47 protein-coding genes, 1 other RNA gene and 1 pseudogene (2 of these 49 cut by a window edge) are annotated in these 56,331 nt (G+C 72.7%); 19 read left to right on the forward strand and 30 right to left on the reverse strand.

Going from position 1 to position 56,331, the window contains the following annotated elements:
• Nucleotides 1-1,126, reverse strand: partial view of a glycosyltransferase gene (locus ACIP4Z_RS01315; RefSeq protein ID WP_391043668.1) — the 5' portion only. It extends 191 nt beyond the left edge of the window; 1,126 of the gene's 1,317 nt are visible here — the first part of the coding sequence; its start codon is at nt 1,124-1,126; its stop codon lies off the left edge, out of view.
• A 218-nt stretch (nt 1,127-1,344) separates the two neighbouring features.
• Between ACIP4Z_RS01315 and ACIP4Z_RS01320 the strand changes: the two genes are divergently transcribed.
• Nucleotides 1,345-1,803: an adenylyltransferase/cytidyltransferase family protein gene (locus ACIP4Z_RS01320; protein ID WP_355334575.1), complete on the forward strand. Its 459-nt coding sequence runs from the start codon at nt 1,345-1,347 to the stop codon at nt 1,801-1,803.
• On the opposite strand, the gene ACIP4Z_RS01325 is transcribed toward ACIP4Z_RS01320, so the two are convergent.
• Nucleotides 1,781-2,473 (reverse strand): CDP-alcohol phosphatidyltransferase family protein, encoded by a 693-nt coding sequence (locus ACIP4Z_RS01325; protein WP_401305014.1) that lies wholly within the window; start codon nt 2,471-2,473, stop codon nt 1,781-1,783. The two genes, ACIP4Z_RS01320 and ACIP4Z_RS01325, sit on opposite strands and share 23 nt — an antisense overlap.
• 445 nt (nt 2,474-2,918) lie before the next feature.
• Here ACIP4Z_RS01325 and ACIP4Z_RS01330 point away from each other — a divergent pair, with 445 nt between their 5' ends.
• Nucleotides 2,919-3,740: a polysaccharide deacetylase family protein gene (locus ACIP4Z_RS01330; protein ID WP_401304089.1), complete on the forward strand. Its 822-nt coding sequence runs from the start codon at nt 2,919-2,921 to the stop codon at nt 3,738-3,740.
• The gene (locus ACIP4Z_RS01335; protein WP_401304091.1) at nt 3,740-5,017 is read left to right on the forward strand and encodes a hypothetical protein; all 1,278 of its coding nucleotides are present in this window, start codon (nt 3,740-3,742) and stop codon (nt 5,015-5,017) included. Before ACIP4Z_RS01330 ends, ACIP4Z_RS01335 begins: the two co-directional genes overlap by 1 nt.
• Before the next feature lie 138 nt (nt 5,018-5,155).
• On the opposite strand, the gene ACIP4Z_RS01340 is transcribed toward ACIP4Z_RS01335, so the two are convergent.
• From ACIP4Z_RS01340 to ACIP4Z_RS01350, 3 genes are all read right to left on the reverse strand, one after another.
• Entirely contained in the window at nt 5,156-6,256 is a 1,101-nt protein-coding gene (locus tag ACIP4Z_RS01340) for a serine hydrolase domain-containing protein (RefSeq protein ID WP_401304094.1), read from the reverse strand.
• Nucleotides 6,222-6,491: a hypothetical protein gene (locus ACIP4Z_RS01345; RefSeq protein ID WP_355334759.1), complete on the reverse strand. Its 270-nt coding sequence runs from the start codon at nt 6,489-6,491 to the stop codon at nt 6,222-6,224. The genes ACIP4Z_RS01340 and ACIP4Z_RS01345 overlap by 35 nt, the downstream gene beginning before the upstream one ends.
• Nucleotides 6,492-6,562: 71 nt before the next feature.
• On the reverse strand, nt 6,563-7,825 hold the full coding sequence (locus ACIP4Z_RS01350) for a multidrug effflux MFS transporter (RefSeq protein ID WP_355334753.1): 1,263 nt from the start codon (nt 7,823-7,825) through the stop codon (nt 6,563-6,565).
• Between the two features lie 145 nt (nt 7,826-7,970).
• Between ACIP4Z_RS01350 and ACIP4Z_RS01355 the strand changes: the two genes are divergently transcribed.
• The gene (locus tag ACIP4Z_RS01355; RefSeq protein ID WP_355334584.1) at nt 7,971-8,987 is read left to right on the forward strand and encodes a Gfo/Idh/MocA family oxidoreductase; all 1,017 of its coding nucleotides are present in this window, start codon (nt 7,971-7,973) and stop codon (nt 8,985-8,987) included.
• 154 nt (nt 8,988-9,141) lie between these two features.
• On the opposite strand, the gene ACIP4Z_RS01360 is transcribed toward ACIP4Z_RS01355, so the two are convergent.
• Nucleotides 9,142-9,471: a 4a-hydroxytetrahydrobiopterin dehydratase gene (locus ACIP4Z_RS01360; RefSeq protein WP_391043658.1), complete on the reverse strand. Its 330-nt coding sequence runs from the start codon at nt 9,469-9,471 to the stop codon at nt 9,142-9,144.
• A gap of 86 nt (nt 9,472-9,557) precedes the next feature.
• On the opposite strand from ACIP4Z_RS01360, the gene ACIP4Z_RS01365 reads away from it, so the two are divergent.
• Nucleotides 9,558-10,313, forward strand: a complete 756-nt coding sequence (locus tag ACIP4Z_RS01365) for an SDR family oxidoreductase (RefSeq protein ID WP_401304099.1) — start codon at nt 9,558-9,560, stop codon at nt 10,311-10,313.
• A gap of 67 nt (nt 10,314-10,380) precedes the next feature.
• On the forward strand, nt 10,381-11,241 hold the full coding sequence (locus tag ACIP4Z_RS01370) for a PhzF family phenazine biosynthesis isomerase (RefSeq protein ID WP_355334593.1): 861 nt from the start codon (nt 10,381-10,383) through the stop codon (nt 11,239-11,241).
• 18 nt (nt 11,242-11,259) lie between these two features.
• Here the strand turns inward: ACIP4Z_RS01370 and ACIP4Z_RS01375 are convergent, their stop codons facing one another.
• Nucleotides 11,260-12,144, reverse strand: a complete 885-nt coding sequence (locus tag ACIP4Z_RS01375) for an SAM-dependent methyltransferase (protein ID WP_401304103.1) — start codon at nt 12,142-12,144, stop codon at nt 11,260-11,262.
• 199 nt (nt 12,145-12,343) lie between these two features.
• On the opposite strand from ACIP4Z_RS01375, the gene ACIP4Z_RS01380 reads away from it, so the two are divergent.
• Complete coding sequence (locus tag ACIP4Z_RS01380; RefSeq protein WP_355334598.1) at nt 12,344-13,183, forward strand: polysaccharide deacetylase family protein; 840 nt, start codon at nt 12,344-12,346, stop codon at nt 13,181-13,183.
• A gap of 53 nt (nt 13,184-13,236) precedes the next feature.
• Nucleotides 13,237-14,253, forward strand: a complete 1,017-nt coding sequence (locus ACIP4Z_RS01385; RefSeq protein WP_401304106.1) for an acetylxylan esterase — start codon at nt 13,237-13,239, stop codon at nt 14,251-14,253.
• Nucleotides 14,254-14,426: 173 nt separating this feature from the next.
• Here the strand turns inward: ACIP4Z_RS01385 and ACIP4Z_RS01390 are convergent, their stop codons facing one another.
• The 8 genes from ACIP4Z_RS01390 to ACIP4Z_RS01425 all read right to left on the reverse strand — a co-directional run bounded on the left by ACIP4Z_RS01390 (nt 14,427) and on the right by ACIP4Z_RS01425 (nt 28,714).
• A complete protein-coding gene (locus tag ACIP4Z_RS01390) occupies nt 14,427-18,569 on the reverse strand; it encodes a beta-galactosidase (RefSeq protein ID WP_401304109.1) in 4,143 nt (1,380 codons plus the stop codon).
• A gap of 356 nt (nt 18,570-18,925) precedes the next feature.
• Nucleotides 18,926-19,942, reverse strand: a complete 1,017-nt coding sequence (locus tag ACIP4Z_RS01395; RefSeq protein ID WP_401304112.1) for an ABC transporter permease — start codon at nt 19,940-19,942, stop codon at nt 18,926-18,928.
• Nucleotides 19,943-20,003: 61 nt separating this feature from the next.
• Nucleotides 20,004-21,758 carry a sugar ABC transporter ATP-binding protein gene (locus ACIP4Z_RS01400; RefSeq protein WP_401304115.1) on the reverse strand — a complete coding sequence of 585 codons (1,755 nt, stop codon included), beginning with the start codon at nt 21,756-21,758 and terminating at the stop codon, nt 20,004-20,006.
• Nucleotides 21,758-22,909: a substrate-binding domain-containing protein gene (locus tag ACIP4Z_RS01405; RefSeq protein ID WP_401304117.1), complete on the reverse strand. Its 1,152-nt coding sequence runs from the start codon at nt 22,907-22,909 to the stop codon at nt 21,758-21,760. Before ACIP4Z_RS01405 ends, ACIP4Z_RS01400 begins: the two co-directional genes overlap by 1 nt.
• Before the next feature lie 396 nt (nt 22,910-23,305).
• Nucleotides 23,306-24,811 (reverse strand): L-arabinose isomerase, encoded by a 1,506-nt coding sequence (gene araA / locus ACIP4Z_RS01410; protein ID WP_401304120.1) that lies wholly within the window; start codon nt 24,809-24,811, stop codon nt 23,306-23,308.
• Nucleotides 24,808-25,665, reverse strand: coding sequence for an L-ribulose-5-phosphate 4-epimerase (locus ACIP4Z_RS01415; RefSeq protein WP_401304123.1), 858 nt, complete (start codon nt 25,663-25,665; stop codon nt 24,808-24,810). Before ACIP4Z_RS01415 ends, araA begins: the two co-directional genes overlap by 4 nt.
• 75 nt (nt 25,666-25,740) lie before the next feature.
• Nucleotides 25,741-27,417 (reverse strand): ribulokinase, encoded by a 1,677-nt coding sequence (araB, locus tag ACIP4Z_RS01420; protein WP_401304126.1) that lies wholly within the window; start codon nt 27,415-27,417, stop codon nt 25,741-25,743.
• A gap of 238 nt (nt 27,418-27,655) precedes the next feature.
• Entirely contained in the window at nt 27,656-28,714 is a 1,059-nt protein-coding gene (locus ACIP4Z_RS01425; RefSeq protein ID WP_355334624.1) for a LacI family DNA-binding transcriptional regulator, read from the reverse strand.
• Nucleotides 28,715-29,488: 774 nt separating this feature from the next.
• On the opposite strand from ACIP4Z_RS01425, the gene ACIP4Z_RS01430 reads away from it, so the two are divergent.
• Nucleotides 29,489-30,409, forward strand: a complete 921-nt coding sequence (locus tag ACIP4Z_RS01430) for a phosphotransferase (protein WP_401304130.1) — start codon at nt 29,489-29,491, stop codon at nt 30,407-30,409.
• 52 nt (nt 30,410-30,461) lie between these two features.
• Here ACIP4Z_RS01430 and ACIP4Z_RS01435 read toward each other — a convergent pair whose 3' ends face one another.
• From ACIP4Z_RS01435 to ACIP4Z_RS01455, 5 genes are all read right to left on the reverse strand, one after another.
• On the reverse strand, nt 30,462-32,060 hold the full coding sequence (locus ACIP4Z_RS01435) for a hypothetical protein (protein ID WP_401304133.1): 1,599 nt from the start codon (nt 32,058-32,060) through the stop codon (nt 30,462-30,464).
• A gap of 165 nt (nt 32,061-32,225) precedes the next feature.
• The gene (locus ACIP4Z_RS01440; RefSeq protein WP_401304136.1) at nt 32,226-33,440 is read right to left on the reverse strand and encodes a GDSL-type esterase/lipase family protein; all 1,215 of its coding nucleotides are present in this window, start codon (nt 33,438-33,440) and stop codon (nt 32,226-32,228) included.
• A gap of 6 nt (nt 33,441-33,446) precedes the next feature.
• Complete coding sequence (locus ACIP4Z_RS01445; RefSeq protein ID WP_355334633.1) at nt 33,447-34,025, reverse strand: WHG domain-containing protein; 579 nt, start codon at nt 34,023-34,025, stop codon at nt 33,447-33,449.
• Nucleotides 34,026-34,251: 226 nt separating this feature from the next.
• Complete coding sequence (locus tag ACIP4Z_RS01450; RefSeq protein WP_401304140.1) at nt 34,252-34,419, reverse strand: hypothetical protein; 168 nt, start codon at nt 34,417-34,419, stop codon at nt 34,252-34,254.
• 510 nt (nt 34,420-34,929) lie between these two features.
• Nucleotides 34,930-35,481, reverse strand: coding sequence for a winged helix-turn-helix domain-containing protein (locus tag ACIP4Z_RS01455; protein WP_401304143.1), 552 nt, complete (start codon nt 35,479-35,481; stop codon nt 34,930-34,932).
• Between the two features lie 76 nt (nt 35,482-35,557).
• On the opposite strand from ACIP4Z_RS01455, the gene def reads away from it, so the two are divergent.
• Nucleotides 35,558-36,151: a peptide deformylase gene (gene def / locus ACIP4Z_RS01460; RefSeq protein ID WP_401304146.1), complete on the forward strand. Its 594-nt coding sequence runs from the start codon at nt 35,558-35,560 to the stop codon at nt 36,149-36,151.
• A gap of 40 nt (nt 36,152-36,191) precedes the next feature.
• Here the strand turns inward: def and ACIP4Z_RS01465 are convergent, their stop codons facing one another.
• Both ACIP4Z_RS01465 and eno read right to left on the reverse strand, forming a co-directional pair.
• Complete coding sequence (locus tag ACIP4Z_RS01465) at nt 36,192-36,791, reverse strand: molybdopterin-dependent oxidoreductase (RefSeq protein WP_391047229.1); 600 nt, start codon at nt 36,789-36,791, stop codon at nt 36,192-36,194.
• Nucleotides 36,792-37,126: 335 nt separating this feature from the next.
• Complete coding sequence (gene eno, locus ACIP4Z_RS01470; protein WP_401304150.1) at nt 37,127-38,419, reverse strand: phosphopyruvate hydratase; 1,293 nt, start codon at nt 38,417-38,419, stop codon at nt 37,127-37,129.
• Between eno and ACIP4Z_RS01475 the strand changes: the two genes are divergently transcribed.
• Entirely contained in the window at nt 38,400-38,522 is a 123-nt protein-coding gene (locus ACIP4Z_RS01475; protein WP_401304153.1) for a hypothetical protein, read from the forward strand. The two genes, eno and ACIP4Z_RS01475, sit on opposite strands and share 20 nt — an antisense overlap.
• Before the next feature lie 50 nt (nt 38,523-38,572).
• Nucleotides 38,573-39,463: a winged helix-turn-helix transcriptional regulator gene (locus ACIP4Z_RS01480; RefSeq protein WP_391047235.1), complete on the forward strand. Its 891-nt coding sequence runs from the start codon at nt 38,573-38,575 to the stop codon at nt 39,461-39,463.
• A gap of 15 nt (nt 39,464-39,478) precedes the next feature.
• Here the strand turns inward: ACIP4Z_RS01480 and ACIP4Z_RS01485 are convergent, their stop codons facing one another.
• Nucleotides 39,479-40,234: a helix-turn-helix transcriptional regulator gene (locus ACIP4Z_RS01485; protein ID WP_355334659.1), complete on the reverse strand. Its 756-nt coding sequence runs from the start codon at nt 40,232-40,234 to the stop codon at nt 39,479-39,481.
• A 46-nt stretch (nt 40,235-40,280) separates the two neighbouring features.
• Between ACIP4Z_RS01485 and ACIP4Z_RS01490 the strand changes: the two genes are divergently transcribed.
• The 3 genes from ACIP4Z_RS01490 to ACIP4Z_RS01500 all read left to right on the forward strand — a co-directional run bounded on the left by ACIP4Z_RS01490 (nt 40,281) and on the right by ACIP4Z_RS01500 (nt 43,109).
• Nucleotides 40,281-41,486 carry an MFS transporter gene (locus tag ACIP4Z_RS01490; protein ID WP_401304158.1) on the forward strand — a complete coding sequence of 402 codons (1,206 nt, stop codon included), beginning with the start codon at nt 40,281-40,283 and terminating at the stop codon, nt 41,484-41,486.
• 63 nt (nt 41,487-41,549) lie between these two features.
• Nucleotides 41,550-41,762 carry a hypothetical protein gene (locus ACIP4Z_RS01495; protein ID WP_366823727.1) on the forward strand — a complete coding sequence of 71 codons (213 nt, stop codon included), beginning with the start codon at nt 41,550-41,552 and terminating at the stop codon, nt 41,760-41,762.
• Nucleotides 41,763-41,951: 189 nt separating this feature from the next.
• Nucleotides 41,952-43,109 carry a type III polyketide synthase gene (locus tag ACIP4Z_RS01500; protein WP_401304161.1) on the forward strand — a complete coding sequence of 386 codons (1,158 nt, stop codon included), beginning with the start codon at nt 41,952-41,954 and terminating at the stop codon, nt 43,107-43,109.
• Nucleotides 43,110-43,313: 204 nt separating this feature from the next.
• Here ACIP4Z_RS01500 and ACIP4Z_RS01505 read toward each other — a convergent pair whose 3' ends face one another.
• On the reverse strand, nt 43,314-45,470 hold the full coding sequence (locus tag ACIP4Z_RS01505) for a SpoIIE family protein phosphatase (protein WP_401304164.1): 2,157 nt from the start codon (nt 45,468-45,470) through the stop codon (nt 43,314-43,316).
• A gap of 284 nt (nt 45,471-45,754) precedes the next feature.
• Nucleotides 45,755-46,160, reverse strand: an RNA gene (gene rnpB, locus ACIP4Z_RS01510) — RNase P RNA component class A.
• A 254-nt stretch (nt 46,161-46,414) separates the two neighbouring features.
• On the opposite strand from rnpB, the gene yaaA reads away from it, so the two are divergent.
• Together yaaA and eda are read left to right on the forward strand one after the other, a co-directional pair.
• Nucleotides 46,415-47,200 carry a peroxide stress protein YaaA gene (gene yaaA / locus ACIP4Z_RS01515; RefSeq protein WP_401304167.1) on the forward strand — a complete coding sequence of 262 codons (786 nt, stop codon included), beginning with the start codon at nt 46,415-46,417 and terminating at the stop codon, nt 47,198-47,200.
• A gap of 93 nt (nt 47,201-47,293) precedes the next feature.
• Nucleotides 47,294-47,911: a bifunctional 4-hydroxy-2-oxoglutarate aldolase/2-dehydro-3-deoxy-phosphogluconate aldolase gene (gene eda, locus ACIP4Z_RS01520; RefSeq protein WP_401304170.1), complete on the forward strand. Its 618-nt coding sequence runs from the start codon at nt 47,294-47,296 to the stop codon at nt 47,909-47,911.
• A gap of 76 nt (nt 47,912-47,987) precedes the next feature.
• Here eda and ACIP4Z_RS01525 read toward each other — a convergent pair.
• The 3 genes and pseudogenes from ACIP4Z_RS01525 to ACIP4Z_RS01535 all read right to left on the reverse strand — a co-directional run.
• Nucleotides 47,988-48,719 (reverse strand): annotated as a pseudogene (locus ACIP4Z_RS01525) (histidine phosphatase family protein); the annotation flags it as partial.
• A 20-nt stretch (nt 48,720-48,739) separates the two neighbouring features.
• The gene (locus ACIP4Z_RS01530; RefSeq protein WP_355345447.1) at nt 48,740-49,483 is read right to left on the reverse strand and encodes a C4-type zinc ribbon domain-containing protein; all 744 of its coding nucleotides are present in this window, start codon (nt 49,481-49,483) and stop codon (nt 48,740-48,742) included.
• Nucleotides 49,480-50,403 (reverse strand): Nif3-like dinuclear metal center hexameric protein, encoded by a 924-nt coding sequence (locus tag ACIP4Z_RS01535; RefSeq protein ID WP_355345323.1) that lies wholly within the window; start codon nt 50,401-50,403, stop codon nt 49,480-49,482. The genes ACIP4Z_RS01530 and ACIP4Z_RS01535 overlap by 4 nt, the downstream gene beginning before the upstream one ends.
• Nucleotides 50,404-50,717: 314 nt before the next feature.
• On the opposite strand from ACIP4Z_RS01535, the gene ACIP4Z_RS01540 reads away from it, so the two are divergent.
• A complete protein-coding gene (locus ACIP4Z_RS01540) occupies nt 50,718-52,088 on the forward strand; it encodes a hypothetical protein (protein WP_401304174.1) in 1,371 nt (456 codons plus the stop codon).
• 844 nt (nt 52,089-52,932) lie between these two features.
• Here ACIP4Z_RS01540 and ACIP4Z_RS01545 read toward each other — a convergent pair.
• Nucleotides 52,933-53,586 (reverse strand): TetR family transcriptional regulator, encoded by a 654-nt coding sequence (locus tag ACIP4Z_RS01545; RefSeq protein WP_355345326.1) that lies wholly within the window; start codon nt 53,584-53,586, stop codon nt 52,933-52,935.
• 157 nt (nt 53,587-53,743) lie between these two features.
• Here ACIP4Z_RS01545 and ACIP4Z_RS01550 point away from each other — a divergent pair, with 157 nt between their 5' ends.
• On the forward strand, nt 53,744-55,213 hold the full coding sequence (locus ACIP4Z_RS01550; protein ID WP_401304176.1) for an MFS transporter: 1,470 nt from the start codon (nt 53,744-53,746) through the stop codon (nt 55,211-55,213).
• Between the two features lie 410 nt (nt 55,214-55,623).
• On the opposite strand, the gene ACIP4Z_RS01555 is transcribed toward ACIP4Z_RS01550, so the two are convergent.
• Nucleotides 55,624-56,331 carry the 3' portion of a 3-oxoacyl-ACP reductase gene (locus ACIP4Z_RS01555; RefSeq protein WP_401304179.1) on the reverse strand. Its footprint extends 231 nt past the window's final position, so only the last 708 of its 939 coding nucleotides appear in the window; the start codon falls outside the window, past its right edge; its stop codon occupies nt 55,624-55,626.

The raw sequence follows: 56,331 nt of genomic DNA on the forward strand, positions 1-56,331 counted from the left end.
CGGCCCTACCAGGATCATCGGCCAGAGCGCGTACTACGTCCAGCAGTGCACGCGGATCCTCCGGCGGTACGACGATTCCCGCCTCCGAGCGTTCCACTTCCTGGGCGGTGCCGCCCTCGGCCGCGACGGAGGCGACGACCGGCCGCCCGGCGGCGAAGTAGGAGGTGAGCTTGGAGGGGATGCTCATGTCGAGCACGGAGGCGCGCTGGGTGACCGCGAGCGCGTCGGCGGCGGCCAGCATGTCGGGGAAGTCGTCGTCATCGGCGGGGGGCGCGAATTCCAGGTTGGGCAGGCCGCCGGCCAGCGAGCGCAGGTGCTCGCGCTGGTTGCCGTCGCCCATCAGCACCACGCGCAGCGCCGGGTCGAGGCGCGCGGCCTCGACGAGCACTTCGAGGCCCTGTTTGAGGCCCATGTTCCCGGAGTGCAGCAGCACCGTCTGGCCCGGACGCCAGCCCAGCCTGGCGCGCATCTCCTCGCGCGGCCTGCTCGGGCGCTTGACGTGCGACCAGTTGGGCACCAGCCGTATTCGCTCCTCGGGCACGCCCATCGCGGCGACCTTGGCGACGAAGCTCTCGTGGATGACGCCGACCAGCGTGGCGCGCTTGAGCGCGTACGCCTCGACCGCGCCGGCCGCGGAGGCCGCCCTGCCGCCGCCGCGTATGCCGCTCTGCGCCGCCGCCGCGCCCATCAGGTCCTGCACGACGGGGATGTACGGGACGCCGTGCCGCCGGGCGATCCGGGCGCCGACCAGGCCGCCGCCGAGGCTGGGCATCTGGGCGATCACCGCGTCGGGGCGGTTCATCGCGGGCGGCGCGAGCAGGCCGTGGCCGAGCACGGTGGCCTCGAACAGGGCGCGGGTGACGGCGCTCTGGCGCGGCGGCACGAGGTGCTTGCGGCGGTGCACGCTGACCCCGGCGCGCCGCTCCTCGGTGCGCCACACCCGGGCGTACTCCGGGTCGAGCCGCCAGGCCGGGTAGTGCGGCATACCGGCCAGGACGTGCACCTCGTCGCCGTTCGCCGCCCAGTGTTCGGCGATCTGGGTCGCGTACGGACCGATCCCGGCGTGCTCAGGCGCGTAATTCGTGGAGACCAGCAGCAGACGGCGGCGCGCGCCGGACTCAGCCACGGAGTGTTCCCTTCCCCCGGCGTCCCCAGACCCCCCAGAGACCGCCAATGACGAACAAGTGCCCACCCTAGCTGTTCACCAGGAGAGCACACGCCCGCTTACCATCGGTTGTACTTTCGCTAATCGCCGCTTGACCGCAACACGGCACGGCTATCGTCTGAGACTCCGCGACGCTGGGGAGCGTCGCACAGCTCACCGTACGACCGGGGGGTCGTTTTATGTCACATCGGGTCGGTTACGCGCCTGGGGTCTACGACCTCTTCCACGTGGGGCATCTCAACATCCTGCGGCACGCCCGCAGCCAGTGCGACTACCTGGTCGCGGGCGTCGTCTCGGACGAGATGGCGCAGCTCGCCAAGGGCCGCAGTCCTGTGGTGCCGCTGGTGGAGCGGCTGGAGATCGTCCGCAGTGTGCGCTTCGTGGACGCGGCCTTCGTCGAGACGGTGCCGGACAAGCTGGAGACCTGGCAGCAGGTCCGCTTCGACGTGCTGTTCAAGGGCGACGACTGGCGCGGTACGGACAAGGGGCGCCGTCTGGAGCGGGACTTCGCGACGGTGGGCGTGGAGATCGTCTACTTCCCGTACACCGTGCACACGTCGAGCACCCAGCTCCGCAAGGCGCTCGACGTGCTGACCGAGCCGGCGCAGCCCTCGGTCAGACCCTCCGAAGCTCTCTGAACCACTTGGTGAGGAAGGCCGCGAGGAAGAGCGCGTGCACGGCGAAGAGGACCAGGTATCCGGTCCTGAAGGCGCTCTGGCTGCCGAGCAGCAGGAAGACCAGGCAGAAGACGCCGTAGTCGACGGGCAGCAGGGCGACCGCGCGCAGCCGTGAGGGCGGGGGTGACGGCGCGGGGGCCGCCCCCTGGCTCTTCGGCTCCTTCGGCTTGAGCTTGTCGGTGAGCAGGCCGCCGAAGAAGATCAGGACGGCGGCGAGCTGGAAGCCCAGCGGCAGCAGCAGCCAGCCGTCGCCCGGCAGGTCGAAGTGCCGGTAGAAGGTGATCAGCACGGCCGCGTGCACGGCGGTGATCTTCGCGCAGTCGACGACGTGGTCGAGCCACTCCCCCGCCGGGCTGCCCGCGCCGAGCAGCCGGGCGAGCTGTCCGTCGGCGGAGTCGAAGGCGAAGCCGACCACCAGGCCCGCCCACACGGCGAGGGCCAGCGGCCACGAGGGGCGGCCGAGCGCGAGCGCGGCGACGGCCGCGCCGCTGAACACGGCGCTGACCAGGGTCACCTGATTGGGCGTCAGTCCGATCCGGTACGCCCCCGCGGCGAGCACCCGGCCGACCGGCCGGTTCACATAACGGGAGTAGAGCGACACGCCCTTGGCGGTCTTCTGCGCGGCGCGCAGCCGCCGGACGGCGGTCAGGAATCCGGCGTCGCGGACAGGCGCGGTACGCGTGCCGCGCGCCACCACCGGGCCCGCGCCGCCGTTCGTCGCGGGGGTCGGACCTTCGCCCGCGTCGCCGTATGTCCCCGGGGACGTCCCGGCGCCCGGGGCGCCGCCCGCGTCCATGCCGACGCCGCTACCGGCGCCCGTGTCGGCGCTGTCGCCCGCACGGGCATCCGTGCCGCCGTCCGTCCCGGCACCCGTCCCCGCCGTTGTCCCGGCCACGCAGCCCCCCACGCACCTCTTCGCGGTCACCCGCGGTCCACCCCCCGGTCACCGCGGCGCGGTGCCTTCGTCGGCCCATGATGGCAGGCGGCCCAGCGGACTGACTCATCCGTGCGACTCCGCGCGACGCGGGCCCGGCGACATGGGCCGAAAGTGGCGTTACGTCATAAGGTGATGCCCGATGTCCATCTCCCGCCGAAATCTGCTGCAAGTGACCGCGTCCGGGGCGCTGCTGGCCGGGTGCTCCGACGGCCGTCCGTCCGGCGCCGCACCCGCCCCCGCGCCCGGCACGTCGTCCTCGCCCTCGTCCCCCGCGTCCCCCGCCTCCACCGGCGCGCCCTCGTCCCCGCCGCACGCGCCCGCTGGGGAGCCCGCCACGTCCGCGCCGCCGCTGCCGCCCGGCCTGCCCGACCAGATCGAGCACGGCCCGCGCGACCGCGAGCGGCTCGCCCTCACCTTCCACGGCCAGGGCGAACCGGCGCTGGCCACGGCGCTGCTGGCCGAGGCGGAGAAGGCCGGGGCGCGGGTGACCGTGCTGGCGGTCGGCGCCTGGCTCGACACGTATCCGCGGCTCGCCCGCCGGATTCTGGACGGCGGTCACGAACTGGGCAACCACACCCAGACGCACGGCGACATCGGCGCGATGGACGCCGCCGCGGCCACCGCGGAGATCGAGGGCTGCGCCCGGCGGCTGACCGAGCTCACGGGCTCGCGGGGCCGCTGGTTCCGCCCGTCCCAGGCGCGGATGGCGACCCCGCTGGTGGTGAGACTCGCCCGCGAGGCGGGCTACCCGCACGTGCTGTCGTACGACGTCGACCCGCTCGACTACACCGACCCGGGGGCCGACCGGGTGCGCGCCGCGGTGGCCGCCCAGGCACGCGCGGGCTCGGTGGTCTCCCTGCACTTCGGGCACTCCGGCACGGTCGCCGCGCTGCCCGGGATCCTCGACGACCTGCACCGCCGGGGCCTCCGCGCGGTCACGACCTCGGAGCTGCTGACCTGATGCGCCGCATCCCGTTCCGTACCCCGCACCCGGCCCCCGGCCACTCCCGGCCGCCCGCGGTCTCCGCCCGCACGCTCCTCGTGGCGGGCGCCGCCACCGCCGCCGTACTCGCGGGCGGTGTGCTCACCGCGGGCTGCGGTACGACGGCCACCGGCGGGCACCCGCACGCGACCGCCTCCGCCAAGGCCGCCAAAGCCGCCGCCGGGGCGACACCGCAGTCCGCGCCGCGCGTCCCGGCCGCCGGGCAGGGCCTGCCGGGCATGCCGCCGCCGCTCGACCCGAAGGACGTCTACGCCGCCGACCGGCCGAACGCGCTGTCCCCCGTGGTGCGGAACTTCCCTTCGCGGGTCTACGTGCCGAACACCGACTCCAACACGGTCTCGGTCATCGACCCGAAGACGTACAAGGTCATCGAGACGATCCCGGTCGGCGAGCAGCCGCAGCACGTGGTGCCGTCGTGGGACCTGAAAACGCTGTGGGTCAACAACGACGTCGGCAACACCCTCACCCCGCTCGACCCGGCCACCGGCACGGCGGGTCCGACGGTCGACGTGCACGACCCGTACAACCTGTACTTCACGCCGGACGGCAAGTACGCGGTGGTGATGGCGTCGCTCGACCGCGAGCTGGTCTTCCGTGACGCGCACACGATGGCGGTCAAGAAGACCGTGCCGGTGAGCTGTTACGGCGTGAACCACGCGGACTTCTCGCCCGACGGCCGGTACTTCATCGTGTCCTGCGAGTTCTCCGGCGAACTGCTGAAGGTCGACACGGCGGAGATGAAGGTCGTCGGCCAGCAGCGGCTGCCGTTCGAGGGCGCGATGCCGCAGGACGTGAAGATCTCGCCGGACGGCAAGACCTGGTACATCGCCGACATGATGGCCGACGGCGTGTGGGTGATGAACGGCGACACCTTCTCCAAGCCGACGCTGCTGCGCACCGGCAAGGGCGCGCACGGCCTGTACGTCTCGCGCGACTCGAAGGTGATGTACATCTCCAACCGCGGCGAGGGCTCGATCTCGCTGCTCGACTTCGCCACCGGCAAGCTGGTCCGCAAGTGGCACATCGAGGGCGGCGGCAGCCCCGACATGGGCGGGGTGTCCGCGGACGGCAAGGTGCTGTGGCTGTCCGGGCGGTATGACGGCGAGGTGTACGCGATCGACACCGCGGACGGGCGCACCCTGGCGAAGATCCCGGTCGGCTCGGGACCGCACGGCCTGGCCGTCTACCCGCAGCCGGGCCGCTACTCGCTCGGCCACACCGGCATCTTCCGCTGAACGGCCGTACGGGCGTCGTCCGTTGAACGGCCGCACGGCGCACTGCGTTGGACGGCCGCACGCGCGGACCGCGTTGAACGGCCGCACGGGCGTCTCATGTTCAACGGCCGCACGGGCGCCCCGCGTTGAGCAGGCCCGCTACCCGGGCCCCGCGGTTCCGGCCTTGAGGATCGCCCTGGCCAGTCCGGTCGCGGCGGCGGCGCGGGGCGCGCTGCCGTCGCGCCAGGTCCTGGTCGGGTGGACGGAGTTGGCGAGCAGCACGAGAAAGCTGTCGCTCTCCGGGTCGACCACGAGGCTCGTGCCGGTGAAACCGGTGTGCCCGTACGCGCCGCGCCCGGCCAACTCGCCCATGAACCACGCCTGGTCGGTCTCGAAGCCGCCCCAGGGCCCGCCCCGGTCGAGCAGCGCCCGGCAGAACAGCGCCAGGTCCCAGGCCGTCGAGAACAGCCCGGCGTGCCCGCTGACCCCGCCCATCGCGTACGCGTTCTCGTCGTGCACGCTCCCGCGCACCATGCCGCGGTCGAGCCTGCCCCACGGCCGCCGCTGGTCCTCGGTGGCCGCGATCCGCGACAGCGCGGCGGACGGCGGGTTGAAGCCGGTGTCAAGCATGCCGAGGGGGCCGGTGACCTCCTCGCTGATCAGTACCGCGAGCGGGCGGCCCGTGGCGGCCTCCAGCGCGTACTGGACCGCGATGAGGTTCAGGTCGGAGTAGACCCGCAGGGTGCCCGGCGGGTGCACCGGCTCCTCGTCCCACAGCATCCGCGCCCGGCCCTGCGCCGTCGGCCGGTCGTAGAAGGGCAGTTCGGGGCGCAGGCCCGAGGTGTGGTCGAGGAGCTGCCGTACGGTGATCGCGCCCTTGCCCGCCGCGCCGAACTCCGGCACGTACGCGGCGACCTCCCGGTCCTGGTCGAGGTGGGTGGCCGCGACGGTGGCCGTGAAGAGCTTGGTGAGCGAGGCCAGGTCGAAGACGGTGTCCTCGCGCATCGGCACCCACTGCCCCGGCGGCAGCTCCACGCCGACGTCCGCGCTCTCGTCGTACGCGCCGTAGCGCACCGCCCAGCCGACCGCCTCGTGCAACGCGACGGTCCTGCCCCGGCCGGCCAGCACGACGGCGCCCGCGCACCAGGGGCGCGCGGGCGCCGGGCGCGTGTACGCGGCCAGCGCGGGGACGATACGGCTCAGCTCTGCGGCGTCGAGACCCGCCTCAGGGCAGGTACCTCTCGACAGCGGCGGCGCCATGTTCCTCCAGTGCTCTGCGGGCCTTCTCGATCCGTTCCGGCGTGGGCTCACGGCCGGAGAGCAGTACCAGGTCCTCCGGGCTCACCGAGCCGTCGGCCGCCCCCTCCGCGCCCGTGCGCAGGGAGCTGTCGGCGCTCTTGAACGCCCATGTGCGCTCGTCGTCGCCCGGCTCGGCGAGCCGGTCGGTACGCGCGCCCACGCTCTTTCCGGGGCTCTCGTCCGCGGTATCGGACATCGCATCCTCCTGATGGCCCGCGGGCCTCCTGATGGTCCGCGCCGCGAGCCGCCTGATGGCCCGCGTGCCGCCTAGGGTCCCTCCACGGTACGACGCCCGCGCACGCACAGCCCGACGAAACAGGCGACGGCCACGAGTGCGCAGGTCAACTGCACGAGGGCCATCGGCACCGCGGTGCCGTCACCGGCCACTCCGGCCAGCGGCGACGCGAGGGCGCCGATCAGGAAGGACGAGGTGCCCACCAGCGCGGACGCCGAGCCCACGTCCCGCTTGACGCGCAGCAGCGCCAGTGTGTTCGCGGTGGGCAGGGTCAGGCCCATCGACGCCATCAGCACGAAGAGCGCGGCGGAGACGGCGGGCAGTCCCGCCCGGCCGAAGACGCCGGTGGTCAGCAGCACCAAGGCCACCGAGGCGGTGGTGATCAGCGCGAGCCCGATCGTGAGGATCTTCTCCATCGCGACCCGGCCGACCAGCACCTTGCCGTTGAGCTGGCCCACGCCGACGATGCCGATGGAGTTCAGCCCGAACAGCAGGCTGAAGGTCTGCGGCGAGGCGCCGTAGATGTCCTGGATGACGAAGGCGGACGCGGACACGTAGGTGAACAGCGCCGCGAAGGCGAAGCTGCCCGAGAGGACGTACCCGGTGAAGATCCGGTCGCCGAGCAGCCGCTTGACCGCGCCGAAGGTGCCGAGCAGCCCGCCGGAGTGCCGGCGCTCGGGCGGCAGCGTCTCGTGCAGCCAGCGCCACACCACCAGGGTGAGCAGGACGCCGATCACGGTGAGGACGGCGAAGACGCCGCGCCAGTCGGTGATCCGCAGGATCTGGCCGCCGATCACCGGGGCGACGATCGGGGCGACGCCGGAGATCAGCATCAGGGTGGAGAAGAAACGGGCCATCTCCACGCCGTCGTAGAGGTCGCGGACGACCGCGCGGGCGATGACGATGCCCGCCGCGCCCGCCAGGCCCTGGATCAGCCGGAAGGTGATCAGCAGGCCCGCCGAGGGCGCGAAGGCGCAGACGGCGGTGGCGAGGATGTAGATGACCATGCCGGTCAGCAGGGGACGGCGGCGTCCCCAGCGGTCGCTGAGCGGCCCGACCACGAGCTGGCCGAGCGCCATGCCCGCGAGGCAGGCGGTGAGGGTGAGCTGCGCCGTCGCCGCGGTGCTGTGCAGGGCGTCGGTGACCTGGGGCAGCGCGGGCAGATACATGTCCATCGACAACGGCGGCACCGCGGTGAGGCCGCCGAGAACGAGCGTGACGAGCAGGCCGGTACGGCGCTGCGTGCCGATGGTCGGGGTAGGGGTGGTGGTGTGGGTGGTGGTGACATCGGTGATGTCAGCGGTGTGCGCGGGTATGGGCGGCCCGGCGTCCTGCACGGCACTCTCCGTAGGTGGTAGTTGAACCGTTCTCTATCCTTCCAGTGATCGCGCACGACCGAGACCACGTTTTGACCCTGACCGACGAGTGGGAGACCGACCGATGAGCGACGACGGCGTACGGACCATCCGCTGGGGCATCCTGGCGACCGGCGGGATCGCCGCGACCTTCACCGAGGCGTTGCTGACGCTGCCGGACGCGGAGGTCGTCGCCGTGGGCTCGCGCACCCTCGAGGGCGCGAAGGCGTTCGCCGAGCGGTACGGGATCGCGCGCGCGTACGGCTCCTGGGCGGAGCTGGCCGCGGACGACGGGGTCGACGTGGTGTACGTCGCCACGCCGCACTCCGCGCACCGCGAGGCGACCGGGATCTGTCTGGAGGCCGGGCGGGCCGTGCTGTGCGAGAAGGCGTTCACCATCAACGCCCGTGAGGCGCACGAGCTGGTGGACCTCGCCCGCGACCGCGGCCTGTTCCTCATGGAGGCCATGTGGATGTACTGCAACCCGCTGATCCGGCACATGCTCGCGCTCATCGCCGAGGGCCTGATCGGTGAGGTGCGGGACGTCTCGGCCGCCTTCGGTTTCTCCGGGGACTTCCCCGCCACCCACCGGCTGCGCGACCCCGACCAGGGCGGCGGCGCCCTGCTCGACCTCGGCGTCTACCCGGTCTCCTTCGCCCAGCTCCTGCTCGGCGAGCCCGACGAGGTCCGGGCGTGGTCCCACCTCACGCCCGAGCGCGTGGACGACAACACCGGCATCGTCCTGGGCTGGAACGACGGCGCCGTCGCCACTTTGACCTGCTCCATCACCGCCGACACCGGCGCCCGCGCCGTCGTCACCGGCAGCGCCGGCCGCATCGAGCTTCCCGAGGGCTTCTTCAACCCCGAGCGCTTCGTCGTCCACCGCCAGGGCGAGGAGCCCCGCACCGTCCTCTTCTCCGACGTCGTCGCCGACGGCCTCACCCGCGGCACCATGGCCTACGAGGCCGCCGAAGTCATGCGCTGCCTCCGCGCCGACGAACTCGAGTCCCCCCTCGTCCCCCTCGCCGGCTCCCTCTCCATCATGCGAACCCTCGACACCATCCGCGAACACACCGGCGTCACCTACCCCGGCATCGACTAGGGCCTGTCCGCGACGTGCCCCGTCACGGGCGCCGGGGCACCTCCCGGCCGAAGGCCGGGGGGGAACCGCGCGAGCAACCCACCACCGGCGGGTGGTCCGGAGACCACCGGACTGCCCCGCCGGGGCGGGTGGTGACCCGCGGGAGCGCCGCGGCTCAGGCGGCGGAGTGGGCCGGGGCGATGGCCTCGATGCGGGCGGCGAGGTCGAAGTCCTTGGCGGTGAGGCGCCCACCGGCGGCGTGGGTGGTGAGGGCCACCGTCAAGGTGTCGTAGCCGAGGGTGAGTTCCGAGTGATGGTCGAGCTCGGCTTGGATACCCGCGATGTGCAGCGCGAAGATCGCGGCGGGAAGGTGCGCCAACCGGTAGACCCGCCGGAGCGAGGCGGCGCCGTCGGCGCCGTCACCACCGGGCAGCACCTCCCAGCCGGGAAGCCCGGCGAGCCGCGCGGCCACCTGGTCGGACGAGAGCGGTTCGGCGTAGGGCATCCGGGGGCCTCCACGGAAAAGGGGCGGGCGGGTGGGCGGGCGGGCGAATTCATCCTCGCACCGCCCAGCGCATAACCTGCGGTGCCATGAGCGAGAACGAGCGAGTCGCGGTCGTCACGGGTGCGGGTTCGGGCATCGGCCGGTCCGTCGCGGTGGAACTGGCGGCGGCCGGCTGGACGGTACTGCTGGCGGGCCGCCGCGAAAAGGCGCTGGCCGAGACGGCGGAGCTGGCGGCGGCCGGCCCCGGACGGACTCTGACCGTACCGACCGACGTCACCCGTCCGGAGGACGTGGAGCGACTGTTCGCGCGGGACACCGCCCCCGGCCGCCTGGACCTGCTGTTCAACAACGCCGGGATGTTCGGCCCGCCGGTCCCGGTCGAGGACCTGTCGTACGACGAGTGGCGCGCCGTCGTGGACGTGAATCTGCACGGCGCGTTCCTGTGCGCGCAGGCGGCGTTCCGGCGGATGAAGGACCAGGACCCGTCCGGCGGCCGGATCATCAACAACGGCTCCGTCTCGGCCCACGTCCCGCGCCCGCACAGCATCGCCTACACCGCGACCAAGCACGCCATGACCGGCCTGACGAAGTCGCTGTCGCTGGACGGCCGCCCGTACCGCATCGCCTGCGGCCAGATCGACATCGGCAACGCGGCGACCGAGATGACGGCCCGGATGCGGACCGGGATTCTCCAGGCGAACGGCACCACGGCCGTCGAGCCGGTGATGGACGTCGCCGACGTGGCCCGTACGGTGCGGCACATGGCCGAGCTGCCGCTGGAGGCCAACGTGCAGTTCGCGACGGTGACGGCGACGACGATGCCGTTCATCGGACGCGGCTGAGGGCGCGCCGCGCCCGGCGGCGACAGCCACGGGAATACGCGCGGGACGGCGCCGGGTTGGAGCGGTCATGACGACACCCTCGGGGCCCGACATCCTGCGCTACACGGCCTTCTCCGACGACCCCGAAGGCGGCAACCCCGCCGGGGTCGTCCTCGACGCCTCGGCGCTCGACGCCCCCGGCATGCTGGCCGTCGCCGCCGACGTCGGCTACTCCGAGACCGCCTTCGTCACGGCGACGGACGGCCGCACGCTGACCGTGCGGTACTTCAGCCCGAAGGCGGAGGTCTCCTTCTGCGGCCACGCCACCCTCGCCACCGCCGTGGCGGTGGCGGACCGACTCGGCGCGGGCGACCTGCTGTTCCGCACCCGGGCGGGCGACGTCCCGGTCACCGTCTCGACCGGCCCGGACGGTACGCCGCTGGCGACGATGACCAGCGTCGAGCCGTACGTCGAGGACATCGCGCCCGACGCCCTCGCCGAGGCGCTGGCCGCCCTCGACTGGCCCGCCGCCGACCTCGACCCGGCCTTCCCGCCCCGGGTCGCGTACGCGGGCGCCCGCCATCTGGTGCTGGCCGCGGCCACCCGCGAGCGGCTCGCCGACCTCGCCTACGACTTCGACCGGCTCGCCGCGCTGATGACCGCCGTGGACCTGACCACCGTCCAACTCCTGTGGCGCGAGAGCCCGTCGGTCTTCCACGTCCGCGACCCGTTCCCGGTCGGCGGTGTGGTCGAGGACCCAGCGACCGGCGCCGCCGCGCTGGCCCTGGGCGCGTACCTGCGCGACCTCGGCCTGGTCGCCCCGCCGGCCACCCTCACCCTCCACCAGGGCCACGACCTCGGCCGCCCGGCCACCCTCACGGTCACCGTCCCGCCGCCCGCGACCCCGTACATCCAGGTCACGGGCACGGCCGTCCCGATCCCGGCGTAAGGCCACCGTCCCGGCGGGTCAGACCGCTTCCTTCTCCCATACCGAGACGTGCCGGGTGCTGTCCTGCGTGAACGGCTCGCGCGACCAGCCCGCCCACCGCTCCCGCAGCCGCATGCCCGCCAGTTGGGCCATCAGGTCCAGCTCGGCGGGCCAGACGTAGCGGAACGGCGTCGAGGTGACCTGTCCCCTGCCGTCCTCGGTGACCGTCACGTAGTGGCAGGTCGCGTCCTGCGTGACCGTGTCGTAGACGGTGTACGAGCAGCCGTCGGGGCCGGTGTGGAACGGCACGACGTTCTGTCCGTGCGGGATCTTCCGCAGCTCGGGGACCATGACCTCCACGACGAACCGGCCGCCGGGGCGCAGGTGCGCCGCCGCGTTGCGGAAGCAGGCGACCTGTGACTCCTGCGTGGCGAGGTTCATGACGGTGTTGAACACCAGGTAGGCCAGCGCGTATCCGCCGCCGTCACCGTTGCCGTTCCCGTCCGCGGTCCCGTCCGTGCTCGCGTTTCCGCCCGCGGTCCCGTCCGTGCTCGCGTTCCCTTCCGCGGTCCCCGCCGCGTACCCTTCCGCCGTCGTCGTCGCGATGTCCCCGATCGTGACGGGGATGTCCCGTCCGCCGGGCTTGGCCCGCAGCCGGGCCACCATCGCGCGCGACATGTCGATGCCCGCCACCGGCACACCGCGCTCGGCGAGCGGCACCGCGATCCGGCCGGTCCCGATGGCCAGTTCCAGCGCCCGCCCGCCGCCGGCCTGGTCCGCGAGGAAGTCCACCGTCCGCCGCACCACGCCCGGATCGAACTCCTCACTCGTGTCCGCGTCGTACCGCCCGGCCACGTCTTCGCCGAAGTACCCGTCGTCGTGTCCATCGTCGTGTCCGTCGTCGTGTCCGTCGTCATTGCTCACGCGCCGGACGCTAACCCGATCCCCGGGACGGCCGCGCCCGATTATTCCCGGCCACCACGGCCTGCACCGGCCTGCTCCGCCGCCCCGGCCGCCCGCGCTGTCCTGGCCGGGGGGCCGTGAGGTGGGCGGATACGGCGTGGATAGAGTGCTGGACGGTCCGCGCGAGCGGGCGTCCGTCACGACGAGGGGGAACTCGCGCATGCGCAGCACGACCGGGGCACGCAGGGCCGGAATCGGGGCCGAGGCCGGGCGGCGGGTGCGGCTCGGGGCCGCGGTCGTGGTCACGGCGGCGCTGGGCCTCGGGCTGGCCGGGTGCAACGGGTACCAGAGCACGTCGCCGTCGGCCGCGCGCAAGCATGTGGCGGCGGACGGCACGACGGCCGCCTTCGCGCAGGGTGCGGACGGGCCCGTGGACTGCCGGAAGGCGAAGTGCGTGGCGCTGACCTTCGACGCGGGGCCGAGCGTGCGGGCGCCGCAGATCATGAGCATTCTGCGGAAGTACCACGTGCACGCGACCTTCTTCACGCTCGGCAAGAACCACGTGATGAAGCACCCGCAGATGGTGCGGGACATGGTGGCGCAGGGCGACGAGGTGGAGACGCTGACCTGGTCCCACCAGATCCTCACCAAGATCAGCTCGTCCGAGATCCGCAAGGAGATCACCGAGGGGCGGGACGCGGTGCAGAAGGTGACCGGCGTCCGGCCGATGCTGCTGCGCCCGCCGCAGGGCCGTACGAGCAGCAAGGTGACGGCCATCGCGCGGGACCTGGGCATGGCGGAGGTGGTGTGGAGCGCCAACGGCCAGGACTACCGGACCACCGACTCCGCGCTGATCGCCAAGCGCATCCTCCAGCAGACCAAGCCGGACGGCATCATCCTGCTGCACGATCTGGTCGACCCGACGAACAAGGGCTACAACGGCACGGTCGCGTCGATCGCGCCGATCGTCTCCACGCTCCAGGCCCGCGGCTACACCTTCGTCACCGTCTCCCAACTCCTCGCGCCGGGCACACCGCAGCCCGGCAAGGTCTACAAGTAGCCACGCCCCGAACGACGTTCACAGCGAAGCCCTGACTGACGAAGGCGGACCCGATGGCCCTGTTCGACCTGCCCCTCGACGAACTCCGCGCGTACCGCAGCCGGTCCGCGGAGCCCGCCGACTTCGACGCCTTCTGGTCGCAGACCCTGGAGGAGGCCCGCGCGCACCCGCTCGAGGCGCGGTTCGAGCCGGTACGGACCGGGCTCTCGACGGTCGACGTGTACGACGTCACCTTCGCGGGCTTCGGCGGCCAGCCGGTCAAGGGCTGGTTCGTGGCGCCCGCCCACGCGGCCGAACCCCTGCCGCTGCTGGTCGAGTTCGTCGGCTACGGCGGTGGGCGCGGCCTGCCGCACACCCATCTGCTGTGGGCCTCGGCCGGTTTCGCGCACCTGGTGATGGACACCCGTGGCCAGGGCAGCGGTTGGTCCGTCGGTGACACCCCCGACGAGGCGGGCAGCGGGCCCGCCGTCCCCGGTTTCATGACCCGTGGCATCGAGGACCCGCGATCCTTCTACTACCGCCGGGTGTTCACCGACGCGGTGCGCGCCGTCGAGGCGGGCCGCGCGCACCCGTTGACCGACGCCGCGCGTACGGTCGCGCTCGGCACCAGCCAGGGCGGCGGGATCACGCTGGCCGTCGCGGGCCTCGTACCGGACCTGGCGGCCGTCGCCCCCGACGTCCCCTTCCTGTGCGACTTCCCGCGCGCGATCCGGCTCACCGACCGCGACCCGTACCGCGAGGTGGGCCGCTACCTCAACACCCACCGCGCGAGCGTCGACCGGGTCACCCGGACGCTGTCCTACTTCGACGGCGTCCACTTCGCGGCTCGCGCCAACGCCCCCGCCCTCTTCTCCACCGCGCTCGAAGACCAGACGTGCCCGCCGTCCACCGTCTTCGCCGCCTTCAACGCCTACGCGCACGCCGACAAGCAGATCGAGATCTACGACTTCAACGGTCACGAGGGCGGTGGTCCTCACCAAGAGGCCACCCGCCTCGACTGGCTCCCCAACCACCTCACCCCCCGCCGCCCGGCCTCGGAGGACGGGAGCCCCGCCCCGTCGGGGCCGTGAATCCTCGCCTCAACTGCGCGCAGGAGGACGCCCTGCGCGACGCCCCGGACCTCGGCCCGCTGGAGGAGTAGCCGCTCCGCGGAGAAGAGGCAGCGCGACGACGATCCCGCGCACCGCGGTCGCGGTGGCGCGGGCTCGTCGTCGTCGCCGCGGTCAGCCGCGGTCAGCCGCGGTCAGCCCGTGCAGGTCAGGGTCGGATTGACCCAGTCCCCGTGGTCGTTGCCGTTGCCGTCGCCTCCGTCGCCGACGCCGAGGTCGATGACCTGGCCGCCGGTGACCGGCACGTCGATCGCGACCGGCGCCGAACCGCCGTTCAGCACGGGCGTGGTGGTGAGCGCCTTGCCGTCGAGGGTCACGGAGAAGGTGACCGTGCCCGGATCGCCGTTGTCGACGCCGACCAGGGCGGTGAACCTGATGCAGTGCCCGTCGAGGTAGATCTGCACGTCGCTGGGCGAGTTGGTGCCCAGGCCCTTGGCGTAGGTGACGCCGCCCAGCTTCAGCGGGGTGCCGTCGCCGGACGCGGTGTCGCCGACGCTCTGGTCGCGTTCCACCGGTCCCCAGCCGTTGGTCGCGGACAGGAACTCCAGGTCGCTGACCTGGTTGTCCCCGGCCGGCGGCGGCGCGGGCACCGCCCCGACGATCCGTACGTCACGCGGGGCCGTGGTGGACCGGCCCTGCGTCAGACGGGCCTTCACCGCCAGGGAGTTGACCTTGGCGGGGCTCTGCGGCGCGGTGACCTTCCAGGTGAAGGCGGCCGAGGAGCCGCCGCGTATCCGGTCGACGACGGCGGGCGCGGACCGCGGGCTCACGGTCCACCCCGACGGTACGTCGAGTGCCGCCGTGACCTTGGTGGCGGTCGGGCCGCCCTTGGGCACGGTGACCGTCGCGGTCGCGGTGAACGTCGCGCCGCCGCCCACCGATCCGGGGACCTGGAGGGAGACCGCGGAGGCCGGGGCGCCCGGCATCGCGTAACGGGCCTTGTCGTAGCGGGGGCTCTGGTTCCGGGCGACGGTCAGCGAGGAGGCGTAGCTGCCGTAGTCGGTCAGCGCGACCTTGCCGAGTCCGCCGGTCGTGCCGTCGAGATTCCACACCGCGAGGCTGACGGTGTTCCTGCCGTGCGGGTCGATGACGCCGTTGGGCAGCGGGAAACTGTGCTGCGGGCCCACGTAGTTGACGTAGTTGCCCATGTTCCAGCCGTTGACGTAGATCTCGACGCGGTACTTGCGGGACGGGTCGTCGGTGAAGGTGAGGCCGAGCGAGGTGTCCTGGCCCTTGGGGAGGTCGAGGTTGACGTCGGTGGTGTACCAGGAGACGCCGGGCGTGGTGTCGGTGGTCGGCAGGGTGACCGGCGTCCAGCCGTCGGTGGGGTGGCCGGGCAGCGGGTATCCGGCGCGCTCGCCGTACAGGCCGCCGGAGTTGAGCGGGCCGCGCACGGTGTCGACGGGGGTCTCGCCGCCGCGCACGCCCTGGAGCCGCCAGGTGATCGTGTCCAGCGGCGCGCCGGCCAGTGAGGCGCCGGTCAGGCCGCGGGCGGCCTTGTTGCCGTTGGGCGGGTTGTAGTCCTCCTCGTGGCCCATGTTGACGGTGAGCACCGAGACGACGTTGTCGCCGGTCGTCTTGAGCACTCCGGCCGGGAACGCGTACGTCTTCTGGCCGTCCGCGGTCGCGCTGCCGAGGAAGGTGCCGTTGAGCCAGACCGAGGAGGCCGCGGCGCCGCCGCCGCTCTGCGCGGACAGCGTGATGCCGGTCTCCTTGCCCGTGGCGGTGAACCGGCCGCGGTACCAGGTGCTTCCGGTGTGGAAGCCGTAGTCGTCGGCGAACAGCACCGGCAAGGTGGCGGGCGTGGTGCGGCTGTTCGAGGTGGTCTTGTCGGCCACCTGCCAGGTCGAGTCGTCGAAGCCGGCGGCCGACTCGGGCGACTCCTGGATGTGCTTCCAGCCGGTCAGCGCGGGCAGGCTGACGGCCGCCGCGGTCGGTACGGTGCCGGTCCTGCTGCCGGTGGCCGTGGTGGCGGTACGGACGTTCTTGCCGTTCCACGTCACGGAGTCGGCGGTGCTGAAGACCTCGATCGCGCCGTCGGTGGCGACGTCGCCGGTCAGGGCGAGCGCCGAGCCGTTCGAGACCGCGCCGCGCAGCAGGTGGGTGCCGCGCACCAGCACGGGCCCTGCGGCGGTGTCCTGCCGCCAGAAGGTCTTGGCGGTGTCGGTGTCGGCGAGCAGCAGGAGCAGCGGGTGCGCGCCGCCGCTGATCCGCACGCGGGTCAGGCCGGTATGGGCGTAGTTGAGCCGCAGGTCGCCGGTGGCCGGGTCCCAGGCGGAGGTGACGGCGCCGCCGGTGGCGGTGACCGTCGGGCGGGTCGCGTAGTGCAGGACGGTCTCGCCGTCGGAGCCGTGGTCGCCGTAGAGCACCGCGACATCACGGCCGCCGATGGTGGCGTTCGTCATGATCTCCGAGGTGCTGTACTGGAGTTGGTTACCGCCGAGGCTGTAGTCCGCGACGATGATCTTGCTCTGGCGGCCGTTGAGGGTCAGCGCCGTGCCGGGCTGCTGCGGGACGGTGTAGACGGGGGCGGTGGAGCCCTGGCCGTTGTCGACGTCGATCGCGTCGATGGTGACGAACTGCCCTGACGCGGCGGTGTTCTTGGCGCCGGTGGCCACGATCTTCAGGGTGTGCGCCCCGGCGGCGAGCCCGGTCGCCCGGTAGGCCACGTACTGGTTCTGCTTGGTCGCGCCGTACAGGTCGACGGTCTTGACCTTGGCGCCGTCGAGGTAGACGTCCGCGATGCCGTGGTTGCCGTCGAGGTTGGTGACCCACTTCACGCCGGTGCCGGTGAAGCCGACCGAGACGCTGTCGCCCGCGGTGTCGGAGAACGACTCGGTGTGCTGGTAGTCGCCGCCGGTGTAGTTCTGTTCCGCGCCGACGTGCGACCAGGCGCCGGTGTACGCGAGCGCCGGGTCGACGTCGTCGTACGTGTAGCCGGGGTGCGCGCCGAGGTCGATCGTCACGTGCCCGCTGTCGGTGGTCGTCGCGGTGGAGTCGGAGTGCCGCAGCACGTGGAACTGCGTGCCGGTGTCGGGGTTGCGGCGCGCGGTGTCGACGATCTTCGCGTTGTCGGTCGGGGTGGCGGGCAGCGCGTCGGTCTTGGTGAGCGGCGCGAGCGCCTGCGTGAAGTAGCCGATCAGCTTGTCCTGGTCGTACTTCGGGTCGAGCTGCCGGTTCTCGCGGATCGCGGCGCCGTAGTCGTACGACGTGTAGTTCTGCGGCTCGCCCAGCCAGCCCCAGTTGGTGCCGCCGTAGAGCATGTAGAAGCTCTGCGAGGTGGCGCCGACGGCGATGTTCTGCTTGTAGAACACGTCCGCGAACTGGTCGTTGATGAGCTGCGCGCACTTGTCGTAGCCGGGGCCGCCCCACGGGTCGAAGGCGCCGCCCTGGAACTCGGCGGTGGCCAGCGGCTTGCCCGGGACGTGGTCGTAGCTGATGTCGGGCACGCCGTTCCACCGGGTGGGGTTGGAGCAGTTGAAGCCCTGCGGGTAGGAGTCGGCCGCGTCGACGGCCAGTTCGGCGTCACCGGAGTTGAAGGTGCCGTTGTTGTTGCCGACCAGCGGCACCTTGATGCCGTCCGCGGTGGCCTTGTCCTCCAGGTGCTTCATGTAGGCGCGGCCCGCCGCGCTGCCGTCGTAGTACTCGTTCTCGACCTGGTACTCGATCACCGAGCCCTTGCCGTCGGTGAGTTGGTGCCGGGCGATGATCCGGTCGATCTGCGTCTGCCACTCGTCGCTGTACTTCAGATACGCCGGGTCGCCGGTGCGGGTGTCCCCCGCCTTGGTGGAGAGCCAGCCGGGGAAACCGCCGCCGTCCACCTCGGCGTTGATGTACGGGCCGGGTCGGGCGACCACGTAGATGCCGAGGTCGTCGGCCATGTCGAGGAGCTTGTCCACGTCGCGGACGCCGGTGAAGTCGTAGACGCCCGGGGCGGGCGAGTGGTAGCCCCAGTCGAAGTAGAGGGAGACGGCGTTGAATCCGGCCGCCTTCATCTTCTGGAGCACGTCCAGCCACAGATCCTGGCTCGGCAGCCGGTAGTAGTGGAACTCGCCGCCCCACAGGTAGGTGCGCTTTCCGTCGATCATGAACGAATAGCCGTCGTAGGTGACCGAGTGGGTGGCGTGCGGGGCGCCCGCGTGCGCCGTGTCCGGCGCCCGCCCCGGCGGTTCGGCGGCGGCCCCCACGCCGACGCCGAGACCGACCATGAGCGCGGCGGTGACCCCCAGGGCCAGACAGCGCCGCAGCACCCATCGGTACGTGCGATGAACAGCCATTCCTACCTCCACGTCACGTGCGGGAGTGGTCGCGAGCTTCAGCGGTCGCTCATGAACAGCCAGGAAAGAGCAGATTCCCTGTTGATATATGTGCGAACGAGTCGCATAGCGACGGGAAGTGTCGCAGTCTCCGATGGGTAACGCAACCATTCGGGCCGAAACGATTCAGCCGGATTCGGAGGAGAGCGGCGCCACGCGGCGCGGCCCCCGGACGGCCGTGCGTCCGGGGGCGGAACAGTCCCTGATCGGCGGCTGACCGGCGGGCGGGCGACGGTCGGTCAGTGGCGTGGCGACGGGCGGGCGGCGGCCCGGCGGCGGCGGGGCGGTGGCCGGTCAGCGGTCGGTTGGATGCCGGGTCAGCCGCGGCGGGCCACGCTTCTCGCCCGCAGCCGGTCGGCGGTGATGGCCAGCCCGAGCACACAACCCAGCACGATGTTCGTGTAGTTGGAGTTGATCTGAAGCGTCGTCAGGCCGTTGTTGATCAGTTCGAGCAGGATCGTGCCCGCCACGATGCCGAGAATCCGGCCCTGTCCGCCGACCAGGCTCACCCCGCCGATGACGGCCGCGGCGATAGCCGACAGCTCCCACCCGACCCCGACGCCGCTGGCCGAGCCCACACCCATCCGGCCGAGCACGAAGATCCCGGCGAAGCCGGACAGCAGCGAACTGGTCACGTACATCGAGACGATGCGGCGGTCGCCGCGGATGCCCGCCAGCCGGGCCGCCTCGGGATTGCCGCCGACCGCGTACACCTGGCGGCCGGTGTAGGTGCGTTCCAGGAAGAACCACGCCGCCACGGCCACGACCGCGAAGACGATCAGCGGGAGGGGGATCTGCGCCACGTACGTCTGTCCCAGGTCGCCGAAAGTGCCGTCGATGCCGGTGATGGAGGTGCCGGAGGTGATGGCCAGCGTGACGCCCTGCGCGACGGTGTAGGTGACCAGGGTGACGACGAAGGGCGGCATTCTCAGCCGGGTGACGGCGAGGCCGTGGACGAGGCCGACCGTGCCGGTGACGGCCAGCGTGAGCAGGATCGCGAGCGGCGCGGGCAGTCCCGCGCGGACGTTGAACCAGGACATCAGGATGACGCTGGTGCCCAGCAGCGCGCCCACCGACAGGTCGATGCCGCCGGTCAGGATGACCAGGGACTCGCCGATCGCGATCAGCCCGTACTGGGACAGGTCGAAGCCCATGCCCTGGAGGTTGACGGCGCTGGCGAACGTCGACTTGTCCAGCGCGAGCGCGACGAAGACCACGACGCAGGCCGCGACCACGCCGACCTCGGGCGTCTCGGCCAGGCGGCGGACCGGCGACGTACGGCTGCCGCTCGCGGCGTCCTCCGTGGCCTCGATCGGTGCGGTGCTGGTGGTCATGGCCTCGCCTTCCCGTGAGTGCCGACGCCGACGGCGGTCATCGGCAGGGGCCTGTTGTCGTTCATGCGCGTGCCTTCCCCTGACGGTCGGCGACGTCGTCGGCGCCGGTCCGCGGCCCGAGCGCCCCGGCCTGTTCCCCGGTTCCGTCCCGCGCCCCGGCCCCGGCCCCGTCGCGCGTACCGGGCGCGCCGTTCCGCGTACCGGCCGCGGCGGTCATGATCGCTTCCTTGCCGAACCGGTCGCGGGGGAGGTCGGCGACCACCCGGCCGTGCGCCATCACCACGATCCGGTGGCAGATCCACAGCAGTTCCTCCAGCTCCGAGGAGGCCACCAGCACCGCGAGGCCGTCCTGCGCCGCGGTGTCGATGAGGCTGTAGATCTCCGCCTTGGCCCCGACGTCCACGCCGCGGGTCGGCTCGTCCAGGAGCAGCAGCCGGGGCTCGGTCGCCAGCCAGCGCCCGAACACCACCTTCTGCTGATTGCCGCCCGACAGGTCCGAGATGAGCTGTTCCTGGCTGCGCAGCCGCACCCCGAGGTCCTGGACGATCCTGGCCGCGTGCGCCTTGTCCGCCCTCGGCCGCAGGACTCCGTGCGCGCTGATCCGGCGCAGCGTGGCCAGCGTGACGTTCCAGCGCACCGAGTGCGCCGGGAGCAGCGACTGGACCTTGCGGTCCTCGGGCACCAGTCCGATCCCCGCCTCCACCGCGTCGGCGGGGCGGCGCGGGCGGAAGTCGGCGCCGTCGAAGACGACCGTGCCACCGGTACGCGGCTGCGCGCCCATCAGCGTGTGCAGCAGGCGACTGCGCCCCGAGCCCATGAGCCCGGCCACGCCGACGATCTCCCCCGCCCTCACGTCCAGGTCGACGGGCCCGAGGCCGTCCGCGGTCAGCCCGCGTATCGACAGGGTCGTCGTGCGCTCGACGGAGGACGGCGGGGCCAGATCGGCGCGGGCCAGCTCACTGCCGACCATCTCCCGGATCATCCGCTCCTCGCTCGCCTCGGCCGGGGCCAGATCGGCCACCATCCGGCCGCTGCGCAGCACGATCACCCGGTCCGCGACGGCCTGGACCTCGTCCAGGCGGTGGCCGATGAACAGCACCGCCCCGCCGGCCGCCGCGTGCGTACGGGCCAGGCCGAGGACGCGCTCGGCCTCGACCGGGCCGAGCGAGGAGGTGGGTTCGTCCAGGATCAGCACCAACGGATGGTGGCCCCACGCCTTGGCGATCTCGATCATCTGCCGTACGGGGACCGGGAATCGCTCCACCGGCCGGTCCACGTCCACCCCGCTGACGCCGACTTCGGCGAGCAGCGCGCGCGCCTCCGCCCTCGTACCGGCGCGGTCGTAGACGACCCGGCCCAGGGTGCGGGACGCCGCCCGCGCGGGACGGCGGCCCAGCAGCAGGTTCTCCGCCACGCTCAACTGCCCGACGAGCGGGAACTCCTGGGCCACCAGGGCGACGCCCAACTCCTTGGAGTGGTCGGGCCGTCCCGCGTGGAGCGGCGTACCGGCGATCTCGATGCTGCCGGTGGTGGGCGTGACGGTGCCGGACAGCACGCCCATCAAGGTGGACTTGCCCGCGCCGTTCTCCCCCACCACCGCGACGATCTGTCCACGGGCCAGGTCCAGGCTCGGGATGTCGAGCACCTTCACCGGCCCGTACGACTTGCTCACCGACCGCAGCCGGACGGCGACTTCGGGGGCCGGGGCCGGGGCCGCGTCCGGGGCGGAGGCCGGGGCGGGGGCCGGGGTCTGAGCCGGGACCGGGGCCGGGGCCGGGGACCGCGGGGCCTCGTACGGGGCCGGACCCGAAGCCATCAGCCGATGCCCAGGTCGGTCAGCTTGGTCTGGTACGCGGCCAGGTTCGCCTGGGTGACCAGGCCGACGCCCGAACTGAGCGTGGTGCCGTCCGACTCCAGATACGGCTTGACGATCCGGAGGGTGGCCTCCTTGCCGAGCACCTTGAACGCGGCCAGCAGATAGGCGCCGGTGTAGCCCTGCTGGTAGGGCTGTTGGAGGACGGTGGCCTGGATGACACCGGACTTGATGAACTTCAGCGTCTGCGGGTCGCTGTCGTCCGAGATGATCTTCACCCGGCCCGACTTCCCCGCGGCCTGCACCGCCTGCCCGGCTGACGGTCCGTCATAGGAGTAGACGCCGTACAGGCCGTTGATGTTCGGGTTGGTCTGGATCGCGGTCTGCGCGTTGGTGAGCGCCTTCGCCGCGTCCATGCCGTCGCTGAGCTTCTGCGCGACCTTGATGCCGGTGCCCTTGAGCGCGTCCTCGAAGCCCTGGATCCGCTCCACCGCGTTCGACGTGGTCAGCGAGCCGACGAGGACGACGACCTGGCCCTTGCCGCCGAGCGCCTGCTTCATGGCCTCACCGGCCTTCTGGCCCGCCTGGTAGTTGGGCGTGCCCAGATACAGGTCCGCGCCGTCCTCCGGCGGCAGCGGGGAGTCGATCGCCAGCACCGGTATCCCGGCGCTCTTCGCGGACGCGATCGGCGCCTTGATCGCCGTCGGGTCGATCGCCGACACGCTCAAGCCCGTGATGCCCTGGCCGCGCAGGGTCTGGATGAGGGAGAGCTGCTGGTCCAGACGGCCGTTGGCGGGCGCCTGGTAGACGCCCTTCACACCGAGGTCGGCCAGGCCCTTGGTGAAGCCGGACTTGCCCGCGTTCCAGTAGTCGACCGCCACGTTGACCACCATGGCCTCGTGCAGCTTCGACAGGTCCTTCCCGGCCAGCGCGGCCTTCAGCGCCGCGTCCAGCTTCGCGAGATTCGCGTCGTTGAACGCGATGTCGCCCTTGATCGTCACCGCCGCGGGGCTCCCGCCGCTCGCCGCGTCCGCCGCGGACGAGTCACCGGCACCGCTCTTACTGCACGCCGTCGCGGACAGGGCCACCGCCAGCGTCACCGCTGCGGCTCCCCATCGTCCGTGCCGGGCAAGGGCCTTTCGGGCGTCGCGCATGGCTGCATCCTGTTCGGGCAGTGGCCTCTCAGCCAGTTTTGTGAGCGCTAACAAATAGTGAGGAACAGAATCACGCAGAGCGGGACATCTGCTCTCCTCGCGGTAACTCGCCGATCTCTTACGGCACCAACGGGTGTTCCGGCTGCTGAGCGCGCCGCTGAACAGGCCGGACCCACTGACCCGATCGCCAGGCGCGCCGTCAGCTGTCGCCTATGAGTGTTAGCGCTCACTGATCGGTCGTCAAGACGTTGCACAGAGAAAAACCCGCCTCCGGCGCGGTGGCCGTCGCGGTGCGGCTCCCCCGCGGCGGGGCGCGCGGACAGGGCCGCACCCGCGGACGCGGTCGGCCGTACGGCGCGGGGCGGGTGCGGGGGCGAGGGCAGCCCCGACGGTGGGTCAGAGGCCGCCCGCCAGGCGGTAATACGCCTGATTCCAACGGATCTCCTGGGTGAAGCGGCGCAGTTGGGTGTCGTGGTCGATGAGGAGGAGTTCGGTGCGGAGCATGTCGGCCAGGTCGGCCAGTTCCTCGGCGCCGACGGCGCTGGAGAGCACGGTGTGGTGCGGGCCGCCCGCGGTCAGCCAGGCTTCGGTGGAGGTCCGCAGATCGGGCGCGGGCCGCCACACCGCGCGGGCCACGGGCAGTCGGGGCAGCGGTTCCGCGGGCGCGACGACCTCGATCTCGTTGGCGACCAGCCGGAAGCGGTCGCCCATGTCGGCCAGTCCCACGACGACCGCGGGCCCCGGCCGGGCGTCGAAGACGAGCCGTACCGGGTCCTCCCGGCCGCCGATCCCCAGCGGGTGGATCTCGCACGAGGGCCGGTGCGCCGCGATCGTCGGGCAGACCTCCAACATGTGCGCGCCCAGGATCACTTCACCGCCCGGCGTCAGGTCGTAGGTGTAGTCCTCCATGAAGGAGGTGCCGCCCGGCAGACCGGCCCCCATGACCTTCACGGTGCGCAGCAGCATCGACGTCTTCCAGTCGCCCTCGCCGCCGAAGCCGTAGCCGTCGCCCATCAGCCGCTGCACCGCGAGGCCCGGAAGTTGCCGAAGGCCGCCCAGATCCTCGAAGTTGGTCGTGAAGGCGGAGAAGCCGCCCTCGGTGAGGAAGGCGCGCAGACCCAGTTCGATCCGGGCCGCGTACCGCAGCGCGTCGTGGCGCTCGCCGCCCGCCGCCAGCTCGCCCGCCAGCCGGTAGGCGCTCGCGTACTCCTTGACCACCTCCGAGACGGCCGCGTCGTCCACCTCGTCCACGACGGCCACCAGGTCGTTGACGCCGTAGGTGTTCACCGAGACGCCGAACCGCACCTGCGCCTCCACCTTGTCGCCCTCGGTGACGGCGACGTCGCGCATGTTGTCGCCGAAGCGGGCCACCTTCAGACGGCGCAGCGCGTCGTGTCCGAGGGCGGCGCGCATCCAGGTGTGGACGCGGGCCACGACGGCGGGATCGGAGACATGGCCCGCGACCGTCTTGCGGGCGATGCCGAGCCGGGCCTGGAGATAGCCGAACTCGCGGTCGCCGTGGGCGGCCTGATTGAGATTCATGAAGTCCATGTCGATGGTGGACCACGGCAGTTCGACATTGGCCTGGGTGTGCAGATGCAGCAGCGGCTTGCGCAGCAGGTCGAGGCCCGCAATCCACATCTTCGCGGGCGAGAAGGTGTGCATCCACGCGATCAGACCCACGCACGCCCGGCTGGAGTTGGCGTCGACGACCGTGCCGGTGATGCCGGAGGCGTCGGTGAGCACCGGCTTCCACACGATCCGCACCGGGCCGCCGGGGGTGGCGGCGAGCCGGTCGGAGATGGCGCGCGACTGCTCGGCGACCTGCCGCAGCGTCTGCTCGCCGTACAGGCCCTGGCTGCCGGTGAGGAACCAGACCTCGCGCTCGTCGGACGGTGTCATGCCAGGGCTCCTCGGTCGGCGGGGGCGGCGGGATCGGCGGGATCGGCGGTGTCAACGGGGGCGGCCGGACGGTCGCGCACGACGGCCTGCGGCTCCTGGCCGGCGGGGGGCGGCCCGGCGGGGCCGCCGGAATCGGCGCTATCGGCGGACTCAGCGCGATCGGCCGCCGCCTGCTGCCCGTAGACGTTCTGGTAGCGGTCGTGGAGCCGGTCGATGTCGGCGCGGGTGAGGGGCAGCGGATCGCCCAACTGCCGGGAAATGTGCACGGTACGGGCCACGTCCTCGCACATCACCGCCGCTTTCACGGCCGCGCGGGCGTCCTTGCCGATGGTGAACACCCCGTGGCTCTTCATCAGCACCGCCGGCGAGCGGTGCCCGGCCAGCGTCTCCACGATGCCCCTGCCGATCGAGTCGTCACCGATCAGCGCGAACGGCCCGACCGGGATCTCGGCCCCGAACTCGTCGGCCATCGCGGTCAGTACGCACGGCACCGGCTCGCCGCGCGCCGCCCACGCGCACGCGTACGTCGAGTGGGTGTGCACCACCCCGCCGACCTCCGGCAGGTGCCGGTAGACGTAGGCGTGCGCGGCGGTGTCCGAGGACGGCGACAAGTCGCCTTCCACCACCCGCCCTTCGAGATCGCACACGATCATCGCGTCCGGTGTCAGCCGGTCGTAGTCCACACCGCTCGGCTTGATCACGAACAGGCCGTGCCCCGGCACGCGCGCCGAGACATTGCCCGCCGTCCAGACGACCAGCCGGTAGCGGACCAGCTCCTGATGCAGGTCGCTGACCTGCTGCCGCAGACGTACGACGGCCTCTGCGGCAGGGGGCGGAAAGGGGTGACTGCTCATACGGGACCTCGGCAGGGAGTGAGCGTTAACATTCTGGGTGAGCGCTAACAAAGAGCGGTGCCACGAGACGCCCCCCTACGGCTGAGCCGGGGTGTCCGCCTGCGCCCGCCCTCGGAGCGCCCGCAGGCGGTGCATGACATCGCTGCCGCCCCGGCCGAAGTGGTCGTGCACGGCGCGGTATTCGGCGTAGAGGTCGTCGTAGGCGGCGGCGCGCGCGGGGTCGGGCAGATAGGCGTTGCGACGCAGGCGGCCCATCGCGGCCGAGGCGGTGCGGATGTCGGGGTGGGCCCCCGCCGCGACGGCCGCGTGGATCGCGGCGCCCAGCGCCGGGCCCTGCTCCGAGGACAGCACGTTGACCGGCCGGTTCAGCACATCGCTGTAGGTCTGCATGAGGAAGGCGTTCTTCAGCAGGCCGCCCGCCGCCGTGAAGTCGGTGACCGGCACCCCCGCGCCCTCGAACGCCTCCACGATGGTCCGCGTGCCGAAGGCCGTCGCCTCGACCAGCGCCCGGTAGATGTCCTCGGGGCGGGTGTCCAGCGTCAGCCCCACCAGGAGCCCCGACAGGTGGTGGTCCACCAGCACGGAGCGGTTGCCGCTGTGCCAGTCGAGCGCCAACAGCCCGTGCCCGCCGACCGGTTGGGCGGCGGCCTTCTCCGTCAGCAGCTCGTGCGGGCTGATGCCGCGCTGCCGGGCCTCCAGCGCGTACGGCTGCGGTGTCGCGGTCCGCACCGCCCAGGCGAAGATGTCCCCCACCCCGCTCTGGCCCGCCTCGTAGCCCCACAGGCCGGGGACCACGCCGTCGCGGACCACCCCGCACATGCCCGGCACCTCGGCGAGTACGTCGGAGTTCATGATGTGGCAGGTCGAGGTCCCCATGATCGCCAGCAGATGGCCGGGGTCCAGGGCCCGCGCGGCGGCGCTGGTGACATGCGCGTCGACGTTTCCGACCGCCACGACCGTGCCCGCGCGCAGCCCGGTCAGCGCGGCGGCCGAAGCACTCAAACCCCCGGCGGCGGTGCCCAGTTGGGACAGCGGGTGGTCCAGCTTCGCCGTGAAGCCGGCGAAGTCCGGGTGCAGGGAGGCCAGGAACGCGGCGTCCGGATAACCGCCGTCCTGGTGGATGCCCTTGTAACCGGCCGTGCACGGATTGCGGTTCTCGGCCCCGGTCAACTGCCAGACGATCCAGTCGGCCGCCTCGATCCACCGGTCGGCCGCCGCGTAGACCTCCGGGTCCTCGCGCAGCACCTGCAACGCCTTGGCGTACTGCCACTCGCTGGAGATCCGCCCGCCGTAGCGGCCGAGCCACGGCTGCCCGGACTCCCCGGCGCGGCGCACGATCAGCTCCGCCTCCGGCTGGGCCGCGTGGTGCCGCCACAACTTCGGGTAGGCGTGAGGGCGTTCGGCCATGTCCGGCAGCTCGCACAGCGGCGTGCCGTCCGCCGTCGCGGGCAGCACCGTACAGGCGGTGAAGTCCGTCGCCACCCCCACGACCTGCTCCGCCCGCACCCCGGCGGCCTCCAGCGCGCGCGGCACGGCGAAGCGCAGCACGTCCCGCCAGTCCTGCGGAATCTGCAACGCCCAATCGGGCGGCAGCTCACGGCCGTTCGGCAGCGCGCCGTCCACCACCCCATGGGTGTATTCGTGGACGGCGCTGCCCAGCTCCTTGCCGTCGTCGACCGCCACGACCAGGGCGCGCCCGGACAGCGTGCCGAAATCGATGCCGACGGTGACGGCGGGAGGATCGGTCATCATGCGTGTCTCCCCATGCGCCGGGGGCTCCGGCAGCCGGTCGCGTACCGATTGCCCTGCGGTGTGAACTCTGCGGCGGTGCGGTCCTGTTCTGTCCTGCGGGACGTGCTGCGGGACGTACTGCGAGAGGTGCTGCGGGATGTGCGGCCGGACTCGGTGCCGGTCCGGTGGCCGGACCTGTGGCGACGCGTGCTGCGATCCGTGCCGCGGTGCCGTGCGCCGCCCGTACGGACCGCCGCCCTCAGGACGGGTTGCTGCTGCTGCGGACGATCAGGCGCGGTTCGATGACGACGCGTTCGCCGCCGCGGGTGGTGCCGGACTCCAACTGGTCGACCAGCAGGCGGATGCTGGCCTGGCCGACCGCGGTGAAGTCCTGCCGGACGGTGGTCAGCGGCGGCGCGAAGAACTCGGCTTCAGGGATGTCGTCGAAGCCCGCGATGGCGACCTGGCCCGGCACCGAGAGACCGGCCTCACGGAAGGCCCGCAACACCCCCAGCGCCATCTGGTCGTTGGCGACGAAGACGGCCGACACCTCGGGCGAACCGCGGCGCCCGGAGCCCGCCGAGACCCGGCCCGCCAGCTCCTGTCCCGCGCGGTAGCCCGACAGCGGCGTCCAGTCCCCCACCAGTGGCGGCGGCACCTCGACGCCCGCCTCCTCCAGCGTGGCGCGCCAGCCCTGCACGCGGGCCTCGGCCTCCAGCCAGTTCTGCGGGCCCGCGACATGCCAGACCGTGCGGTGGCCGCCGGCCAGCAGATGGCCCGTGACCAGCCGCGCGCCCAGCTCCTGGTCCACCGAGACGCCGGGGATCGGCAGGCCGTGCCCGCCCTCCACCGTGACGACGGGAAACGGCAGCTTCAGCTCGGCCAGTGCGGCGACGGCCTCCCGTTCCGGCACTATCACCACGATGCCCTCCACCCCCCAGTCGCTGAGGTGGTCGATCGCGTCCGCGAGCGCCTTCGGGGTGTGCCGCCGCAGGGTCACCGCGGAGACCATGTAGCCCTCGTCCCGCGCCGCTTCCTCCAGCCCGAACAGCGTGCTCGCCGGGCCGAACAGCGTCGGATTGCACGCCACCACCCCCAGCGTCAGCGTCCGCCGCGTCACCAGCGCCCGCGCCGACGAGTTGCGCCGGTACCCCAGCGCCTCGATCGCCCGCAGCACCTCCGCGCGCGTGGTGTCCCGCACATTCGGGTGATCGCTCAGCACCCGCGACACCGTCTGATGCGAGACGCCCGCCACCTGGGCGACATCCGCCATGGTGGGGGCCCTGCGGGGCGCTGCCGGGTCCGCGGTGCGAGACATGGCTCTCCGTTCCGTGATGCTGCTAAGTGTTAGCGCTCACAGTCCCATCCGTCAAGGCCGTACGCTCGCGCTGGGCGGAGGAAGACGGCCCTTTACCAGGCCCCCCGCCGGGGGCGACCCTCCCAAGGGCTTGGGCCCCTTAGGGGCACGGGGAAGGCGCCTCGCACTGGCGCAGGGCCTGCCTTTAAGGGGCGCGGGGAACTGCGCGCTCAGCCGAAGCGCTCCCGCACCTCACCACCCGCCCCAACGGGGCAAACCGGTTGCCCCCGGACCACCGACCGGTGACGGGTTACCCGCGCAGTTCCCCGCGCCCCTGACGGGGCACCGTCTCTCGCCCGGACGGGGAGCCGATCCTTTCGGCGGCGCGGGGTCCCGCACCTCACCACCCGCCCCAGCGGGGCACTTCGGCCGTCCCCGGACCACCCGCCGGGGGGGCGCGCCGCGCTGGCGCAGGGCCTGCCTTTAAGGGGCGCGGGGAACTGCGCGCTCAGCCGAAGCGCTCCCGCACCTCACCACCCGCCCCAACGGGGCAATCCGACTGTCCCCGGACCACCGGCCGGTGATGGGTTACCCGCGCAGTTCCCCGCGCCCCTAACGGGGCACCGTCTCTCGTCCGGACGGCGAGCCGACCTTTTCAGGGGCGCGGGGAACGCTCCCGCGCCTCGCCACGCGCCGGAGGGGGCGGGCGGCGCGGACGGCGCGACTGTGGGGATACGGTCACAGAGGGAACCGTCACGGCGAGTGGCAGACGGGCGGCGAGAGGCGGGACGGCGCGTGGTGGAAGTGGACGGGCACGGGCACGTGACGGCCGACGCGGAGGTCGTACGGTGGCTGGTGCGGGAGCAGCACCCGGACCTGGCGGAGCTGGAACTGCGTCCGGTGGACGGCGGTTGGGACAACCAACTGTGGCGGTTGGGCGAGGAGTTGGCCGTACGGCTGCCGCGTACGCCGCGCGCACCGGCGCTGCTGGCGAAGGAGCGGCGGTGGCTCCCGCTGCTGGCGCCGCGCCTGCCGCTGCCGGTTCCGACGCCGGTACGCGACGGTGAGCCGTCCGCGCGCTTCCCGCGGCCGTGGGCCGTCACGAGGTGGGTGCCGGGGAGCCCGGCGGACCTCACGCCGATCGGCCGGGGCGAGCACGCGGCCGACGCGCTCGCGGGGTTCCTCACGGCGCTGCACCGGGAGGCACCCGCCGACGCACCGGCCAACCCGGACCGCGGTGTCCCGCTGAAGTCCTTGGCCGACGGGTTCGACCACGGCGTGGCCGCCCTCGCCGAAGGCAGCCTCGACGCGCGCCTGGCCGACGGCGCCCGGCGGGTCTGGGCGGACGCCGTCGCCGCCCCCGAGAGCACCGCCCCGCCGACGTGGCTGCACGGCGACCTCCACCCCGCGAACGTCGTCGTCACGGACGGCACCCTCGCGGGCGTGATCGACTTCGGCGAGCTGTGCGCGGGCGACGCGGCGAACGACCTCGCCGCCGCCTGGCTGCTCCTGCCCGCGGGCGCGGCGCCCCGCTTCTTCGCCGCCTACGGCCGTACGGACCCGGCCACGATCCGCCGCGCCCGCGGCTACGCGGTCCGGGCCACGCTCGGTCTCATCAGCGTCGGCCAGGCGGCCGAGAAGGGCCTGCCCGGCGGAAAGCCCACCTGGGGAGTCGCCGGGCGCGCGGCCCTGGAGCGCGTACTGGCCGACGTCTAGGCCCGGTTGACCAGTCCGGTTGACCAGGACCGGTCGGCCAGCCCCGGTACGCCTACGCCCGGTCGGCCGGTTCGTCGTCGCGCCGCCCGCCCGGCTGCCGGGGCCCGCGGACATGGTGGCGCGCCCACCAGGTCCGGAAGTCCTCGTCCCGGACGCTGAGTTCACCGACGAGCGCGGCCACCTCGGGATCGTCGGGATCGCGGGCCGCGTCCATCCGCAGCACCGCGACGCACTCTCGGGCGATTCCGCGACCAGTCCGCGTACAGCGCAGCGGTCTGAACGCGGACCGGATGTCGGACGTGGACGGCGTGACGTACACCTCGGACGGCGGCCCGGTGTCGATGGTGCCGTAGGTGGTGTACGACAGGGAGCCGGGGCAACTCCCGCCGCCGATCTGCACGGTACGGCTCGACACGAGCTTGCCGGTGCGCAGTTCGAACACCTTCACCGGGATCGCGATCTTGCGGAATTTCACCTCGCGGGGGAAGTCGGGCAGCAGCTTGTTCTCGTACGGGCAGGTTGTGACCGTCGTGCCGTAGTCCTTGTCGCCGACGCAGACCACGAGTACCGCCTTGGTGACGTCGTCGGCCGACCAGGAGCCGGGCAGTTCGCGGGTGTACTCGTCGTCGCCGTAGAACAGCGCGTGGTTGGTGCCCTTGCGGTAGGGGGCGGCGGCGCTGTACTTCGCCGGTTTCGAGCAGTAGTCGGGCTCGGTGTCGGTCGAAGTGCCCAGCAGCGTACGGACGTTGTCCAGCTCGATGGTCAAGGTGGCCTGCTCGACGCCGCTGCGGGCCTTGGCGGCGAGCCGGTCGCCGGGGTACTGGTCGAGCTGCTGCTGGTAGCGGTCGCGGGCCTTCGCCCACTCCTTGGCCTCCATGAGGTCGTCACCGCAGCCGACGAGCGCGGCGGGCGCGGTCTTCGGGACGACGGCCGCCGCCCGGCCCAAGTCGCCCTGGACGGAATTGTGTTGGCGGAGCCAGTCGGTGACCGTGACGGTGTCGCAGGGCACCTTGGTGGGCAGTCGGCCGAGGAAGCCGTTCAGCACGGTGTCGACCATCTTCTCGTGGCCCGGCAGATCCGCGAGTACGGCGGCCAGGCCGTCGAAGCCCGCCGTCAACGCGTGGGTGTCACCGCTCAGTCCGGTGGTCAGCTCGTGCTGCGCCGCGCCGAGCCGGTGGCAGGCCCGTACCGTACGGTCGCCGCTCGCGGTCAGCGGCGCGTCGGCCACGCGGGGGCCGAACCAGAGACCGTCCTGGGCGCTCAACGCCTGGGCGCAGTCGCCGCTCCGGCGCGCGGCGGCCACCTTCCCCTCGGTCCGCGAGGCGTCGAGCCGCAGCAGCCCCGCGACCAGCAGCATCGGCAGGAGGACGGCGAGCGCGATCACCCGCTGCCGAAGGACCGGGCCCCGGCGGCCGAGGAGCAGGTAACCGGCGCTGAGGAGTGAGGCGTTGGCGAGGGCGACGGCCAGCGGGTCGCGCGAGCGCCCGCCGTCGCCCGCGCCCCTGACGGCTCCGGCGATGGCCCGGCCCGCGCCGCCGTCCTCGTTCCCGTCAACGGGGCCCGGACGCTGCCCCGGCAGATAACCCGGCGGGGGCCCCGGCGGCGGTCGCAGCGGGGGCCCCGGCGGCGGTCCCGGCGGCGGCTTCGGCACGCCGTCCTGTTCGGATACGTGCCGGGGCTCGGGGTCCGGTGCAGGCTGGGGCGGGTGGTCCCTCTCGGTCCCCTTCCTCGGGCGGTGGGCGGCGGCCGTCGCCCATTGTCACCGCCTGCGCCGGGAGGGGTCCCGGACGCACATCCGCCCTGTTCAGGGGTACTGCTACCGGCTCGCGGCGAAGGCGCCGCTCTCCGCGAAGACCCGCTCGGCGAAGCGTTCGCCGATACGCCGGTGGGTGGCGGCGTCCGGGTGCAGCTCGTCGGGCAGCGGCAGTTCGGCGTAGTCCGCCTCGCCGTAGAGTTCGCGGCCGTCGAGGTAGTACAGGTGCGGGTCGGTGGCCGCGCGCTCGGCGACGATCCGCTCCAGTTCCGCGCGGATGACGGTCAGGGTCAGCTTGCCCGCCGCCAGCTCCGCCGGGTCGCCGGTGGCGCGGAACCGCAGCTTTCCGGTGCTGAGCGCTTCGAGGTCGAAGGCGGCGGGGCCCGGGGTGTTCTCGTGGATCGGGCTCAGGATCGGCGAGACGACCAGCAGCGGGGTGTCCGGGTGGCCCTCGCGGATGGTGTCGAGGAAGCCGTGCACGGCGGGGCCGAAGGCGCGCAGCCGCATCAGGTCGGCGTTGACGATATTGATGCCGATCTTCACGCTCACCAGGTCGGCGGGCGTGTCGCGCAGGGCGCGGGCCGTGAACGGGTCGAGCAGCGCGCTGCCGCCCAGGCCCAGATTGATCAGCTCCACACCGCCGAGGGAGGCCGCGAGAGCGGGCCATGTGGTGGTGGGGCTCGCCGCGTCGGAGCCGTGGCTGATCGAACTGCCGTGGTGCAGCCAGACCTTACGGCCCCGGTCGGGGACCGGCCCGACGGGCGCGTCGGTGCGCAGCGCGACGATCTCGGTCGTCTCGTTGTGCGGCAGCCAGATCTCGATGTCCTTGTCCGCGTCGGGCAGTTCGGCGAAGCGGAGGGTGCCGGGGTCGCCGGGCTTGTGCTCGGCGGTTCCGGTGCTCATGTCGACGGTCAGGGTGTGGCCGCCGGCCACGCTGCCCTGGCCCGCGGGGCGGCCGTCGACCAGCAGGTCGTAGAGGCCGTCGGGGCGCGGCGGCGCGCCCGCGTACACGCGCTTGGTGGGCAGCGTGTCCAGCTCCACGGTGGTGGCGCGGGTGCGGAACACCAGCCGTACGCCGGAGGGTTGGGACTCGGCCATGGCGAGCTGGGCGTCGGCGCACTGGGCGCGGGCCCGCGCGGGCAGCCGGTGCGGCAGTACGCCGTGTCCGGTGGGCTCCAACTCCAGCGCGCCGCGCACCAGTTCCGCGCCCTCGGGCGTGGTGAACAGGGTCGTGGTCCAGTCGCCGTGCTCGGTCCGTACGTCGTTCTCGGTAGGCATTGCTCTTCAACTTCCGTCTTTTTCCGGCCAGTTCTTCAACAGGGCGTCGAGGGCGTCGATGACGCGTTCCCAGGTGTCCTGGGTGTCGGGCGCGCTGTGGCTGAACCCGCCGCCCATCTCCAGGCCGACGTAGCCGTTGAACACGCTCCCGAGCAGCCGCACCGCGTGCGTCTGGTCCGGCTCGTCGAGGTCGTAGCCGCGCAGGATCGCCCGTGTCATCTCCGCGTGCCGCCCGCCCGCGCTCGCGGCGGCGGCCTGCGGATCGAGCCGGAACTGGGCCGCCGCGTACCGTCCGGGGTGCTCCCGGGCGTAGTCGCGGTACACGTTCGCCAGTCCGGCGAGCGCGTCCTTCCCGGCCCGGCCCGCCAGGGCGGCGGCACCGCGATCGGCCATTTCCGCCAGTGCGAGCTGCGCGATCCCGGTCTGGAGATCGTGCGAATTCCGCACGTGCGAATACAGGCTCGCGACCTTCACGTCGAACCGCCTGGCCAGCTCGGAGACGGTCACCGCGTCGAACCCGACCTCGTCGGCCAGCTCCGCCCCCGCCCGCACCAAACGCTCCCGTGTCAGTCCTACGCGCACCACAGCCGTCCTCCTCGTTACCTAAGTCCATCATGCACATACCTAAATCCTTTAGGCAAATGACCGCAGCCCGATGTAACGGCGGACCCCGCTCATGGTCGGACCGCCGCCGTAAGGCCGCGCGGTGTGGCACCGCTCGGTGCGGTGTCGCTCACCGCGGGGACCGCTCACCGCAGGGGCCGCTCGCCGTAGAGCCCACTCGCCGTGGGACAGAAGGCCCGGGGCCCGGCTAGTCGATCGGGAAGCGGTAGACCGTCGACTCGCGGGCCCGGAAGGCCAGCCGCGCGAGGGGCCGCGCCGTCGCGGACAGCTGCGGCAGCAGCCGGGCGAAGGCGTCGCCGAGTTCCTGACCGGTCTCCGGGCTGATCTCCCGGACGATCTCCACGCGGGCGTCCATGCGGGAAGCCTATCCATCCGTTCCGGCCGCACCGACGCGCCGGAGCCGGGGCGGGCTTGGCCGTAAAACCGGTTGGGCGGGCGATGCGCCGTTGGTAGCGTCCGCAGGACCGTCACACCAGGCGAGGAGGTGGAACCCGTGAAGGCCGGTTCTGACGGGGTGCTCCCTGTCCTCCTCACGGCGTGGACGGCCCGCGTGGACGTCACCGCAGGCGCCGGGATCGCCCGGTCGCTTCCCGAGCGCAACACCGCCTGTCTTCTGTGCGGTTCACCGCGCGGACGACGTCAAAAGGCGTCCGTGAACGAGACGTCGCCATGGGTGAGGTCAATGGCCCGCTCCGGCCGCCGCTTTCCCGCCCAGAACAGCCGGCGCTCGTGCTGCTGGGCCACCTCGGCGGCCCGCACAAGAAGGCGCCGCGGACGCTGGGGCGCGCGCAACGCCCTGTGACCGACGCCGGTTCTCCCGCGCCGGCCCCCGTACACCCGCATCGATACCTTGCGACCTCAGGCCCTAGCCCTCGTCGGGCAGCAGCGGGAAGAGCCGTGCGACGACCGCGACCGGACGGGCCGCGGCGGGGCGGGCCGCCGGATTCGGCTCCCGGTCGCGGTAGCGGGCGAGGGTCTGCCGGATCGCGTCGGCCACGGCGGCCATCTCCTCCGGGGTCAGATACGCGACCGCGCTGAACGCCTCGTCCTGCCGCCACGGGGCGGGAGCGCTGTCGCGCTGGGTCTGCCAGCGCCGGTAGCTCTCGTCCTCCAACCCACGGGCCAGCTCCCCGAATTCCGTCGCGGGACCCTCCCCCTTCTCCGGCTCCCCCGCCTGCCGGATCCGCCACGGCCGGGCGCGGCCACCGCGGTGCGGGGCCTCCTCGATGTAGCCGTAGCGCGCGAGTTGCCGCAGATGGAACGAGCACAGGCCGGAGCTGTAGCCGAGCCGCCCGGCCGCCTGTGTGGCCGTGACCGTACCGACCTCGGCGAGCAGGCCGAGCAGGTCGCGGCGTACGTCGTGGTCGGGCAGACCGCTGTCCGCCGACGTTCCGGTCTCCGCTTCTTCTTCAGTCACTTTGCAAAGCCTGCTACTTTGCAAAGAGCTTTGCAAGCTCCTGGCCGACGCCACCGCTCCGAGGAGAGTGAGCCCCTTGGTCTCCCGCCCCTTCGACGTGTCCGAGCGCGCCGTCGTGCGCGCCATCACCGTCACCGGCGACGACATCCTGCACCGCCCCTGCCGCGAGGTGACCGAATTCGGGACCACGGAACTGGCCGAGCTGATCGAGGACATGGTGCTCACCATGCACGTCGCCGACGGCGCGGGCCTGGCGGCCAATCAAGTGGGCGTCGGCCTGCGGCTGTTCGTGTACGACTGCTGGGACGACGACGGCGTCCACCACACCGGGCACCTCGTCAATCCCGTGCTCGACGAACCCTCGCCTGCCGACCGGCGGCTCGTCGACGACGCCGAGGGCTGTCTGTCGGTGCCGGGCGCGACGGTGGACGTGCCGCGCACCGACCACGCCGTGGCGCGCGGCTTCGACCAGTACGGCGAGCCGGTCGTCATCGCGGGCAACGGCCAGTTCGGGCGCTGCCTCCAGCACGAGACCGACCACCTGGACGGCCGCCTCTACCTCGACCGCCTCTCACGGCGCGACCGGCGCGAGGCGCTGCGTCAGATGGCCGACCGCCGCGAACACGTCTTCGCCCTGCGCGCGGCCAGGGCCGCCGAGTTGGGCCGCTGACCTCCGCGCACGGGGCTCGGGGGACGCGTCAGGCCGGTCGTCACACCGCCGGGCCGTCGCCGTCCTCCTCCTGGTGGGTGTAGCGCTGCTCCTTCCAGGGGTCCGCGAGGTTGTGGTGGCCGCGCTCCTCCCAGAAGCCGCGCCGGTCCGTCGTCATGTACTCGATGGCACGGAGCCACTTGGGCCCCTTCCAGCTGTACAGATGCGGTACGACCAGGCGTACGGGGAAGCCGTGTTCCGCGGTGAGCTGGTCACCGTTGTGGTGGGTGGCCAGCAGGGTGCCGTCGGCGGTGAAGTCGGCGAGCCGGAGATTGGCGCTGTAGCCGTACTCCGCCCAGGCCATGACGTGGGTGGCGTGCGGCGCCGGGGGCGCCAGGTCCAGCAGGGTGCGGGCGGTGACGCCGAACCACTCGTGGCCGGTCGAGGTCGTCCCGGACGCGCAGTGCAGGTCGGCGGCGACCGTGGCGCGCGGCAGCGCGCTGAACTCCTCAAGGGTCCACGTGTGTTCGCCGCCGGCGGCGGTGGCGCCGAACACCTTCAGGCTCCACCGGTCCGCCCGGAATCTGGGCACGGGTCCGTAGTGCGAGACGGGCCAGCCCCTGACCTTGCGCTGTCCCGGGGGAAGCTCGTCGTTTCCCACTGGGTGATCGTCCTTCCCTGCGGGTCGATGCGGGTCGATGGCACGGCGGCGGTCCCGGTGGTGCGGTGGAGATCCAGTGGCGCGCTGGAATCCGGTGGTGCGGTGGAGTTCCAGCGGCGCGCTGGAATCCGGTGGTGCGGTGGAGATCCAGCAGCGCGCTGGAATCCGGTGGTGCGAGGAGATCAGGCGTCCGCTCATGCGAGGCCAGACACCGTTAACGATTATCACATGCGGCGGCATCCGGCCCTTTCGCCTCGCATTCGCCGGGCGCCCCACGAAAACCGTTCCCTGGACCCGCTCGACCCCCCGGCCACACCCCCGGGCCCGGCGTGCCGCTAGCGGCGCAGCCCGAGCGCCTCGCGGCCCGCGTACCGCGCCTGCGTCCCCAGCTCCTCCTCGATCCGGATGAGCTGGTTGTACTTGGCGGTGCGGTCGGAGCGCGACAGCGAACCCGTCTTGATCTGGCCGCAGCCGGTCGCGACGGCCAGGTCGGCGATGGTGGTGTCCTCGGTCTCGCCGGAGCGGTGCGACATCACGACGGTGTAGCCCGCGCGGTGCGCGGTGCCGACGGTCGCCAACGTCTCGGTGAGCGTGCCGATCTGATTGACCTTCACCAGAACGGAGTTGGCGACGCCGTCGCGGATTCCCTCGCGCAGCAGCGTCTCGTTGGTGCAGAAGACGTCGTCGCCGGTGAGCTGGCAGCGGTCGCCGAGGCGCGCCATGAGCAGCCGCCAGCCGTCGCGGTCGTCCTCGGCCATCGGGTCCTCGATGGACGCCACGGGGTAGTTCGCCACCAACTGGGCCAGGTACTCGGCGTGTTGCTCGACGCTGCGACGTACGCCCTCGCCGGTGTAGTCGTAGACCCCGTCACGGAAGAACTCCGACGCGGCGGGGTCCATGACGACGGTGATGTCGGTGCCGGCCTTGTACCCGCTGCGCTCGACGGCGCGTACGACGAAGTCCAGCGCCTCTTCGGCGGTCCGCAGGTCGGGGGCGAAGCCGCCCTCGTCGCCGACCGCGGTGCTGTGCCCCGCGGCCAGCAGGTCGCCGCGCAGGGTGTGGAAGACCTCGGAGCCGATGCGTACGGCCTCGGCGAAGGTGGCCGCGCCGATCGGCGCGATCATGAACTCCTGGAAGTCCAGCGGATTGTCGGCGTGCGCGCCGCCGTTGACGATGTTCATCATCGGCACCGGCAGCAGCCGGGCGTCCACGCCGCCGACGTAGCGGTAGAGCGGCAGCCGGTGCGCGTGCGCGGCGGCCTTGGCGGTGGCCATGGAGACGCCGAGGATCGCGTTCGCGCCGAGCCGGGACTTGTCGGGCGTGCCGTCCAGCTCGATCAGCGCCGCGTCCACGGCGGCCTGGTCCTCCGCCTCCAGGCCGACGACGACGTCCACGATCGACTCGTTGACGGCGTCGACGGCCCGCCGAACTCCCTTGCCGTGGAAGCGGGCCGGGTCCTCGTCGCGCAGTTCCACCGCCTCGCGGGCGCCGGTCGAGGCTCCGGAGGGTACGGCCGCGCGGCCGGTGGAACCGTCGGCCAGCTCGACGTCGACCTCGACGGTCGGATGGCCCCGGCTGTCGATGATCTCGCGGGCGACGACGCGGGTGATGGTGGTCCTGGCGGCCATGGCGGTGGTGCTCCTCACGTGCGGTGCGGACGACAACGACGCGGATGACGACGACGCGAACGGCGACGACGCGGATGACGACGGCGCCGACGACGACGACTAAGTTCCGAGCGAGAACAAAGTGAGTTCAGAAAGTGAATGTACTCTGTGCGGATGAGGATGCACAACGCCGACGAGGACTGCGGGATCGCCCAGGCCGCCGTGGTGATGGCCGACTGGTGGAACGTGCTCGTGCTGCGCGAAATCGCGCGCGGCCACGTGCGGTTCGACGCCCTGGCCTCCGAACTCGGCCTCTCCCGCAAGGTGCTCACCGAACGGCTCGGCGCGCTCGTCGCCCGCGGCGTCCTGCGGCGCAGCCTCTACCAACGCCGCCCGGTCCGCTACGAATACCTGCTCACCGACTCAGGGCTCGCCCTGCTCCCGCTGCTGGTGGCGATGCAGGACTGGGGCGACCGCTGGGTCCTCGGCGACGGGACGACCACGGCGACCGCGCCGCCGGACGGGGCGGAGCACGCACGCGTGCACGCCCTGGCGGGCGGCGGTACCGATACGGGTACGGGTACGGGCGCGCGGCTGCCCGCGGATCTCCGACTGCCCGCGAGCGACGGCGCCGAGCGCCCCGTCGTCGCCCCGGACGCCGCCGCCACCGTCCTGTTCACCTACCCCGGCACCGGCGTCGACTGGGGCGAGGACCCGATCCCCGGCGCGCCCGGCTGCACACTGGAGAACCGGCTCTTCCGCGACGCCTACGCCGACTTCCGCCGCGCCGACGTCGCCGTCCACGGAGTCAGCACCCAACTCCCCTACGAACAGGCGGCCTTCGCCACCGCCGAAGCCGTCCCGTATCCGCTGCTCTCCGACGCCCAGCAGCGTCTGGCCGCCGCCCTGCGGCTGCCGACCTTCCGCGGGGCCGGGCGGCTCCGCCTCAAACGGCTCATCCTCGTCCTCGCCCCCGACCGCACCGTGCGGCACGTCCTCTTCCCCGTCGAGGACATTCCGGCGGCCGTCGAGGAGACGCTGCGCCTGGCGACGGCCGGTCCCTGACCGTCCGCGCAGGAGCTATCCGGCCTGGTCCCGCGACTGGTGGGCGCCCGGCGTATGGCCGAAGGTGCGGCGGAAGACGTCGATGAAGGCACTGGCGGACGACCAGCCGCACCGGTGGGCCACGGCGGTGACCGGGGTGTTCTCGGCGAGCAGCACCAGAGCGTGGTGCAGGCGGAGTTGGGTGCGCCACTGCGGGAAGGTCATGCCGAGGTCGCTCTTGAAGAGCCGGGACAGCGTACGGTCGCTGGCGCCGACCTGGCGGCCGAGGGCGGTCAGCGTACGGTCGTCGGCCGGGTCGGCGCGCAGGATCGCACACAGGGACCGGAGTTGGGGCGCGGCCGGCCAGGGCAGGTGGAGCGGCTGCTGCGGTGAGGCACGCAGTTCGTCGAGCAACACCGCGCGCAGGCGGGCCCGTTCGGGGCTGCCGTCGTCGGGGGTGCGGGTGTGGGCGAGGAGCAGTTCGCGCAGCAGCGGGGCGACGGCCAGGACGGTCGGGGTGTCGAGGCCGAGCGGGTTCTCGTTCTCCGGGAGGCCGACCAGGTGGAGTTCGAGTTCGCCGTGGGCCTGGTGGGCGTGGACCGTACCGGCGGGGACCCAGATGGCGCGGGTGGCCGGGGCGACCCAGGAGCCCGCGCTCGTGGTGATGGCCAGCACTCCGCGTCCGGCGTAGACGATCTGGTGGTCGTCGTGCCGGTGCGGGTCGATTTCCGCGCCGGGGGCCAGCCGCTCGGTACGGGTCGGCGCGACCGGCTCATGGCGGATTTTCGTCATTGGTTGGCAGTTTATCGGAAGCCCGACATATCACCGCCTGAAGACCATGGGTGACGTGCCGAAAAACACCTCGATCACGCTGCTGTCCTTCGGGCATGCCTGCGTCGACATCTACCAGGGCGCCGTCGCGGCCCTCGTCCCCTACTTCGTCGCCGAACGCGCCTACAGCTACGCCGCCGCCTCCGGCATCGTGCTCGCCGCGTCCGTCCTGTCCTCCGTGGCCCAGCCGCTGTTCGGCCTGCTCACCGACCGGTGGGCGATGCCGTGGCTGCTGCCGGTGAGCACCGTCCTCGGCGGTGCGGGCATCGCGCTCAGCGGCGTCAGCGGCTCGTACGCGCTCACGCTCGTCTTCGTCGCGGTCTCCGGCGTCGGCGTGGCCGCGTACCACCCGGAGTCCGCGCGCGTCGCCCGCCTCGCGAGCGGGGGCAGCCACAGCGCGATGGGGTGGTTCTCGGTGGGCGGCAACATCGGCTTCGCGCTGGCCCCGCTCATGGTCGCCGCCGTCGTCGCGACGGGCGGCCTGCGCCTCACCCCGCTGCTGGTGCTGCCCGCGCTCGTCGGCAGCGTGCTGTGCCTGCCGGTGCTGCGCGAGCTGGAACGGCGGCGCTCCACCGGGACCTCGGCCGCCGTCGCCGCCGGGCGCGACGACAGGGCGTCCTTCGTGAAGCTCTCCGTGGCCGTGGTCTTCCGCTCGATCGTCTTCATCGGCCTGAGCACCTTCATCTCGCTGTACGCCAAGCAGCGCATGGGCGGCAGTGAAGTGGCGGGCACCGCCGCGCTGTTCGTCCTCTACATCGGCGGCGCGATCGGCTCCGTCCTCGGCGGCTCGCTGGCCGGCCGCTACGACCGCGTCACCGTCACCCGCTGGTCGTATCTGGTCTCGATCCCGTCCGTCGCGGGCGTCGTCCTCGTCCCGGGACCGGCCCTCTACCTCTTCGTCGCCCTCACCTCGATCGGCCTCTACGTCCCCTTCTCCCTCCAGGTCACCCTCGGCCAGGACTACCTCCCCACCCGTGTCGGCACCGCCAGCGGCATCACGCTCGGGCTCACCGTCAGCATCGGCGGCCTCGCCACCCCCGTCATCGGCGCGGTCGCCGACGCCACCTCGCTGCGTACCGCTCTCACCCCGCTCATCGTCATGCCCGCCCTGAGCTGGCTGCTGTTCCGCTCCCTCCCCGAGCCCACCGCGCCCCGCTCGTCCCCCGCCGCCGCGCCGGAGGACGCGGCCACCGACCCCGCCCTCGCGGGCTAATCCGCGACACGTCGACCGGGCCGCCTCCCGCGCCCCCGGGCCACGGCCCACCAGACTGTCCCCATGTCATCCCCCCGCCGCCGCTGCCCCCAGTGCGGCCGAGAGATCGCCGTCGTGGCGGGCCGCATCGCCCGCCACGACCCACCCCCCGGCCCCCGCACCGCCACCCTCGTCTCCTGCCCCGGCTCCAAATCCCCCGCCGCCCCCACCGCCGCCCAACGCACCCTGGACGGCTACACCATCCCCGACTTTCCCGGCCAACTCCCCTTGTTCTAGACATATCCCCGCACCCACGGAAACAGCCGGTCCGCACGGGCCGCTGGATCCGGCCGAGTTGACCGGTCAGATCGGTGAATTCCTCGACATAGAGGTCGAAACGGTCAATGTGGAATCCGGACTTCCGTTTCGGGGAGAGGGACAATACGGTGATACGGCGCCGTCCGGGCGCCGGGAAGGGGGTGCGGGATGAGCGGGTACATGTGGCCTCCCGCCGTGGTGCCGGGGCCGTACACCATCACTACCGAGGAGATCCTCGCCGAGGTCAACGGCCGCCACCCGGGGGCGAGTTGGCTGAAGCGCGCGGACGGGATGGCCAAGAACACCGGGATCGGGGAGCGGCGGTGGATGCAGCCCCTGGAGGCGATCACGGCGCCGAGCCGCAGCGGCTTCCCCGGGCCCGCGGCCTCAGCGGCGGGCGAGACGGGCAAGACGGCAGAGGCGGGCCCGCCGGTGCCGCAGACCGTCGAGGAGCGCACCGCGTCGGTGTGGGTGACGGTCCAGGACTGCGCGGAGCGGGCGGCCCGCCAGGCGCTGGAGACCGCGGGAGTCACCCCTGACCAGGTGGATTACGTGGTCACCAGCAACTCGACCACCCCCGCCCTGCCGGGCCTGGACATCGCCCTGTTCAACCGGCTCGGGCTGCGCGAGGACGTGCTGCTGCTGCCGTTCTCGCAGTGGGCCTGCATCGCCGGTACCCGGTCGCTGGCCACCGCTTCGAAACTGCTGGCCGCCGACCCCGGCGCGACGGTGCTGATCGTCATCGCGGAGGCGCTGAGCACCACCTACCAGCCCGACGACACCGGCATCGACTCGCTGCTGATGCGGCTGCTGTTCGCCGACACCGCGGTCGCCGCCGTCGTCCGCGGCCGGCCGGACCAGGGCGCGTTCCTGCGGCTGGACGCCGCGTGGCACCGCACGGTGCCCGGCACCGCCGACATCCACCGGCTGCACACCCGCGCCGACGGGGTGCACTACGAGATGGACCGCTCGGGGCCCAAGTGGGTGCAGTCGACGCTCCCGCCGATGTGGGAGTGGGTGCGCGGCCGTCACACCGACCCGGACTGGCACCCGGACCTGCTGGTGGCCCACCCGGGCGGCACCCGCGTCCTGGAACTCATCCAGGAGAGCGTCCCGAGCTCCTGGCCCGACGTCCCGGGGCCCTGGCCCGACCACCTGCTGGACCACTCCTGGAGCAGCATCGTCACCGGCAACCGTGGCGGCGCCGCCGTATTCGACGTCCTCGACCGCGCCCTCAGCGCGGGCGTACCCGCCGGAGCCCGGACCGTGCTGTACGGAGCGGCGCCGGGGCTGACGGCCACCGCGATGGACGGAGTGTGGCTCTAGCCCGCCGTACGGGACGCGCGGATCACAGGGCCGGTCCGCGCCCAACTGCCCGCCGCCGACGGTCAGTCCGGGGGACACCTACTCGCCGCCAGCGTTCAGTCCGGGGCGAAACTGCCCGCCGCCGACGGTCAGTCCGGGGCGCAGCTGCCCGCCGCCGACCGTCAGTGCGGATCACGCCCACCCGCTGCCGACAGTCGGCCCTGGTCACAACTGCCCGCCCGTGACGGCCAGTTGCGCCCACACCGTGCGCTCCCCCGCGGTCTCCCCGAGCCGCGTCCCCCACGCGGCACTCGTGTGCTGGACGACGAGGAGCCCGCGTCCGCTGGTCTCGGACACCGCGGGGCGGGCGGCCCGCGGCCTGCCGTGCGAGGGGCCGGTGACCTCGCAGATCAGACGGTCGGACAGGTGCAGCAGCCGGAGGGTCACCGGGCCGCCGGTGCCGAACCGCAGGGCGTTGGTGACGAGTTCGGACACCACCAGGGCGCTGCGGCCGTGGGGGTCCGCGATGCCCCACTCGGCGGTGCGGGCGCCGGTCCACGCCCGTGCGCGGGCGACCGCCGTGAGATCGCCCGCGGGCAGGCGGAGTGCGGGCATGTCGGCCGCGGGCAGGCCGTCCATGCGCGCCAGGAGCAGCGTGAGGTCGTCGTGCTGCGGCGGCGGCCCGGTGACGTGGTCGACGACCGGGCCGACGACGGCGCTCAGGTCGCCGGTCGCGTAGTGCCAGGACAGTGCCTCCAGCAGGGCGGTCATCCCGTCGTCGAGGTCGCGGCCCGGGTGCTCCACGAGGCCGTCGGTGTAGAGCCCGATCAGGGCGCCCGGCTCGGCGGTGACCTCCAGGGCCTCGTACGGTTCCTCGCGGGCCGTGCCCAGCGGCGGGTGCAGCGGCGGGGCGAGCAGTTCCGCGGCCCCGTCCGGGTGGACCAGCACCGGCGGCAGGTGCCCGGCGCTGACCACGGTGAGCCGCCGGGCGGCCGGGTCGTACACGGCGTAGCAGCAGGTCGTGCCCAGCGCCGCCGCCGCGGCGCCCAGTTCGCCGTCGGTCTCGGCGGTCGCGTGCAGGCTCCCCACGAGGGTGTCCAGGTGGGTCATCACCTCGACCGGCGGGTGGTCGGCGGCGGCCAGGGTCTGGGCGGCCTGGCGCAGTGTGCCCATGACGGCGGCGGCTGCCAGGCCGTGTCCGACGGCGTCGCCGATCACCAGCGCGATCCGGCCGCCCGACAGGCCGATGACGTCCATCCAGTCGCCGCCGAGGCCGGCGCTGTCGGGTGCGGCGGGCCGGTAGGCGCCCGCGGTGTGCATCGCCCGGCTCGGCGAGTGCGGCGGGCGCAGCCTGCGCTGGAGCGCCAGGACCTGCCGGTGCTCGCGCTGATGACGGCGCCCGTGCTCCAGATTCATCGCGGCGCGGAAGGCCAGTTCCTGGACGGCGAGCTGGTCGTCGCCGTCGAAGGCCCCGCGGGGGTTGTCCTCACGCCGCCAGACCGCGACCGTGCCGAGTACGCGCTGCCGCCGGTCGGCGTCGGGGACGGTCAGCGGCGCGAAGGCCACCGCGAGCGGGCCGTGGTCCGGCACCAGGGCCCGTATCAGGTCCGGGTCGTCGCCCAGGGCCCGCTCGATGGCGGCGCGGTCGGGCAGCACGGTGACGCCGGGGTGACCGGTGGTGTCGGAGGCGGGGTGGGCGGGCAGGTCCGGCAGGCGCTCGCCCAGGCGGAGGAAGCCGCGCGGCCACGGCCGGTTCCCCGCGCGGGCGTACGCGGCGCGGCACCGCGGCTCGGTCCGATCGGGCAGGTCCCCGCTCCACAGGCACTGCGCCAGCGACACCGTGACGGCGTCGCCCCAGGGCAGCAGCCCTTCGGCGAGCTGGCGCGCCGTCGTTTCGATCTCCAGGGAGGTGCCCAGGGTCGAGGAGGCGGCGAACACGTCGAGCTGGGCGCTGACGTCGATCAGGCTGATCACCACCCGGCCCGGAGCCGCCGGGAGGACCGAAAGCGACACCACCGCGGGCGTTCCGTCCGGCCGGATCATGCGCTGGACCCGCGCCAGCAGCGGGCGGCCGGTGGCCAGTACCCGCTCCACCCGGGCGGCGATCGCCGCCGCGTCCTCGGTCGGGAAGAGGTCGGTCGCCCGCGCGCCCGATCCGTCGACCACCCCGTCGAGCCAGGTCCCGGCCAGATCGGCCTCCAGCACGGTCAGCCGCTCGTCGACGACGATGATGCCGAGCGTGTCGTCCGACCCCGCCCCCGACGGCGCGCTCAGCGCACTGGGCGGCTGCTGCGGAATCATCTCCGTCAGCACGGCACCGACCCGGCCGCCCGCACCGGACGCACCCTCGGAAGAAGCGTGGCTGGAGTTGGGGCTGGTCATCACGGCAAAGTCCGATCATCCGCCAACGGTTGATTTCAGACATTACGGACAATTAGCCAATAAAAACATAAAGAGCAGGTAAAGCGACTCTTTGTTCACCATGACTCACACGGTGTACGGGCCGCGCGATCAGCCCGTCCCGGTGGACCCGCACGCCCCCACCTGCGGTCCAGGACCGCGTCCCGGCAAGAGCCCTCGCGGCACCCAGGAGCACATCAAGGGTGCACGACACGGCTCACCCGACCGCGCTCGCGCCCCGGGCGAGCCCAAGGGGGCGGTGGCGGCAGACGAGTCGAGCTGTACGCCGGGTTCTGTCGCCGGGCGGCCTCGCGGCCGGCCGGGAGACGGCCATCCATCTAGGGCCGGCGTTGCCACCGGCCTCGTGCGGTCTACCCGCGGACTCGGGCGGGCAGCCCTCGAACATCCGCGCGGGTGCCGTATCGCTACGACGCCCTCTTGACCTTGCTCCGGGTGGGGTTTACCTAGCCGTCCAGGTCACCCTGGACGCTGGTGGTCTCTTACACCACCGTTTCACCCTTACCGGGGACCGAGATCCCCGGCGGTCTGTTTTCTGTGGCACTGTCCCGCGGGTCACCCCGGGTGGCCGTTAGCCACCACCCTGCCCTGTGGAGCCCGGACGTTCCTCGGGAAGCCCCCGAAAGGGCTCCACGCGGCCGTCCGCTCGGCTCGTCTGCCGTGTGGACCATGGTAGTGGCTGCGCGGGGGCGAAGAGCACCGCGGGGTCGGCGGCGAGCGTACGGCCGCCCGCCGGGGCCGTCCGGCCGGGCGCGGCCGGACAGGTCCCGTGGGCGGCCCGCCCAGGTCCTACTCTGGTGCGGGCCCCCCGACCAGGCGCGGGCGGCCCGAGCGCGAGCCGTACGACCCCGCGCACCGTACGACCGCCTGGACCGTACGAACCGCAAGAACCGTATGAGGGAGATACCGTGCTCGTCCTGTTGCCGCCGTCCGAGGGGAAGGCCACCGGAGGGACGGGGGCCGCGGTCGCGCTGGACTCGCTGTCGCTGCCGGGGCTGAACGAGGCGCGGGCGACGGTCCTCGACGAGCTGGTGGAGCTGTGCTCGGGCGACGAGGAGAAGGCGGCGGAGGTGCTGGGGCTCAGCCCCGGCCTGCGCGGCGAGGTCGCCAAGAACGCGGCGCTGCGGACGGCGCCCGCCATGCCCGCGGCGGAGCTGTACACCGGAGTGCTGTACGACGCGCTGGGCCTGGCGACGCTCGGCCGGGCGGCGCGCCGCCGCGCCGAGGAGTCGCTGCTGGTGTTCTCCGGGCTGTGGGGCGCGGTACGGCTCGGCGACCGCATCCCCTCCTACCGCTGCTCGATGGGCGTGAAGCTGCCCGGCGTCGGCGGCCTGGCGGCGTACTGGCGGCGGCAGATGGCCGATGTCCTGCCGGCCGAGGCGGGCGACGGCCTGGTGCTCGACCTGCGCTCGTCGTCGTACGCGGGCGCCTGGAAGCCGGCCGGGGAGGTCGCCGGGCGTACGGCGACGGTCCGCGTGCTCCAGGTGACGGTGGTCGGCGGGGTCGAGAAGCGGACGGTCGTCAGCCACTTCAACAAGGCCACCAAGGGCCGTCTGGTCCGTGCCCTGCTGGAGTCCGGCGCCCGGCCGAAGGACCCCAAGGGCCTCGCGCGAACGCTGCAGAAGCTGGGTTTCACGGTGGAGGAGCAGCCGGGTACGGGACGGCTCGACGTCCTGGTGCGCGAGATCCACTGAGGCGCGTGGCGCGACGGTACGGAGCAAGACCCTCGTTGCACTCTGCGCAACGGCCGTTGCGCACGCTGGCGCCCGCCAGGCAGGATGACGGGCATGACTTCCGTGCTCGACCTCGCCCCCGTCATCCCTGTGGTCGTCCTGGAGGACGCGGCGGACGCCGTACCGCTGGCGCGGGCGCTGGTGGCGGGCGGGCTGCCCGCGATCGAGATCACGCTGCGGACGCCCGCCGCCCTGGACGCGATCCGGGCCGTCGCGGACGGCGTCCCCGGCGCGGTGGTCGGCGCGGGCACGGTGCTGACGCCCGAGCTGACGGACGCGGCCGTGGGCGCGGGGGCCCGTTTCCTGGTCAGCCCCGGCTGGACGGACCACCTCCTCGACGCGATGCGCGGCGCGGGCGTGCCGTTCCTGCCGGGCGTCTCGACCGCCTCGGAAGCGCTCGGGCTGCTCGAACGCGGCGTCACCGACATGAAGTTCTTCCCCGCCGAGGCGGCGGGCGGCGTCGCGTACCTCCGCTCCCTGGCCTCACCGCTCCCCCGGGCCCGCTTCTGTCCGACGGGCGGCATCGACGCGGCCCGCGCGCCCGAGTACCTGGCGCTGCCGAACGTGGGGTGCGTCGGCGGTACGTGGATGGTGCCGGGCGACGCGGTGCGGGCCCGGCGGTGGGATCTCGTGGAGAGCCTGGCGCGCGAGGCGGCGACGCTGCGGGGCTGACGCCCTCAACAGCCGTAGGGAGAAGGCCCGTACGGGAAAGGCCCGCACGGAGAAGGCCCGTACAGGAAAGGCCCGTTCACCGCAGGTGGGCCGTCTCGTTCAGCGACCGCAGCGACGCGTTGCCGTCCGCGTAGTACGCCACCTCCGAGAGCGACGCCGGGGCGAGGTACATGCGGAAGAGCGCTTCGGGCGGCGCGTCCAGGGCGAGGCGCGCGAGCGTCTTGATCGGGGTGACGTGGCTGACGAGCAGTACGGTACGGCCGCGGTGGGCGGTCAGCAGCGCGTCGCGGGCCGCGGCGACGCGGGCGGCGACGTCGGTGAAGCTCTCGCCGCCGGGCGGCGGGACGTCGGGTGAGCCGAGCCAGGCGGTGAGTTCGGCGGGCTGCCGGTCCCGTACCTCGGCGAAGGTGAGGCCGTCCCAGGCCCCGAAGTCCGTTTCGCGCAGGCCCTCTTCGAGGTGGACGTCCAGGCCGAGGCGGTCGGCGGCGATCCGGGCGGTCTCCCGGCAGCGGGCGAGCGGCGAGCTGACGACGGCCTCGATGCCGTGGCCTTCGCTCAGTCGCCCCTCGGCGCGCACCAACTCCTCGGCGCGCACCGGTCCTTCGGCACGCACCGACTCCTCGGCGCGCACCGGCCCTTCGGCGCGTACGGCCAGCGCCGCCGCGGCCCGTTCGGCCTGGCGCCGCCCGGCGGCCGACAGCGACGGATCGCTTCCGCCGCTCCCGGAGAACCGCTTCTCCCCCGTCAGCGCAGTCTCACCGTGCCGCAGCAGGACGAAGGTGGTGGGCGCCGCCATGTCGGGCGCCGCACCCTCGTGAACCAACGCCACTACAGGCCGGACTCGGCCGTACGCACCAAAATCCGGCGGCAGTTCTCGCACCGTACGACGGTGTTGGCGGGCGCGGCCCTGACCTCGTTCAGCTCGGTGATGTTGAGTTCGAGGCGGCAGCCCTCGCAGCGCTTCTGGTAGAGCCGCGCCGCGCCGACGCCGCCCTGCTGCCCGCGGAGCTTGTCGTACAGCTTGATCAGGTCGTCGGGCACGGTCCCGGCGATGACCTCGCGCTCCTTGGCCGCCGTGAAGCCCTCCGCGTCGATGCTTTCGATGGCGGCGGACTTGCGGGCCTCGGCCTCGGCGACCTTGGCCTGGACGGACTCGACGCGCGCGGCCAGTTCCGTGGCGCGCTCCTGGGCGCCCTCGCGGCGCTCCATGACGTCCAGCACGACGTCCTCCAGGTCGCCCTGCCGCTTGGCGAGCGAGGTGATCTCGCGCTGGAGGTTCTCCAGGTCCTTCGGCGAGGTGACCGCGCCGGAGTCCAGACGCTGCTGGTCGCGGGCGGAGCGCTGGCGTACCTGGTCGACGTCCTGCTCGGCCTTGGTCTGCTCGCGCGCGGTGTCGCTCTCCTCGGTCTGCGCGGCGACCAGCAGGTCACGGAGCTGCGCGAGGTCGGCGCCGAGCCGCTCCAGCTCGGCGTGCTCGGGCAGGGTCTTGCGCTTGTGGTCGAGTTGCGCGATACGCGAATCGAGGGCCTGGACTTCGAGAAGTCGGATCTGGTCGGCGGGCTCGGCGTTCAGCGGGGGGCTCCTGTGCGGCTGGAAGGGCGGGAAGTGGATTGCGGGAGTTCCCGGCCGCCCCGGAATTCCGGGGTGTCCGAGCGCTCCGGGGCGACAGCGTGCGCTGTCCACGGGTCGGTGACCGCGTACGAGACATGGGTGCGCAGCGCCCAGCCGTGCCGGTCGGAGATCTCGTCGAGCTGCGCGGCGGCCTGCTCGCACCACGGCCACTCGGTGGCCCAGTGCGCGGCGTCGACCAGCGCGGGCGGGCCGGACTCGCGCGCCTCGGAGACCGGGTGGTGGCGCAGGTCGGCGGTGACGTACGCGTCGACGCCCGCCGCGCGGACCTCGGCGAAGAGGCTGTCGCCCGAGCCGCCGCAGACCGCGACCGTACGGACCGTGGCCTGCGGGTCGCCGGCGATCCGCAGCCCGGTGGCGGTACGCGGCAGCCCTCGCGCCGCCCGCTGCGCGAATTCGGCCAGCGTCAGCGGTGCGGCGGTCTCGCCGATCCGGCCGAGGCCGCGGCGGCCCGCGGGGTCGGTGGGGTCGGGTACGAGCGGGCCGGTGATCCGCAGGCCGAGCGCGGCGGCCAGGGCGTCCGAGACGCCGGGGTCGGCGCGGTCGGCGTTGGTGTGCGCGACGTGCAGCGCGACCCCGTTCCTGATCAGGTCGTGGACGGCGCGGCCCTTGAAACCGGCCGGGCCGGTCGGCGCCACCGTCGTCGTACCGCGCAGATAGAGCGGGTGGTGCGTGACCAGCAGGTCCGCGCCGATCCGTACCGCCTCGTCGACGACTTCCCGCACCGGGTCGACGGCGAACAGCACGCGTCCGACCTCGGCCTCGGGCTCGCCGCAGACCAGGCCGACGGCGTCCCACGCCTCGGCCAGCTCCGGGGGCCAGAGGGCGTCGAGCGCGGCGATGACGTCGGACAGTGTGGGCACGGTAGGAAGGTTACCTGGCCGCCCGTGTCCGCCGGATGCCGTACGCCGTGACCGCGGGCGCCGGGGGTGCCACGACGGGTGCGCGGGGTCGTTCGTAGCCCGTTCGGCACCCGTTCGGCACCCGTGAGTCAAGGGCGCGCGGGGCGCATCCGATGTCCGCGGGGAGCGCGACCGCTCGCCGGGCGGAGCACATCTGCCCCTCCGCGCGGAGCAGAACGGGAAAACCCGCACTCTTACGTGTGAACCGCACCGAGTCGCGTTGATCGTCCGGAAAAATGAAAACTACGGTCCTGTGCCGGAGGTGGGTGAGTCATATGAGCGCCAGTACAGATGCCAGTGCCCGTGCCATGGAGATCCCCCCGGCCGTCCGCGTACTGCGCCGGTCGGGCTTCACGATCGCCGCGGACGGGTCGTACGCGGCCTGCCTCGCCGAGGCTCGCGTACCCGCGCCGGAGGGGGACGGGGACGTGGACGAGTACGGCGGGGGCGGCGTCAGCGGCTGGTTCCCCGAGCGGTGGACGCTCGGGCCCGAGCCGTACGCGGTGCCGCTGCCCGGCGCCCAGCCGGAGGAGGCCGGGACGCAGGTCGTACCGCTGCCCGACGGCCGCGTCCTGATCCGGCGACGGGTCGCCGACCGCCACGACCTGGCGCTGCTGTATCCGGCGGGGGCCGGTACCGGGGAGGTGCCGATCGGGTCGCTCTGCGGGGATGCAGTAACGCTTCTTCCCCCGTGCCCCTTGGGCGGGGCGGCTTTCGCGCTCGTGTACGAGGGGCGTTCCGGCGAGAGGGGCTCCGCTGGTGGGGGCTCCGGCGAGGGGGGTTCCGGCGAGGGGGACTCCGCTGAGGGGGACGGGGTCACGACCGTCTGGCAGGTGTACGGCGCCGGGAAGGACGGGCCCGTCGCCGTCATGCGCGTGCCCGGCCGCTGCACCGGCGGCGTCTGGCTCGACCGTACGGGGCGGCTGCTCGCCGTCGACCGTACGCTCGCCGGCCGCACCAAGGCCGTCGCCGTCGACCTGCGACTCGGCGAGGCCAGCCCGCTCCTCCAGATCACCGAGGACAGCGACGACCGGCTCGTCCTCGCGGAACCCGACAGCGGGCTGCTGCTCCTGCGCAGCGACGCCACCGGGGAGGCGCGGCTCGGCTGGGGCGTCCTCGGCAGCCGTCGGCCGGTACGTTTCCCCGACGCGCTCCAGGTGCCGGGCATCCTGCTCACGCCGGTCGCCGCGCAACCGGGGCAGATCCTGATGCCCGAGGCGGCGGTGGTCGCGCTCCGCGCGGAGGCGCCGGGCGGGGCGGAGTCACTGGCGCTGTGGCGGCCGGGTGAGCGGCGGCTGCACTGGCGGGCGTCCCCTCCGGGGTGGCTGGGGGCGACGGGGTACTGGGGGGCCGACGATTTGCTGCGGCTGCCGTGTTCGGTGCCGGAGTGGCCTTGCGGGGTGGCGCCGTACGAGGCGCCACGGGTGCGGCCTGCGGCCGGGGCTTCGGGGTCTCGGCGTGGGCGGGGTGCGGTGCCCGCCGCTCTGCCCGGGCCTGGTTCTTCCGCCGGCCTCGGCTCTTCCGGTGGCCGCGGCTCTTCCGCCGGCCTCGGCTCTTCCGGTGCGGCTCTGCCCGCGCCGACGCGGCTGCCCTGGCGGGTGCTGCCGCTTCAGCAGGCGCCGCTGGCTGCCGCCAAGGCGGGGTGACCCCCATGACCGTGACGTCGGCCCCGCCAGTAGACTCACCCGAAGCCGCGCATCCGGGCACTCCGCGTGACCACCGCGGGGCGGCTTCGCCGCAGTCCGGGTCGAGTTTGTTCGCGCGCTTTCGGCGTAGGCCGGTTCGTTGTTCCACGGGGATTTCGGGGAGATTCAAGAAGATGTCGTCCGACGCGCGTTCCTCTCACGACCACGGGGGGTCCGGGGACAGCTCGGGGCGCCACCGGGGGCCTGCTTCTTCCTCTGAGGAGGGGGAGGCTCAGCCTCAGGGGAAGCATCGGCGTCCTTCGGACGATTAGCGGGTTTTTCTTTGCCCGCCCGCCCACCCGTGCGGGTGTTTTCTTCGTCTGCGGGTGCCGCTTGTGCCTGGGTCGGTGCCGGTCCGGGGCACCTCCTCGAAATCCGTCTCACCTGGTCCTGCGTATCCGGTGCCGTTCCTGTTGACGTATTTCTGCGGGGGCACCCCGGCCCGTCCCCTCCCGGTACGTCGGCGTCCGCCTGCCGGTGGGGGTTGCCGGGAGGGGGTGGGTGGGCTGAGGTGCGGGGGCGGCCGACGGTCCGCTGCGGTGCCGGGGCGGGGGTGGGTGGGCTCCGGTACGGGGGCGTCTGGCGGTCCGCTGTGCTGCCGGGACGGGGGTGGGTGGGCTCCGGTACGTCGGCGGCCTGCTGTCCGGTGGGGGTGCCGGGAGGGGGTGGGCTCCGCTCCGCCTGTCCGCCGTCGGCCCGCCCGCGTAGGCGGGAGAGGGGCTCCGGAACGTCGGCGGTCGGCGGCCGGGGGTGGGGGGCCGCAGGCTTATGGGAGCCGTCCTCGATGCTCGGGGGCGGGGCCGACTCAGGCTTTGGCTTTGGCTTGGAGGCGGAGGCCGGTCAGGGTGAGGTCTAGGGCGGCGCGGAATTGGTCGATGTCGTCGTGGCCGTCGAATTCGTCGACGATTTCGTGGACGAAGGGGAAGTCGGCGGGGTCGAGTTCGCGCCAGGTCTTGGCGAAGCGGCCGAGGAATTCGTCGCGGTTGACGGCGCCGTTGAGGACTTCCGGCGGGGGTTCCTGGCCGAGGTCGACGGCGGAGCCGACGACGACGCCGACGATCGCGGAGACGGCGTGGAAGCGCTGCCGGGCCGTGAGGTCGAGGCGGAGGGTCTGTTCGCCGAGCTTCTCGTAGACGAGCAGGGAGTTGGCCTGCACGTCGGTGTTGCGCATGAAGTAGGCGCCGAGCCAGGGCCGGCGGACGATCGCGTCGAAGAGGCGCAGGGCCATGGCGCGAAGGTCGTCGATCGGATCGTCGCTCCGCGGAAGGGCCTCGACGTCGGCGAGGATCGCGCCCATCGCGTGGTCGGTGGCCCGGTCGAGTAGTTCGTCCTTGCTCTCGACGTACCAGTAGATGCTGGCGACGCCGCCGCCGAGGCGCTGCGCGAGGGCGCGGAAGGTCAGGCCGGGCGCCCCGGCCTCGTCCAGGAGGGCCACGGCCTCCGTGAGGACGGACTCCATCGAGTGGGAAGCCCGTCGGCGTCCCTGGGTCGAGCGGTCTTGCAGGCGTGCCATGGCTCACATCCCCATCGCGATCTTGCGTCGTATCGAACGTTGTTCTATCGTAGCCGATCGTACGTTGTTCGATAACCGAATGACGTTCGATTGGAGGACTGCCATGACCACTCCCACGCTTGAGAAAACGTCACATACCTACCCGTCCCTGAGCGCGGCGTGGATTCCGCTGGCCGCCCTCTGCCTGGCCTTCTTCGTCGAGATGGTCGACAACACGCTGCTGTCGATCGCGCTGCCGACGATCGGCCGCGACCTCGGCAGCGGGACGACCGCGCTTCAGTGGGTCACCGGGGCGTACTCGTTGACCTTCGGCGGCCTGCTGCTCACGGCGGGGTCGATGGCCGACCGGCTCGGGCGCCGCCGGGTGCTGCTGGTCGGACTCGCCGTGTTCGGCTCGCTGAGCCTGTGCGTCGTCCTCGTCACCACGGCGGGCCAACTCATCGCCCTGCGGGCCGCGCTCGGCGTCGCCGCCGCGGCGATGGCGCCGATCACGAACTCACTGGTCTTCCGGCTGTTCGACGACAAGGCCCTGCGCATGCGCGCGATGACGGTGATGATCGTCGTGGGCATGTCCGGCTTCGTCCTCGGACCGCTGCTCGGCGGCACCGCGCTGGCGCATGTGCGCTGGGAATGGCTGCTGGTCGTCAACGCCCCCATCGCCGTCATCGCGTGCGTCGGCGTCCGGCTCGGCGTCCCGGCCGACCGGCCGGAGGACCTGACCCACGACAAGCTCGACCTGCCGGGCGCCGTCCTGAGCGTCGCCGCCATCGGGCTCGCCTGCTACTCCCTGACCAGCGGCGTCGAGCACGGCTGGCTCTCCGCGATCACTCTCGCGTCGATCGCGGGCGCCGTCGTGGCCGCGATCGCCTTCGTCCGCCACGAGCGCGGCACCCCGGCGCCCATGCTGGACCTCAGCCTCTTCTCCAACGGCACCGTCCGCGGCGCCGCCATCGCCCAGATCGGCACGTCCATCGCGATGGCCAGCGTGATGTTCGGGCTGATCCTCCACTTCCAGTACGCCTACGGCTGGAGCCCGGTACGCGCCGGACTCGCCAACCTGCCGATCATCGTGACCATGCTCGCCGCGACCCCCTTGTCCGAATGGCTCGCCCGCCGGTTCGGCCACCGCATCGCCTGCCTCGTCGGCGCTGCCTGCCTGGCCGGCGCCCTCGCCGGTCTCTCCTGGGGCGTCGACCACGGCTACGCCGCCATCGCCGTCTGCATGGTGATCATGACCATCGGATTGCGCACCGTCATGACGATCTGCGCCGTCGCCCTCGTCGACGCCATGCCCAGCAACCGCACCTCCATCGGCGCCGCCCTCAACGACACCGCCCAAGAAGTCGGCTCCAGCGTCGGCACCGCCATGGTCGGCACCCTCATCGCCGCCCTCGTCACCACCCAACTCCCGCCCGGCACCTGGAGCAGCGACCTCGTCGCCTCCTTCTTCCACGGCGAACGCGTCACCTACGCCCTCCTCTCCCTCCTCGTCGGCCTCATCGCCGCCGGCGGCGCCCTCACCCTCACCAACTCCCACACCCTCGAAGACCCCCCCACCGATTCGCCCGCCTGACCCCCCAGCCCCCTACCGACAGCGACCAGCAGCAACCAGCACCACAGCGGCCCGTCGAACGCCGACGCACCCGAGCCGACCCCCCACCCACCCCACCGGCGGCCGGACGCCGACGCCCTCACCCCCACCCACCCCCGCCCCGGCACCGCAGCGGACCGTCGGCCGCCCCCGCACCTCAGCCCACCCACCCCCCTCCCGGCAACCCCCACCGGACAGGCGGACGCCGACGTACCCGGAGGGGACGGGCCGGGGTGCCCCCGCAGAAATACGTCAACAAGAACGGCACCGAATCCCCAGGACCAGGTGAGACGGATTTCGAGGAGGTACCCCGGACCGGCACCGACCCAGGCACAAGCGGCACCCGCAGACGAAAAAACACCCGCACGGGTGGGCGGGCGGGCAAAGAAAAACTACGAGCGACGCAGCCCCAACACCTCAACGGCAGCGAAAGAGCCCCGCTCACCCCCTTCGAAATACGGCGTCAACACCCCATCAAGCTCCCCATACGAAAACACCGACTTCGCCGTCTCGAACCGCGCCGCCACCACCGGCCGTTGCAGAACGGCCACCATCCCCCCGTGCACAACGAAAACCTGCCCGGACACCCCCGCGGCAGCGGGCCCGGCAAGGTACCCGACCAGCGGAGCGACATGCTCGGGAGCCAGCGGATCGAGCCCCCCGGGCTCGGCAGAGCCGAACACATCAAGAGTCATCCGCGTCCGCGCCCGCGGACAAATGGCGTTGGCGGTGACCCCGTACCGCCGAAGCGCCTCCGCCGTGGACGTCGTGAGCCCGACGATGCCCCCCTTGGCGGCGGCGTAATTCGGCTGTCCGGCCGACCCGGCGAGAAACGCCTCGGACGCGGTGTTGACGATGCGCCCGAAGACCGGAGCCCCGGAGGACTTGGCGCGCGAGCGCCAATGCGCGGCGGCGAACCGAATGGTGTTGAAGTGGCCTTTGAGGTGCACCCGGATGACGGAGTCCCACTCGTCCTCGGTCATGGAGAAGACCATGCGGTCGCGGAGAATCCCGGCGTTGTTGACGAGGATGTCGAGCTGCCCGTTGTGCTCGACGGCCAACTGGACGAGTTCCGACGCCTGTTCGTGGTCGGCGACATC

Origin of the sequence: Streptomyces sp. NPDC088910, assembly GCF_044749865.1 — a bacterium.
In the GTDB taxonomy this organism is placed as follows: domain Bacteria; phylum Actinomycetota; class Actinomycetes; order Streptomycetales; family Streptomycetaceae; genus Actinacidiphila.

Excerpts from the sequence above, each read along its gene's own strand:
- ACIP4Z_RS01320 (WP_355334575.1), top strand. The coding sequence starts at position 1,345 with ATGTCACATCGGGTCGGTTACGCGCCTGGGGTCTACGACCTCTTCCAC.
- ACIP4Z_RS01330 (WP_401304089.1), top strand. The coding sequence starts at position 2,919 with ATGTCCATCTCCCGCCGAAATCTGCTGCAAGTGACCGCGTCCGGGGCG.
- ACIP4Z_RS01335 (WP_401304091.1), top strand. The coding sequence starts at position 3,740 with ATGCGCCGCATCCCGTTCCGTACCCCGCACCCGGCCCCCGGCCACTCC.
- ACIP4Z_RS01340 (WP_401304094.1), bottom strand. The coding sequence starts at position 6,256 with ATGGCGCCGCCGCTGTCGAGAGGTACCTGCCCTGAGGCGGGTCTCGAC.
- ACIP4Z_RS01345 (WP_355334759.1), bottom strand. The coding sequence starts at position 6,491 with ATGTCCGATACCGCGGACGAGAGCCCCGGAAAGAGCGTGGGCGCGCGT.
- ACIP4Z_RS01355 (WP_355334584.1), top strand. The coding sequence starts at position 7,971 with ATGAGCGACGACGGCGTACGGACCATCCGCTGGGGCATCCTGGCGACC.
- ACIP4Z_RS01360 (WP_391043658.1), bottom strand. The coding sequence starts at position 9,471 with ATGCCCTACGCCGAACCGCTCTCGTCCGACCAGGTGGCCGCGCGGCTC.
- ACIP4Z_RS01365 (WP_401304099.1), top strand. The coding sequence starts at position 9,558 with ATGAGCGAGAACGAGCGAGTCGCGGTCGTCACGGGTGCGGGTTCGGGC.
- ACIP4Z_RS01370 (WP_355334593.1), top strand. The coding sequence starts at position 10,381 with ATGACGACACCCTCGGGGCCCGACATCCTGCGCTACACGGCCTTCTCC.
- ACIP4Z_RS01380 (WP_355334598.1), top strand. The coding sequence starts at position 12,344 with ATGCGCAGCACGACCGGGGCACGCAGGGCCGGAATCGGGGCCGAGGCC.
- ACIP4Z_RS01385 (WP_401304106.1), top strand. The coding sequence starts at position 13,237 with ATGGCCCTGTTCGACCTGCCCCTCGACGAACTCCGCGCGTACCGCAGC.
- ACIP4Z_RS01390 (WP_401304109.1), bottom strand. The coding sequence starts at position 18,569 with ATGGCTGTTCATCGCACGTACCGATGGGTGCTGCGGCGCTGTCTGGCC.
- ACIP4Z_RS01395 (WP_401304112.1), bottom strand. The coding sequence starts at position 19,942 with ATGACCACCAGCACCGCACCGATCGAGGCCACGGAGGACGCCGCGAGC.
- ACIP4Z_RS01400 (WP_401304115.1), bottom strand. The coding sequence starts at position 21,758 with ATGGCTTCGGGTCCGGCCCCGTACGAGGCCCCGCGGTCCCCGGCCCCG.
- ACIP4Z_RS01405 (WP_401304117.1), bottom strand. The coding sequence starts at position 22,909 with ATGCGCGACGCCCGAAAGGCCCTTGCCCGGCACGGACGATGGGGAGCC.
- araA (WP_401304120.1), bottom strand. The coding sequence starts at position 24,811 with ATGACACCGTCCGACGAGCGCGAGGTCTGGTTCCTCACCGGCAGCCAG.
- ACIP4Z_RS01415 (WP_401304123.1), bottom strand. The coding sequence starts at position 25,665 with ATGAGCAGTCACCCCTTTCCGCCCCCTGCCGCAGAGGCCGTCGTACGT.
- araB (WP_401304126.1), bottom strand. The coding sequence starts at position 27,417 with ATGATGACCGATCCTCCCGCCGTCACCGTCGGCATCGATTTCGGCACG.
- ACIP4Z_RS01425 (WP_355334624.1), bottom strand. The coding sequence starts at position 28,714 with ATGTCTCGCACCGCGGACCCGGCAGCGCCCCGCAGGGCCCCCACCATG.
- ACIP4Z_RS01440 (WP_401304136.1), bottom strand. The coding sequence starts at position 33,440 with ATGCCTACCGAGAACGACGTACGGACCGAGCACGGCGACTGGACCACG.
- ACIP4Z_RS01450 (WP_401304140.1), bottom strand. The coding sequence starts at position 34,419 with ATGGACGCCCGCGTGGAGATCGTCCGGGAGATCAGCCCGGAGACCGGT.
- ACIP4Z_RS01475 (WP_401304153.1), top strand. The coding sequence starts at position 38,400 with ATGGTGGTCCTGGCGGCCATGGCGGTGGTGCTCCTCACGTGCGGTGCG.
- eno (WP_401304150.1), bottom strand. The coding sequence starts at position 38,419 with ATGGCCGCCAGGACCACCATCACCCGCGTCGTCGCCCGCGAGATCATC.
- ACIP4Z_RS01480 (WP_391047235.1), top strand. The coding sequence starts at position 38,573 with ATGAGGATGCACAACGCCGACGAGGACTGCGGGATCGCCCAGGCCGCC.
- ACIP4Z_RS01485 (WP_355334659.1), bottom strand. The coding sequence starts at position 40,234 with ATGACGAAAATCCGCCATGAGCCGGTCGCGCCGACCCGTACCGAGCGG.
- ACIP4Z_RS01490 (WP_401304158.1), top strand. The coding sequence starts at position 40,281 with ATGGGTGACGTGCCGAAAAACACCTCGATCACGCTGCTGTCCTTCGGG.
- ACIP4Z_RS01495 (WP_366823727.1), top strand. The coding sequence starts at position 41,550 with ATGTCATCCCCCCGCCGCCGCTGCCCCCAGTGCGGCCGAGAGATCGCC.
- ACIP4Z_RS01500 (WP_401304161.1), top strand. The coding sequence starts at position 41,952 with ATGAGCGGGTACATGTGGCCTCCCGCCGTGGTGCCGGGGCCGTACACC.
- ACIP4Z_RS01505 (WP_401304164.1), bottom strand. The coding sequence starts at position 45,470 with ATGACCAGCCCCAACTCCAGCCACGCTTCTTCCGAGGGTGCGTCCGGT.
- eda (WP_401304170.1), top strand. The coding sequence starts at position 47,294 with ATGACTTCCGTGCTCGACCTCGCCCCCGTCATCCCTGTGGTCGTCCTG.
- ACIP4Z_RS01540 (WP_401304174.1), top strand. The coding sequence starts at position 50,718 with ATGAGCGCCAGTACAGATGCCAGTGCCCGTGCCATGGAGATCCCCCCG.
- ACIP4Z_RS01545 (WP_355345326.1), bottom strand. The coding sequence starts at position 53,586 with ATGGAGTCCGTCCTCACGGAGGCCGTGGCCCTCCTGGACGAGGCCGGG.
- ACIP4Z_RS01550 (WP_401304176.1), top strand. The coding sequence starts at position 53,744 with ATGACCACTCCCACGCTTGAGAAAACGTCACATACCTACCCGTCCCTG.